Genomic DNA, 55,747 nt, shown 5'->3' with positions numbered 1-55,747 from the left:
ACCCGGCAGCGACCGGCGTGTATGCCGTGCCGGCCATCAAGGGTGTGCTGGAGAAGAAGGTGCCGGTGTTCGGCATCTGCCTCGGCCACCAACTGCTGGCCCTGTCGCTCGGTGCACGCACCTACAAGATGGATCGCGGCCATCGCGGTGCGAACCAGCCCGTGAAGGACCTGACGACGGGCAAGGTGGAGATCACCAGCCAGAATCACGGCTTCGCGGTCGATGAGGCCTCTCTGCCCGAGGGCGTGCGCGTGACCCATCGCAGCCTGTTCGATGGTTCCAACGAAGGCATCGCGAGTGACGTGCTGCCGGCTTTCTCCGTGCAGTATCACCCGGAGGCTTCGCCTGGGCCCTCCGACAGCCACTACCTGTTCGCCCGCTTCGCGGAGCTGATGGACAAGAACCGCGCGGCCTGACCGCGCGGGTGGGAGAGGCACGGCGATGTTCGACCTGACGGGAACGGTGGCGCTTGTCACCGGCGGGAATGGCGGGATCGGGCTGGCCATGGCGAAAGGCCTGGCCGAGCACGGCGCGCGCGTGGTGATCACCGGCCGCAACCCCGCCAAGAACGCCGAGGCGCTGGCCGCCCTTCCCGCCGGTAGCCTGGCCGTGGAACTGGACCTCGCCGCACCGGGTGCGACCGAGGTGCTGCTGGACAAGGTGCTGGCTGAAGCCGGGCGGCTGGACATTCTGGTCAACAATGCCGGAATGAATATCCGCAAGCGGCCGGAGGAAATCTCCGACGCCGAATGGTCGAGCATCCTGGAGATCAACCTGGGCGCGCTGATGCGCCTGACGCGCGCGGCCTACCCGTCGCTGAAGGCCTCGGGCCGCGGCCGTGTGATCAATATCGGCTCCATCCTCTCCATCTTCGGCGTGCCTTTCTCGCCCGCCTACGGCGCCAGCAAGGGCGCGGTGGTGCAGTACACCAAGTCGCTTGCCGCGGCCTGGGCGGCGGAGGGCATCACCGCCAACACGGTTCTGCCCGGCTGGGTCGAGACCGAACTGACCGATGGCGCCCGGCGCGACGTGCCGGGGCTGTACGACAAGATCCTGTCCCGCACGCCCATGGGGCGATGGGGCAGGCCTGATGATCTGGCGGCCATTGCCGTCTTTCTGGCCAGTGAGGAAGCACGCTTCGTCACCGGCACCGCCATCCCGGTGGATGGTGGCTTCGCCACGCTGGGCTGAGCCCTGGCTTTCCCAAACCTCGAATTTCGGTAGCCCCCATGCCCAAGCGCACAGATATCAAGTCCATCCTCATCATCGGCGCGGGTCCGATCGTGATCGGCCAGGCCTGCGAGTTCGACTACTCGGGCGCCCAGGCCTGCAAGGCGCTGCGCGCCGAGGGCTATCGCGTCATCCTGGTGAACTCCAACCCGGCCACCATCATGACCGATCCGGGCCTGGCGGACGCGACCTATATCGAGCCCATCACGGTTGAGATTGTCGAGAAGATCATCGCGAAGGAGCGCCCGGACGCGCTGCTGCCAACGATGGGCGGGCAGACCGCGCTCAACACCTCGCTGAAGCTGGCCGAGGCCGGCGTGCTGGCGAAGTATGGCTGTGAGCTGATCGGCGCGAAGGCCGAGGTCATCGACAAGGCCGAGGATCGCCAGAAGTTTCGCGATGCCATGGCCAAGATCGGCATCGAGAGCCCGGCCAGCGAAATCGCCCACACGATGGAAGAGGCGCGCGCGGCGCTGAAGATCATCGGGCTGCCCGCGGTCATCCGCCCGTCCTTCACCCTGGGCGGCACCGGTGGCGGCATCGCCTACAACAACGAGGAATTCGAGCAGATCGTGGGCGCGGGCCTCGATGCCTCGATGACCACCGAGGTTCTGATCGAAGAGAGCGTCCTCGGCTGGAAGGAGTTCGAGATGGAGGTGGTCCGCGACAGCGCGGACAACTGCATCATCATCTGCTCCATCGAGAACCTGGACCCGATGGGCATCCACACCGGTGACAGCATCACCGTCGCCCCGGCGCTGACGCTGACCGACCGCGAATACCAGCGCATGCGCGATGCCTCGATCGCCTGCCTGCGCGAGATCGGCGTCGACACCGGCGGGTCCAACGTGCAGTTCGCGATCAACCCGAAGGATGGTCGCATGACCATCATCGAGATGAACCCGCGTGTCTCCCGCTCCTCGGCGCTGGCGTCCAAGGCGACCGGCTTCCCGATCGCGAAGGTCGCGGCCAAGCTGGCCGTGGGCTACACGCTGGACGAGCTGATGAACGACATCACGCGCGTCACGCCCGCCAGCTTCGAGCCGACGATCGACTACGTGGTCGTGAAGATCCCCCGCTTCACCTTCGAGAAGTTCCCCGGCACGCCCGCTCTGCTGACCACCAGCATGAAGTCGGTCGGTGAGGCGATGGCCATCGGCCGCAGCTTCGCGGAGGCCCTGCAGAAGGGTCTGCGCAGCCTGGAGACCGGCTTCTCCGGCCTCGACCCCGTCGAGCGCCCGGGGGATGCCAGCCATGAGGCCTTCCGTGCCGCCCTGGCGCAGCCTGCGCCGAACCGCATCCTGATGGCGGCCGAGGCCCTGCGCGCCGGCATGTCCGTCGAGGACATCGCCGAGGTCAGCAAGTTCGAGCCCTGGTTCCTGCGCGAGGTCGAGAAGATCGTCGCCGCCGAGCGCCAGGTGACCGAGAAGGGCCTGCCGACGACGACGCTGGCGATGCGCAAGCTGAAGGCGCTCGGTTTCTCCGACGTGCAGCTGGCCAAGCTGTCGGGCCGCAAGGAGACGGACGTTTCCGCCCTGCGTGCCCGGCTGGACGTGCTGCCCGTGTACAAGCGCATCGACACCTGCGCGGCCGAGTTCGCCTCCGAGACGCCCTACATGTACTCGACCTATGAGGGCGGCTTCGACAAGCCGGTCTGCGAGTCGCGGCCGACCGGTCGCCGGAAGGTCGCCATCCTCGGTGGCGGTCCGAACCGTATCGGCCAGGGTATCGAGTTCGACTACTGCTGCGTCCACGCCGCCTATGCGCTGAAGGAAGCCGGCATCGAGACCATCATGGTCAACTGCAACCCCGAGACGGTCTCGACCGACCCGGACACCTCCGACCGCCTGTATTTCGAGCCGCTGTTCCATGAGGACGTTCTCGCGATCCTTGAGAAGGAGAAGCAGGACGGTGAGCTGCTGGGCTGCATCGTGCAGTATGGCGGCCAGACCCCGCTGAAGCTCAGCCAGTATCTGTCCAAGGCCGGCATCCCCATCCTGGGCACCAGCGCCGAGGCGATCGACATCGCCGAGGACCGCGAGCGCTTCCAGCAGCTGCTGAAGGGCCTTGGCCTGAAGCAGCCGCAGAACGGCACCGTGCGTGACCTGGACGCCGCGCTGGTCGAGGCCGAGCGCATCGGCTACCCGGTGGTGGTGCGCCCCAGCTACGTGCTGGGCGGCCGCGCGATGGAGATCGCCTACTCCCCCGAGCAGCTGCGCCGCTTCGGCGCCGAGGCGGTGAAGGTGTCAGGTGAGAACCCGATCCTGATCGACCAGTACCTGCAGGACGCCATCGAGGTGGATGTGGATTGCGTCTGCGACCGCGAAGGCAATGTCTATGTCGCGGGCGTGATGGAGCACATCGAGGAAGCCGGCATCCATTCCGGTGACAGCGCCTGCTCCCTGCCGCCTTACTCCCTGCCGCCCGCCATCGTGACCGAGCTGAAGGCCGAGACCGAGGCGATGGCCCGTGCGCTGAAGGTGCAGGGCCTGATGAACGTGCAGTACGCGGTGAAGGACAACGAGATCTACGTGCTGGAGGTGAACCCCCGCGCGTCGCGGACCGTGCCTTTCGTCGCCAAGGCGACCGGCGTGCCGGTGGCCAAGATCGGCGCGCTGGTGATGGCGGGCCATCTGCTGTCCGAGTTCAAGCTGGACGATGATGCGGTTTCCCGCCACGTCGCGGTCAAGGAAGCGGTGTTCCCGTTCAATCGCTTCCCGAATGTGGACGTGATCCTCGGGCCTGAGATGAAGTCCACCGGTGAGGTGATGGGCCTGGACCTGTCCTTCGAGCGTGCCTTCCTCAAGTCTCAGCTCGGCGCGGGCGTGAAGCTGCCGGGTGAGGGCACCGCCTTCATCAGCGTGAAGAACAGCGACAAGGCGGCGGCTATGCAGCTGGCGCGCCGGCTGTCCGACATGGGCTTCAAGCTGCTGGCGACGCGCGGCACCGCCGCGAAGCTGGAGGAGGCCGGTATTCCCTGCACCCGCGTGAACAAGGTGATGGAAGGCCGGCCGCACTGCGTGGACGCCATCAAGAATGGCGACATTCAGCTCGTGATCAACACGGCCCAGGGCGGCCAGAGCGTGACCGACAGCTTCGACATCCGTCGCAGCGCCCTCACACAGGCGGTTCCGCACTACACCACCCTGGCCGGTGCGCGTGCTGCGGTGCATGCCATCGCCGCCTTGAGAGCGGGAACCCTTGATGTCGCGCCCCTGCAATCCTACTCTGAAAGGGCGTTTTGAGCGGACGCTCAGGGGTTTCTGACCGTTTTACCCCTCCTGAATGGCCGGTACGGGCGGGCAGGCGACTGGCCGCCCGTTCCCATTGGTGAAAGGTGTTGCAGTGCAGAAGTTCCCGATTACGGCAGTGGGCCTCGCGAAGCTCGAGGAAGAGCTGAAGTATCTGCGTGTCGAGGAACGTCCGGCGATCATCCGTGCCATCGCGGAAGCGCGTGCCCATGGGGACCTCTCCGAGAACGCCGAGTACCACTCGGCGCGCGAGAAGCAGTCCTTCATCGAGGGGCGTATCGCTGAGCTCGAATCGATCATTCCGTCTTCCGAAGTCATCGACGTTTCCAAGCTGTCGGGCGACCAGGTGCGTTTCGGCGCCAAGGTCACGGTGGTGGACGAGGAGACGGACGAGGAGAAGACCTATCGCATCGTCGGCCAGTATGAGGCCGACATGAAGACCAACTCGATCTCGCTGACCTCCCCGCTCGCCAAGGCGTTGATGGGCAAGAAGGTCGGCAACAGCGTGGAGGTTCCCACGCCGGGCGGCTCGCGCGCCTATGAGATCGTGGCGGTCGCCTTCCAGTGAGCACGCCGGTGCGGGCGGCGCTCAGCCTCGCTGACGTCCGCGCGGCGGCGGCCCGTATCCAGGGGGCGGTGCTGCATACGCCCACCATGGAGATGCCGGCGCTGTCGCGCGCGACGGGTGCGACGGTCTACCTGAAGCTGGACAACCTGCAGGCCACGGGTGCCTTCAAGGAGCGCGGCGCTGCCAATCGCATCGCCCTGCTGACCGAGCGTGAGCGCAAGGCGGGTGTCGTGGCGATGTCGGCAGGCAACCATGCCCAGGCCGTGGCTCGTCATGCGACCCTGGCGGGTATCCGGTCTGTGATCGTGATGCCGAAGTTCACGCCGGCGACGAAGGTGGTGCGCACCGAGAATTTCGGCGCGCATGTCGTCCTGCACGGCGAGACGCTGGCCGAGGCCGCAGCCCATGCCCATGAGCTGGCCCTGAAGGAAGGCCTGACCTTCATCCACCCCTATGACGACCCCGCGGTCATTGCAGGGCAGGGCACCCTGGCGCTTGAGTTGCTGGATGACGCGCCCGAGGTCGACATGCTGGTGCTGCCGACGGGCGGTGGCGGCTTGGTTTCCGGCTGTGCCGTTGCGGCCGCTGAACTGCGTCCGCAGGTGAAGGTGTTCGGCGTGGAGGTCGAGGGTTATCCGGCCATGGCCCAGCGCCTGGCCGGGCAGCCGGTGCAGGTCGGCGGCCCGACCATCGCGGAGGGCATTGCCGTTCGCGATGTGGGCCAACTGCCGACCGACCTGCTGCGCCAGCTGGGCGTGGAGGTTCTGGTCGTGCCGGAACGGGCCGTCGAGCAGGCCATCGCCCTGCTGGCCGAAGGCGCGAAGGTGGTGTCCGAGGGCGCCGGTGCGGCAGGTGTTGCGGCGCTGCTGGCCTTTCCGGAGCGCTTCCGCGGCCATCGCGTCGGCACGCCGGTCTGCGGCGGCAATATCGACCCGCGCATCCTGGCCAATGTGCTGCTGCGTAACCTGTTGCGCGACGGTCGTATCCTGCGCCTGCACCTGGATATCCCGGACCGTCCGGGCGTGCTGGCCGACATCGCCACCCGAGTGGCGGCAGCGGGCGGCAATGTCATCGAGGTCAGCCATCAGCGCCTGTTCGCTGCACCCAGCGTGCAGACGGCAGAGCTGGAACTGATGATCGAGGTGCGCGACCACGCCCAGAGCGACGCCATCATCGCGGCGTTGCAGGCGGGCGATTACGTGGTGCGCCGGGGCTGACCCCGGCGCGGCGGCGGCTTACTCGGCCGCCGCTTTCTCCGCTTCGGCGGCTTCGCGCAGCAGGGCGGCGCGCTTTTCCACCAGATCGACCAGATGGGCCACCATGTCATCCGTGCTGGTGGTGTGGTCCTGCCTGCCTGACGCATAGACCATGTGGCGGCCGGAACCGCCGCCCGTCAGGCCGATATCGGTCATCAGGGCCTCACCGGGGCCATTCACGACGCAGCCGATGATGCTGAGCGTGATCGGCTCCACGATATGGGCCAGGCGGTCTTCCAGCGTGGCGACGGTCTTGATGACGTCGAAGCCCTGGCGTGCGCAGGACGGGCACGAAATCACCTTCACACCGCGATTGCGCAGGTGCAGCGATTTCAGCAGGTCCCAGCCGACATGGACCTCTTCCTCAGGCTCGGCGCTGAGGGAGACGCGGATCGTGTCGCCGATGCCGGCCCAGAGCAGGTTGCCCAGGCCGATCGACGACTTCACCGTGCCGGCACGGCGGCCGCCGGCTTCGGTGATGCCGATGTGCAGCGGATGGTCACAGGCGTCGGCCAGCTGCTGGTAGGCCGCGACCGCCAGGAACACGTCCGAGGCCTTCACGCTGATCTTGAATTCATGGAAGTCGTTCTGCAGCAGATGGTCGGCGTGCCACAGCGCGCTTTCGACCAGCGCGTCGGGGTTGGGCTCCCCATACTTTTCCAGAAGGTGCTTTTCCAGGCTACCGGCGTTCACGCCGATGCGGATGGAGCAGCCATGGTCCCTTGCCGCCTTCACCACTTCCTTCACGCGGTCCGGGCTGCCGATATTGCCCGGATTGATGCGCAGGCAGGCCGCGCCGGCCTGGGCTGCCTCGATGGCGCGCTTGTAGTGGAAGTGGATGTCCGCAACGATCGGCACATTCACCTCGCGCACGATCTCATGCAGCGCGGCCGTGCTCTCCTCATCGGGGCAGGAAACGCGGACGATATCGACACCCGCCAACTCCGCGCGGCGGATCTGGGCGATGGTCGCCTCGGCATCCGACGTCAGGGTGTTGGTCATGGTCTGGATGCTGATGGGCGCGTCCCCGCCCACGGCCACCTTGCCCACGTGGATCTGGCGGGACTTGCGGCGCTCGATGTGCTGATAGGGACGGTAGCTGCTCATGGCCGGCTCCTTGTGCCGTAGGCAGGAGAGATAGTGCGCCTGGGCGTCATGCCCAGGCACAATCGTTATTGCGGCCTGGCGGCCGGGGCGGGCGCCGCAGGGCGCGGAGCCTGCTGCGCGGGATTGGCTGCGGGCGGCGTTGTGAAGCGTGCACCGGGCGGCACCACGCCTGCCCGGAACAGAACGGGGTCCAGCGGAATATTGCGCCGGGTGCCGGCGCCGGGCGCGAAGCCGGGCTGCTGCTGGCCGTCAACCGTGACTTCCACGCCGGCCACGGAACCCAGCGTCATCAGCAGGCCTTCCCGATTGGGCGGCGTGTAGGTCTCGCCGGCGCGCATGACACGCTCATGCACCGGCTGCTGCTGCCCGGGCGCTCGCACCTGCATCCACACCTGCTGCGTGAAGCGCAGCGTGATGCGGCTGGCATCGGTGGGCGAGGGCGGCGGCGGCGGGGGCGGCGGTGGCGGGGGAACGACGACCGGCACGGGCACCGGCTCCGGCAGCGGCACCGTGGTGGTCTGGCCGGACGCCGGCGGCGGCGGTTCCGGGGAAGTACCTTCGCGCGCCGCGCGTTCCAGGCGCGGCGGCACCGGGGGCACGGCGTCGACCGAACGATCGCCGCCGCTGCTCCAGGTGTACCACGCGCCATAGGCCGCGGCGGCGAGCACGACACCGATCAGGATGATGGCGCCGGAGGGAACGCCGCGTTCCGGAACCGGTTCGGGAAAGACCAGGTCCTGCCGCTTCGGAGCGACGGCACCGGTGCATTCCCGGAAGCGACGCACGAAATCCTCGGCGTCCAGGCCGAGCGAGGTGGCATAGTTCCGCACGAAGCCCACGGCATAGGCGGGGCTGGGCAGGTCCTTCACCCGCCCTTCCTCCAGCGCCACGAGATAGACGCGCCGGATGCGAAGCACCGCGCTCATATCCTCGATGGAGAGACCAGAGGAGATGCGGGCATCGCGCAGCTCCTCACCCAGCCGGGCGGCATCGCCGCTCGGGATGGCTTCGGCTCGCGAGAAGCGTTTCATGGAGAAGGACACACCGGCATGTAGCCCATAGCGCGGAGAGGGGGAAAGGGGGTCTCTCCGCGCTTCCGCTATGCGGCGCGCCGGGCTAGCGCCGCTTCTGCCTGCTCCATCAGCTCCCGGATGATCTCCGTGACGGGCTGTTCGGCAGATACCATGCCGACGGACTGCCCGGCCATCAGGCTGCCGTTCTCGACATCGCCGTCGATTACCGCGCGGCGCAGCGCGCCGGCCCAGAAATGCTCGATCTCAAGCTGGGCCGCGTCCTTCGTCAGCTCTTCCTTGCGGAAGCGGTCGATGACATGGGCCTGGTGCTCCAGGAAGCGCTGGCTGCCGGCATTCACCAGCGCGCGCACCGGAATGACGGGGAAACGAGCGTCCAGCTGCACGGTCGGCACCGCGTCACGCGCGGCGGCGCGCAGAAACGCCTTCTTGAAGTTCGGGTGGGCCACGCATTCGGTCGCGCAGACGAAGCGCGTGCCCAGCTGCACGCCGGCAGCCCCCATCTCCAGATAGCTCAGAATCGCCTCACCGCGGCCGATGCCGCCGGCCACGAAGACCGGTACCTCGGTGATGTGCGGCAGGATTTCCTGCGCGAGAACATTCAGTGACACGGGGCCGATATGCCCGCCTGCCTCGCTGCCCTCGATAACGAGCGCGTCGGCACCCGAGCGCACCAGCTTCTTCGCCAGTGCCAGGGCAGGGGCGAAGCAGATCACCTTGGCGCCGCCTTCCTTGGCCCGCTTGATGGCGGGCCCGGGCGGGATGCCGCCGGCGAAGACGATCACCGGCACCTTGGCGGCCAGCACCACCTCGACCAGCTCCATCAGCATGGGATGCATGGTGATGAGGTTCACGCCGAAGGGCTTCTGCGTCAGCGCCTGGGTGGCGGTGATTTCCTCGGCCAGGCGCTTGGGCTCCATCGCCCCACAGGCGATCACGCCGAAGGCGCCGGCGTTGGACAGCGCCGCAACCAGGTTGCGCTCGCTGATCCAGCTCATCGCGCCGCCCAGGATCGCGTAGTCGGCACCCAGGAATTCGGCGCCACGCTTCATGAGAGACGCGACGGACATGATCAGCCTTCCTCGCCGGTCTTGGCGTCGGGCTCGGGGCCATCCAGGCCATAGGCCGTGTGCAGGGCCCGCACCGCGAGTTCCTTGTACTCGGAGGCGACCAGCACAGACACCTTGATCTCGCTCGTCGAGATCACCTGGATGTTGATGCCCTTTTCGCTCAGCGCGCGGAACATGGTCGAGGCCACGCCCGCATGGCTGCGCATGCCGATGCCCACGACCGAAATCTTCACGACGTTCGGGTCGGTGTTGATCGACTCATAACCCAGGGAGTCCCGGGCGGCCTCCAGCACTTCCTTGGCGCGCGGCAGGTCGGTGCGGTTGACCGTGAAGGTCATGTCCGTCGTGCCGTCGGCGCCGATGTTCTGAACGATCATGTCGACGTTCACATTGGCTTCGGCCAGCGGGCCGAACAGGCGCGCCGCCACGCCGGGCCGGTCGGGCACGCGCCGCAGGGTGACCTTCGCGTCGTCGGCCGAATAGGCGATGCCGGAGACAATCAGCTTTTCCACGATCTCGTCCTCATCAACCACGAGGGTACCAGGCTTGTCTTCAAAACTGCTCACGACCTGCACGCGCACGCGCTGCTTCAGCGCCATCTCCACGCTGCGGGTCTGCAGGACTTTCGCACCGACGCTGGCCAGTTCCAGCATTTCCTCGAAGGAAATGCGGTCCAGCTTGCGCGCGCGGGGCACGATCCGGGGGTCGGTCGTGTAGACGCCGTCCACGTCCGTGTAGATATCGCAGCGGTCGGCCTTGAGCGCCGCGGCCAGGGCCACGGCGGACAGGTCGCTGCCGCCACGGCCCAGGGTGGTGATGCGACCATCCGGGCCCACGCCCTGGAAGCCGGCCACCACGGGCACCTGGCCGAGCTGCATGGAAGCGATCAGGTCCGCGCCCTCGATGCTGTCCACGCGGGCCTTGCCGTGCGCGTCATCGGTGCGGATCGGGATCTGCCAGCCAGCCCAGGAGCGTGCCGGCACGCCGAGCTTCTGCAGCGCGATCGCCAGCAGGCCGATCGTCACCTGCTCACCGGTCGCGACCACCACGTCGTATTCGCGCGGGTCGTGCAGCGGGTCGAGGTCGGTGCACCATTTGACGAGCTGATTGGTGGTGCCCGACATGGCGGAAACCACGACGGCCACCTCATTGCCCGCATCGCGCTCGCGTTTCACGCGGTTGGCGACATTGCGGATACGGTCCAGGTCAGCGACGGATGTACCGCCGAATTTCATCACGATTCTGGGCATGGTCCCACTGGGGCGTATATGAGGCGGGGCACCCATAACGGCGCGGAGTTGGCCATGCAAGGCACGGTAAAGGAAACAGAGGCCACGAAGTTCAACGCGCTGGCGGGTGAATGGTGGAATCCGCGCGGCCCGATGGCGCCGTTGCATGCCATGAACGGGGCACGCACGCGCTGGGTGCTGGAGCGCTTGCCGCAGGGCAAGCCCTTGCAACTGCTGGACATCGGTTGCGGGGCGGGGCTGGCTGCCGAGGCCTTCGCCAAGGCCGGCCTGGCCGTGACGGGCATGGATGCGGCCCCCGATGTGATCGACGTGGCCCGCCGGCATGCGGCGGAGCACGGCGTCGCGGTGGATTATGTCCATGGCGGCCCGGAGGATCTGGCGCCTGATGCCCGCTTCGATGTGGTCACCGCGCTGGAGGTGATCGAGCATGTCGCCGACAAGCCGCTTTTCCTGGCCAGCCTGCGTGCCCTGCTGCCCGAGGGCGGTCAGCTGTTCCTCTCGACCCTGAACCGCACCCGAAAGAGCCTGATCGTCGCGAAGTATGGCGCGGAATATGTACTGCGCCTGCTGCCGATCGGCACCCATGACTGGAACGAGTTCGTGACGCCGGCCGAGCTGAGCGGCCTGCTGCGGCGCGCAGGCTTTACGGTCGAGGAGGTTTCCGGCCTGGGTCCACGCTTTCCCGGCGGCGAATGGCGTGCCGGCGGATCGACGGATGTGAACTATCTGCTGGCCTGCCGCGCCATCTGAGGCTTAATCCCGCATACCGTCTGGCGCAGCGCAGCATGCGGTGCGAATGTCCGCGCCATGCCGCACATCGCCGTCGCCCGCCTTTGGTTCGAAGCGAACAGCTTTGCCCCTGAACCAGCCCCTCTGGAAGCATTCCAGGGGCGGGAATGGACCGCGGGCGATGCGGCCCTCGCGACCTATCGCGGCACGGCGACCGAACTCGGGGGGCTTGAGGCCTTTCTGGCCGAGCGGCCGCACTGGTCCGCGACGGTGCTGCGCTGTACCTCTGCCCAACCCGGCGGACCGATGGAGGACCGTGCCTTCGCGGCATGGTGGGATGAAGTGGCTGAAGGCCTGGCCGGCGGGGAATGGGACGGGGTCTATCTGTCCCTGCACGGCGCCTGCCTGACGGAAAGCGAGCCCCAGGCCGATCTGGCCATCATCCGCCTGGTGCGCGGCATTGTGGGGCCCAGCACGCCCATCGTCGCCAGCTTTGATTTTCACGCCAACATCTCGCCGGAACTGGCGGGGTTGCTGGACGGCGCATCCGCCTATCGCACCTATCCGCATACCGACATGGCCGAATGTGCCCTGCGGGCCTTGGCGCTGCTGGAGCGTGTCGTGGAAGGGGAACGGCTGCACGCCGGCATCGTGAAGCTGCCGCAGGTGCTGCACAGCTTTCATATGCGCCATCAGGCAGGCCCCATGGCCGAGGTCTGGGAGATCGCCAGGTCGCTCGAAGGCCCTGCTCTGCCCGATGTCAGCATCTTCGGCGGTTTCGCCTGGGGTGACAGCCCGACCGCCGGGCCGACCGCCTTTGTCTGGGGAACCGACCATGCCACGGCCCGCGCCGCTGCGCGCCAACTGGCCGAGGCGATCCGCGAGCGCTTTCCACGCTTTGGCGTGACGCTGCCCGGTACGGAGGAAGGGCTGGAGCGCGCGCTGGCGGCGCCGCCGGGCCTGGTTGCCCTGCTGGACCCGGCGGATAACCCCCTGTCCGGCGGTGCCTGCGACACCCCGGAGCTGCTGCGCACGCTGATCCAGGCGGATCTCCAGGTCGAGACCGTTTTCGCCTTCCTGCATGATCCGCAACTGGTCAGCGACGCGGCGCGCGCCGGTGAGGGGGCGCCCCTCCAGGCGCGCCTCGGCGGGCGCACCACGTCCGATTTCGGTCCGCCTGTGCCCTTCGAGGGCATCGTCCAGAAGATCACCCACGGGAAGTTCCTGAACGAGGGGCCCATGGAAGCCGGTGCCCCCGTCGATCTGGGCCAGACCGCCGTGCTGCGCACGGGAAAGCTCTCCATCATCGTCACCAGCCGCAAGGAAGCGGCGGTGGACCCGGCCTTCTTCTCGCTGCACGGCATCGACCTGACGCAGGTTCGCCTGCTGGCGAACAAGGCCAAGAACCATTTCCGCGCGGCCTTCCAGGCCCGGTGCAGCGCCATCGTCGAATGCGATGCCCCAGGCCCCGCGGCGCTGGATCTGCTGCGCCTTCCGTTCCGCTACGTGCCTGAAGCCTGGCGTCATCCGGTGGGGTAGTTGGCCGGGCGGCCAAGCCCCGGTAACCTCAGGGCCATGAGCGAGACATACACCGTCGGAATCGTGGGCCTCGGGGCCATCGGGTTGGAACTGGCGCGCGCGCTGGACAAGGGCGTGCCTGGGCTGAAGCTGACCGCCGTTGCCGTGCGCGATGCCGAGAAGGCCCGCGCCGCCATGAAGGATTTCAAGGATCGCCCCTTGATCCTGGACATCGCCAAGCTGCCGCGCGAATGCGACATCATCGTCGAGGCCGCCCCCTCCGCGATCTTTGAGGAAGTGGCGACGGCGGCCATCGAATCCGGCTGCGTGTTCGTCCCTTCCTCCTGCGGGCAGTTGCTGCCGCGCATGCATCTGGTGGAGCGCGCGAAGGAAACCGGCGCGCGCATCATCGTGCCGACCGGCGCCCTGCTGGGCCTGGATGCCGTGCGTGCGGCCGCCGAGGGCGAGGTTGAAAGCGTCACCATCCAGACCCGTAAGCCGCCGCGCGGCCTGGAGGGTGCACCTTATCTCGTGCAGAACAACATCCAGGTGCTGGGCATCAATGAGCCCACGCTGGTGTTCAAGGGCAATGCCTTCGATGCCGCCAAGGGCTTTCCGGCCAATGTGAATGTGGCGGCCGCGCTGGCCATGGCCGGTGTCGGGCCCGAGCGTACGATGGTGGAGATCTGGGCCGACCCGGGCGTGACCCGTAACACCCACACCATCAAGGTCGAGGCAGCCGCCGCCCGCCTGACCATGACCATCGAAAACGTGCCGACCGAGGCCAATCCGCGCACCGGCAAGATCACCGGCCTGTCGATCCTGGCCTGCCTGCGTGGCCTGGTCAGCACGCTCAAGGTCGGCAGCTAACGGAAGTCACGGCTGGCGGGCATGCTGCCCGTCAGCGTCCGCTGCCTTTCAGGCATGGCGCCGTCTGAAAGCCTTTCCAGCAGTCCCGTCCCGTCGACCAGCCTGTGCACGATCAGGTGGGTGATGGGCTTCTCGACCCGTTCTTCCAGCCTTTCCACCTTGCCTTCTGCGATCAGCAGGCGGGAGCCGGTCAGTACGTCGTGGTGGCGCTCGGCCACATCCGGGAACACGACCAGATTGGCGGTTCCGGCCTCGTCCTCCAGAGTCACGAAGATGACCCCGTTGGATGAGCCGGGGCGCTGGCGCATCAGCACGAGCCCTGCGACACGCGCACGGCCCTTGCGCAGCGCGGTGGTGGGAATGCACCCATGCGCGCTGACATGCGGCCGAAGCAAGGCCATGGGATGTCGCCTCAGGCTGAGGCCCGTGACGCTGTAGTCGGTCAGGATGGCCTCGCCTTCCGCCTCCTCCGGCAGGTGGCTGAGCGGTTCGGCCATCAGGGGGTGTTCGCCCGCCATGCCCAGGGCGGCTTCCTCCCTTTGGCTGGCGAACAAGGGCAGGCGCAGCGGGGAGCCGGCGCTGCCCCGTGCATCCCAGATGGCCCGTCGGCGCGGCGTGCCGGGAAAGGCGTCTGCCGCCGCCAGGGCTTCGATCGCGTCCGCGTCCAGCCCGGTGCGCCAGGCGAGTTCCTCCACGCTGTCGAAGGGGGCGCCGTTCCGGGATTGGCGCGCGTCTGAAATCCGCTTCGCATCGCCCGGCTTCAGGCTTTTCACCAGCCGCATGCCCAGGCGCAGGGCGGCGCCCTCCCGTTCCAGCGTGCAGTCCCAATCGCTTGCATTCACGTCGATGGGCAGCACCGTGACGTCATGCTCCTGCACGTCACGAATGATCTGGGCGGGGGCGTAGAAACCCATGGGCTGGCTGTTCAGCAGCGCGCAGGCAAAGACCGCCGGATAATGGCATTTCAGCCAGGCCGAGGCGTAGACCAGCAAGGCGAAGCTGGCCGCGTGGCTTTCGGGAAAGCCATAGCTGCCGAAGCCCTCGATCTGAGAGAACACACGCTCGGCGAATTCGCGGACATAGCCGCGCCGCACCATGCCGCCGACCAGCTTTTCCCGGTACAGCTCGATGGTGCCCCGGTTCTTGAAGGTCGCCATGGCGCGGCGCAGCTGGTCCGCTTCCTCCGGTGTGAACTTGGCGGCGGCGATCGCCAGCTTCATCGCCTGTTCCTGGAACAGCGGCACGCCCAGCGTGTCCTCCAGCACGTCCCGCAACTCATCCTTCGGGCCGAACTCCGGGCTGGGCTCGGGGTATTGGGGTTCCTCCAGCCCCTGCCGCCGGCGCAGATAGGGATGGACCATGCCCCCCTGGATGGGCCCCGGCCGCACGATAGCGACCTCGATCACCAGGTCGTAGAACTTCTCCGGCCGCAGCCGCGGCAGCATGTTCATCTGCGCGCGGCTTTCCACCTGGAACACGCCGATGGCATCCGCCCGGCGCAGCATCGCGTAGGTCTGGGGGCATTCCGGCGGCAGGCTGCGCAACCCTAGGGGGTGACGGTGGTGCTGCCACATCAGGTCGAAGGCGCGGCGCAGGCATGACAGCATCCCGAGGCCCAGCACATCGACCTTCAGCATGCCGAGTGCTTCGATATCGTCCTTGTCCCATTCCAGCACGGTACGGTCGTCCATGGTGGCATTGCCCACCACGGCCAGTTCGACCAGCGGGCCACGCGTGATGACGAAGCCGCCGACGTGAGTGGCGGTGTGGCGCGGAAAGTCGATCAGTTCCTCCGTCATCTGCACCATGAGCGCCAGCCGCTGCTCCCGCAGATCGAAGCCTGCCTGCGCTGCAAGATCGCTCAGTTCGGTATCGCGTCCGGGCCCCCAGCTTGCCTTCGACAGCCTGGCGGCGACTTCCTCCCCGATGCCCAGCGCCTTGCTCACTTCCCGGATGGCGCTGCGGGAGCGGTAGCGGATGAGGGTGGCGCAGATCGCGGCCCTGTCCCGCCCATAGCGTTCGTAGAGGTGCTGGATGACCTCCTCACGCCGCTCATGCTCGAAATCGATATCGATGTCGGGCGGCTCGTTGCGGCTAGCGGAAATGAAGCGTTCGAACAGCAGCTTGTGCCGCGCCGGATCCACGGCCGTGATCCCCAGCACGTAGCAGACGGTGGAATTGGCGGCCGAACCGCGCCCCTGGCAGAGAATCTCCTTGTGCCGCGCGAAGAGCACGATCTCATGCACGGTCAGGAAGTAGGGCGCGTAGCCCAGCCGTCCGATCAGCTCCATTTCATGGGAAAGGCGGTCGGCGATCTCCTCCGGCGCGCCGGCGGGCCACTTCTCCGCCACGGCCGCCGCCACTCTGGCTTCCAGCGTTTCCTGGGCAGTGCGGCCCGGGTCCAGCGTCTCCTCGGGGTATTCATAGCGCAGTTGGTCCAGCGAGAAGCCGCGCGTGGCGTCGATGATCCGGATGGTATTGGCCAGGGCGCGCGGATAGCGGCCGAACAGTTCCAGCATCTCCGCGGGTGATTTCAGGTGTCGCTCGGCATTGGGCTCGGCTGCCGTGCCCAGCGTGTCGATCGTCCGGTGCAGACGGATGGCGCTCAACACATCGGCCAGCGCGGCGCGGGACGGGTGATGGTAGCGCACATTGTTGGTGGCCAGCAGCCAGGCGCCGGCTGCCTCTGCCAGCGCGGCATGGCGTGCCAGCCGAGGGCCATCCTCCCCCAGCCTGGGGCATGAGGTGGCCACCATGACCGGCAAGGCAAGGCGCGCGGAAGCGGCCCGGCACAGGGCGCTGAGATCCGATCCGCCCGGCCTGTCGGGCGGTATGGCCGCCAGTACCCAGCCTTCGGCGGCGGCCAGCATGGCGTCGAAGCTGATGCGCTCCTCGCCTTTGGGGGCGTTCATGCGTGCGGTGGACAGAAGCGCGGTCAGCCGGCCGTAGCTGGTCCTGTCCGTGGGCCAGGCCAGCCATTCCGTCTCGTCCTCCAGCCGGAAACGGCAGCCGGTGGCGAAGGATAGCCCGCGCGCCTTGGCGGCGAGGTGGCCGCGCACGACTCCGGCCAGGCCGTTGGTATCGCACAGCCCGAAGCCGGCATGTTCCAATTCGGCGGCGCGGGCCGCCAGTTCCTCAGGGTGCGAGGCACCATCCAGGAAGGAGAAGTTGGAACGCGCCGCTACCTCCGCGTAAGCGGGCAGGGGGTGGACCAGGCGAAGATGCATGGCCCTGCATGGCGCAAATTATGGAACAAATAAAGAACAAACTTACCGGCTGGGAAGGTTGGCCGACGGCATGGCCCCGGCCAGCAGGGACGGGCGGCTGGGCAACCGCAGCACGCCGCTGGTGACCAGAACACCGAACACCACCAGCGCGCAGCCCAGAAGTTCCAGGGTGCTGGGCACTTCGCCCAGAAGCATGACGGCGACCAGCGTCACGGTTACCGGTGTCAGGGCTGTGACGGCGGTGGTGCGCGCCGCGCCGATATGCCGAAGTGCCAAGGTGAAGATCAGCAGCGCCAGCACCCCGGCCATCACTCCCTGAATGAGGACGTGACGCAGCAGGAGCGACGGGGCCGTGGTCTGCAGGCCTTCAAGCACCCGCCATCCGGCCACGGGCACCAGCAGCACGACGGACCAGAAGGACACGAAGGCCGCTGCCTCGACGCCGCTCAAACGGCTGTATCGGAAGGCGACCGTGTAAATCGACCAGGCCAGGGCGCCGCCCAGCACCAGCAGATGCCCGCGCCAGCTGCCCCCCTCGAGATTCATCAGGCCATGGCCCATGATGAAGGCCACCCCGACCGTGATGAAGGCCACGCCCGCAATGCGGCCCCGGCCGAGTTTCTCGCCCAACACCGTCGCGCTCAGCAGGGCGATGAACAGCGGCAGGCTGCCTGTCAGCAGCGGGCCGGCCTCTGCCGCCGGGGCGTGATGCAGGCCCTCAAGCACCAGCAACTGATAGGGAAGCCCGGCGCAGAGAAGGCCCAGTAGAGCGAGCTTGGGAGACTGTTTGGGAATGATGCGGAAGCGCCACCAGAACGGCGCCAGCAATACCCCTGCCGTACCGAAGCGCAGGAAGGCGAGCAGTGCGCCATCCAGAGGCTGCGCACCCTGCATGGCCATGCGCGACGTGGTTATCCAGGTTGTCCAGACGGCCACCGTTACCAGAGCCGCCACCCAGCCGATGCGTTGCGGGGCGAGCAGTGCGCTGAAGCGGTTGCCAGTCATCCGGGCCTCATGGAGTGCTGCGACGCAACAATGTTGCGCCGCTCATCCAGGTTATTCCAAGCGTTGTCTTTTGCGCCGCGTCATGAATTCGGGTATTTTTATAACTGCCTATCGGGAAGGACATCTGTGAGCATAACCCTGGACGATACGGATCGGCGTATCCTGACCATGTTGCAGGAGGACGGCTCGTTGACCGTCAACGAACTGGCCCAGCGCATCGGCATGACGCCGCCGCCATGCTGGCGCAGGGTAAAAAGATTGAAGGATGCCGGATGCCTGCGCCGCCAGGTATGGCTGGTAGACGCCGCAGCCGTGGGTTTGGAGGTCACGCTTTATGCGAACATCCAACTCACGGCCCATGATCTGGAGGCGACGACAGCTTTTCGGGAGCATGTGCGCGCGCTGCCGGAAGTGATCGAGTGTTACCTGCTGTTGGGCAACAGCGACGCATTGCTGAAGATCATTGTCCCCAGCATCAAATATTACGAGACTTTCTTCTACACCCGGCTGTCGCAACTGCCGGGTGTGCGTGCCATCACCTCAAGCGTGGTGATGACCGAGATCAAGGCCACGACGAGCCTTCCCGTGTAAGCAACTCACAAACGGGTATCGGGGCGGCGGGATTCGAACCCACGACCTCCTGTACCCAAAGCCATCACCGCAATAGAATTACGATAATAAATTCAATGGGAAATGGGAATGACAAAACGTTCCGGCCCGTAGCTGCAACTGTATAGCTACCACCGATTGCCCTCAGCAAGCTCATGGTGCGATGGCGAGCCATGCCACGGAACGTATGCCTCTCCCGCAAGGCAGATCTGACGGTTGAGACGATCACTGCGGAGTGATGCTGAGCCATGCCGGCGAAAACCTCGTGAATGTTTCCATCACGAGCTTTGAATGTTCCCCCGGAGAGCGCTTCGTAAAAATCTACAAGACTTCTTGTAATTTTCAGCTGGTGTAATTCTGGAAGGCCCGGAATAATACTCTCACCAATTAGACCTATTTTAGTTTGCAGGCCCACAATTCTAGACTCAAGAAGACGAATTCTAACATCGTCTTCATTTATGATCGGCTGTTGGCCTGGAGGTCCAGCGCGCACAGCTGAAATTGGCAGAGAAACAGCTGGGATTAGCCAATATTCTGAGGCTAAATCAGCGGCCTCTTCTATTTTTTCGCAAAATGCATCACAAAGAGAAATAAAAGAATCTAAGCTCGCCTTTATAAGTATTGCACTAACGGAAACCCCGGCGCCGATGCACGCGCCGGTCAGTACGGGAAGAAAATCCGCCACTTATTTTGATTTTGCTGGAGCTTTGTTTATGTAGTTCCAGGCTAAATCGCGAAGCGTCGCTAGGCGGGGCTTCGACGCCTGAATCTTGAGGCGTTGTTCAAGCTCGGACTTTGAGTAGCCGCTAACTCGAACCAGTCCGCCGAATGCCTCTTCTAAAAATGAAACAGGGTACGACTCTGCGCCGTCCAGTATCACGATGACGTTCCCGCCGCGCTGCAACGCTGGCTCCAACTGCTCTTTCCGGAAGGCCTCACCAGAAAACGGGCCAAGCCGCGCATAGCGCCCCCCCGGATAGGCAGAGAAGTCTCTAGCCACATCAATGGTATACGAGCCGGTGCTCACCAGGTGCTCCGTCATAGCGAGCTTTTATATAGCGTTGGATTCAAAGTTGCACCTCCCATTCGAGTAGCGTGCCGCCCATGCTCGTCTGATGAGCGTTCACATAGCCGCCCAACCCTTTCTCATGGATGAACTCGCCATGCCTGCTTAGGATGCGCAGCCTTCCATCACGGCACTTGTCGATGAAGGAAACCATGACGGCGAGGCCCTTCCCGCGATGCGCTTCGCCCGTCGAGCTCCTTGATGCCTCGGTTGCTTGGCGGATCGCAACACCGTCATGTCTCGGGTTTTCGATATCGTGTTCTACCCCGAGAAAGTCGCGAATGAGCCCTTTTATTTTTGGGTAATTTTCTGAATAGGGCAAACTAACTGGAATAGAAATCCCCTGGTCATATATAGCGACAGTAAGTTTGCTTCTCAATCGGTCGATTGCAGCGGTCATCCACCATCTTTTTACGGTTCTAAGTCCATTTATTTTATCATCTGTGTAGGCATGATTTATTACATTGTCCATCGCCTCAATTAATATGATATAAATATTTCCGGCTTTATCATCCCATATTTCGTCAAGCTCTGCATCAGAATAGGTTTTTCCTATTAATGATGATTTAACGACCTCAATTACTACGTTGGCGATTTCGCCATTCAATTGGCTGGCGGCTTGTCCAAGAACTTCATGTCCAGACCTCATCGGAATTATAAATAGATTGTCGCTGTCGTTTTCAAGATAATCATAACTGGGGGGATCCATCTCCCAAATCTCAAATAATCCAAGTCGGCGTAATGTTGATAGCACATCAGGATTCCATTTATGAACGTCGATGGCTATAAGGCCTCGCTGTCCTATCAAGCGAAGACGATCAAATTCAGCCGCTAACACAAGTGCGGCGGAAGGAGTTATTCGCTGAATAGTAGAAAAATCAAACCATTTCGTTATTATTGCGTTATTTGATTTTGGCCTTCCTTTTGCTATCCATTTTTCCATTCCTTGATGAAGGGATTCGCGCATTTTTTCTAGAAATGCGCTGACCTCTGCGTAGTTGCTGTCGAGGCAAAAATTGGCCGGCATTTTTAGGCCTGGTCCTGTTACCTTGCCAGAACGGGTTTGCCCGCCGCCATAATACAATGATGCTTTTTGATATTTCTCACCGCGCCGCTTAGCTTTCGCAATGAGCCGATGTTGATGCTTTCGAGCCCCCCGGATTTTGCATAATCTCTTTAGCCTCAAGCGGATTGAGGCATCTGCGCGTTTCATTGAGATAAGCCCTGCCACTCAAGCGAATATTAAGATGGCCTAGACCAGTTTTCGGGGAAGATGAAGATATGTGTGGCCGCGTTACCCAGCACTTCAATGCCCATGACCTGGGCCAGCACCTCCAAGTCGCCGGCCCGCCAATCAACGTGCGGCCGCGCTACAATCTGGCCCCAACTACCTCCATCTTGGCCGTCCGCACCGTCGAGGGCGAGCGCCAGGCGAGCTACATGCGCTGCGGCCTCATCCCTGCCTGGTGGAAGAAGACGGCGAAGGAAGTGCCCGCCACCTTCAACGCCCGCGCCGAGACCGTGACCGAGAAGCCGATGTTTCGCGGCGCCTGGAAGGCCCGCCGGCGCTGCATCATCCCCGTGTCGGGTTTCTATGAGTGGGAGACGCGCGGCAAGGCGAAGATCCCGCACCTGTTCACGGCGGCCGACGGCGCGCCCATCCTGTCGATCGCCGGCATGTGGGAGGCGTGGCGCGACCCTAAGGGCGAGGCGATCACCAGCTGCACCATGATCGTCACCAGCCCGAACGCGTGGATGGAGCGCTATCACGACCGCATGGTGGTGGTGCTGGAGCCCGAGCAGCATGAGGCTTGGCTGTCGGGCGAGATCGGCGAGGAAGGTCTGGTGGCCGCGCGCGAGGATCTGCTGCGCGAGCACATCGTGGACAGCCGGGTGAACAGGACCGGCGTGGGCGACGATGACCCCACGCTATTGCAGCCCGTACCGGGACCGCTGCTCATCTAAAGCCGGCGGCTGACGGTGATGGTTGCGGCGCGTTGCCCGCACCAGGTGCAGCGAAGTCGGTCCTGCACCTCATAGAACGCCAGCTCGCGCCGCAGTCGCCGCGCCTTGATCCAGAGGTGCACGGGCTTGGTCACCTCATGCCCACAGAGGCATTGGGCCCGCATCCAGTACCCATCCTCGCGGTACCAGAGCGGATCCACAGGCTTCGGCGCCGCATAATCCATCGAGCATTACCGCAGGCCCGCGGCCCGGCTAGCGGCGGCCTCGATCACCGGCCAGGGCGCGGCCGGCATGATGGCCAGCGCCGCGTCGCGCGCAGCGGCCGAGGCATCGCGCCCCTCGCGCCGCGCTTCAAGCACGGCAGCCGCCAGGTGGCTCGCGGCGGTCGGCGGTAGCGAAGCGGGGAAAGAAGGTTGGTGCGACAAGCATGGCGAGAACATAAATAGAACATGGCACGCAAAGCAAGGAGGCCCATCATGCCGACCGCTGGGATTTAGACCAAAAGCCGGTGGATCAAGAGCGCATTGCAGGGGTACACACCTATTTGTAGAGTAGTTTGGATCGAAAAAGAATTGATTCTGGACACATTACGATAAAATCATTTGTGATTTCATCATAGAAAAACAACTTCGCACATATCATCATTGGGGAAACAAGATGGGAAAATCAAAACCAGTAGAACCCAGCGCAATCTGGTCTGGTCGGCGTATAATATTCGATAAAAATCTAAGCGTTACGCAGAATGTTGTGCTCAGCCAAGGACGCGACGCTCTCGCGGCTACGTGCCGAAAGATTGACCTTTTGCACGAACTAGTAAGTTCTTCGAAAGTTCGTGGTTTATATCCAAATCCGGAAATATCTGACGCAATAAGTGAGATCTGTTTTCACTATGGGGTCGCATCAACCATTCTTTTTGACAATTCACCAAAGAAAATCAACGAAAATGATCGTGCATATAAACTTCGCAATGAGAGATATGAATATGTTGAAAGTATTTGTAAGGGCAATGATTTAGAGATAGTTCTTCTAAAAAACCGGTCATTGAGAAATAAAATTGTGCATATCGATGAACATGTAGAAAAAGAGCTAAGAAAACCTGACGCCGGCTGGTTAATTGATTCTGCTGTAGACAATAGGGATGAATTTACTGCACCAAATGAAATTAGCGTAAATTTCTGTCGTGGATATATAGTTATGGAAGAGAAAATAATTCACTTCGGCTATGAGATGGATGTAAGGCGGCTAAAATATGAAGCGAGTAGCGTTATTTCAGCGGTGTTCCATTCAGTACAACGTTCTTGAAGTTCTCCCAGATCAGCTCGATACTCACTTTGCGCGGATACGCATCACGCGACGTCTAACGCGCTACCCCCGAAGCCAGCGCTGAAACGCCGCCAGCTGTTCATCACCATGGATGCCGCAGCCGTGAACGTCCGACTAACATAGGCGAAGGCATCGAAGCCCGACGCGCTCCATGGTGGGGAACCAGCGAAGCCATCGGACCGGCTTCTGTTGGGGTCTCCAGTAGACGGCGGGATCTCGAAGCGGTCCCGCCGTTTCGGAAAATATATGAAACCGCCCCGCTTCTCACACGTTTAGGTTGCGCAACGTCTTCCGGAAGGTTTCGACATGCCTGCGCCTGGCGTCATTCTGCTTCACGTCGAACGCGACATCTCTGCGGGTAGGTGGGTTGCCCGGGCGGGCGCCTATCACGGCCTCATCGCGGACGCAGAGACGTTGGACGACATGCTCAGGTGGGCCCGCGCCGCGCTGACCAACTATCCCGAGTTCGATGCGGATGGGGACTACACCATCAAAATGGTGGTCGACGCACCATTCTGATCAGCCAGAACTGATCCTCGAAGAATGACCGCGATATCCTGGCGGTCAGGCCACACTTTCTATGCCCCCGCCTGAACCCGCGCCCGAGCTTGGCGTTAAGCCTGGGCATCAGGGCTCCAGGCATGTTCGAGGCTTCGCTGATCAAGGAATACAGAGGCAAAGCGGCGATCTTGGCCCGCACGGAGGCGGGACAGGTGCTGTTTTTCGTCGGCACCACCCTGCACAGGATCTCCGTCGGCCATTGAGAGGCGCTGCCGGTCTGGCAGGGTTCCTACGTGGCCGGAACGGCGAGTTGTTCGGCATCAGAAGATGCCCGCTCACCGGACACCGATCATGAAGGCGACCAGCCTTCAGATTGAAGCGCGGCCAGCGTTAAGCCAACAGCGCCGCCCTAATCCGCCCCTCGATCGCCATGACATTGGCCAGCCCTTCCGTCCCACCATTCGCCTTGATGCGGATGGCGCGTGATTGAATTAACTGTCCGTGATGGGCGGTCGATCGCCTACACAACGGCGCATATCCACTGTAGCGGATAGCCGATGGATGATGAGCCGAAGACCCTGAGGGTAACTACGACCCTTCCACACAGCGACGCCGAGCGTCTGAAGGCGTGGACCTACTCGGCCGGCCTCACTGCATCGGAAGCCCTTCGGCGCATCATCAGAGCGGGTCTCGATACACTGGACGCCAGCACGAGGCCAACGACATCGGCGCCGCCAGCTTCCGAACACGGTGACGATGGCGCTAAGCCAGCAGCACCGCCCTGATCCCCGCCTCGACCTCCAGCACATGCTCCAGGCCGATGGTGCCGCCATTGGCATTGATGCGGATGCTGCGGACATCGCCGCGATCCGCCATGGCATTGGCGCCCATGGCCGTCGAGAACAACACGCATAGAACGCGCTGGCATGGAACAAAGCGGGAAACTCTCCACCGAAGCCGCGATCTGTCTCGAATCTGTCTCGCCGTTTCGGAAAATGAACGTCAGGCCTCCAGAAGCCCGCGCCAGCGATGGAAGGCGGCCATCTGGTCATCGCCGTGGATGCTCGACCAGATGGCCGCCAGGTCGGCCTGCGTCCGTTTGCCGGCCACGATGCGCAGGATCTCGCGCATGTCGCCCCGGTTGGCGGCATCCTGCCCGCCGAAATGCTGGACGTACCAAGGTCCCGTCAGCGCCGCGCCCTCGATCGTGCGCATGTGGTCCCGCGCCTGCGCCAACGTCAGGCCCAGGTAGCGGGCAAACGCCTGCTGGTTATCGAGGCCCGTCAGCTGCACGATGCCGCCCCCACGGGCCTCATACCCGCCAAGGGCCGCATAGACGCGATCACCGCAGGCCATGGGCTTGCCGCAGATTTCCCGCGCCTCGGCCAGGGCGATGTCGGGCCAGGGGCCGCCTGCGGGACGCGCGCGCAGGGCGGCCTTGGCCGATTCCGTGCGCACCGCACGGGAGCCGTGCATCCTCAGCAGCTGCTCGGGCTTGGAGTAGTTCAGGTTTTCGTCCCAGCGCGTGAGGCCGCCTGTCTCGACCTGCGCTTTGGCGATGATGGTGGCGGCGCCGAGGGGCGTGAAGGCCGGGAAGCGCGCGAAGGCCGCAGTCAGCGCCTTCGCCCAGGCGGCGGGGTCAGCGCAGCGCGGGAAGCCCTGCCGCACCATCGTTTCGGTGACCACCACGCTAGGCGGATCGCCCACCGCCGCGACGGGGACGGCCGGCGGCAATGGCGCAGGAGCCGCAGGCAGCGCCGGCGCCGGGGCAGCGAACAGCCGCCCCAGCCACGCCAGAAGGCTCACCGCGCCACCCCCTGGCCCAGCTTGCCCAGCTCGCCGGCCACCATGCCCTTCAGGGTGTCGAGCGGCAGACGCCCGGCCGTGTCGGGGAAGCGTTGCCGGAGCTTGTCAGCCGCCGCATCGAGCATCGCCTGCGTCGCGGCATTGATGGTGGGATTGGCGGCCACCTCGGCCGCAATCTCGCCCGCCACGCGGGCCGCGCCCTCGCCGAGGCGCTTCTGGACCGCGTTGACGGCCCAGGCGCGCAGCGCGGGGACGGCGATGCCGGCCGCTGCGGTGATCGCGGCAGCAGCCAGCGCCCAGAGACCGCTGGTGACGGCCTGGATAACCTGATCCATGATGTTCTCCTGTTGGAAAAATACGGCATTGCCGTATGATCTGTCTTGCCAGACATGCGGCATTGCCGTATGTTCTGCGCATGGACATCGAGTTCGACACCGCGAAGGACGCCAGCAACATCGCCAAGCACGGCGTGTCCCTGGCGCTGGCAGTGCTGATCTTCGAGGGTCTGGTGGGCGAGGAGCAGGACGTGCGCCGCGACTACGGCGAGCCCCGCTTCAACGCTTTCGGGCTGGTGGCGGGGCGCCTGTTCGTTTGCACTTACACCCCGCGCGGCGAGGCCCTGCGGATCATCTCGGTCCGCAAGGCCCACACGAAGGAGCAAAAGAGATGGCTATCGTGAAGGCGACAAAGGCCACCGCCGAGAAGGCGCTGAAGGCCGTGGACTGGGCAGCCCAGGACGCACTGACCGATGCCGACATTGAGCGCCAGGCGGCCGAGAACCCCGACGCCGCCCCCATCCTGACGGACAGGGAGAGCGCGGCCGGCATGGTGCTGGCGCTCCGTGCCCGGCTGAAGCTGTCGCAGGCGGCCTTTGCAGACCGATACGGCATCCCGGTCGGAACCCTGCGCGACTGGGAGCAGAGGCGCCGCATTCCCGACCAGGCGGCCACGTCCTACCTGAAGGTGATCATGCGCGAGCCGGAGATGACGGCCCGCGCGCTGGGCACGGCGGCGGAGTAGCCTAAGCCCTCCCCTCCGGCCCCGTGCGCTGCCGCACAATGCGGATGAGCAGCAGGGAAATGGCCTGCGTGCCGATCAGCCCCGCCGCGCTGGACACCCCCGCCAGCACGCGCACATCGCTTATCTGGAGGTACTGCACCACGGCCGAGGATATGGACCCGCAGACCACGGCCTCGGCCAGCAGCGCCAGCAGCGAGGGCAGCGGCCGGGTGGAGGATTTGGCCCGCACATAGGCGCCGGCCGCGGCGCTGACGGTCCCCACGGCGAGCGCCACGGCGGCCTCACCCCAGACGCCTGGCGGCTCGGTCGGGCCGCTCACAGGGCCACCGCCTGGGCCCAGCCTGCATCCAGTTGCGCCTCGCTCAGGCCCAGGTCTCCCGCCAGGCGCACCAGCAGGGGGTGATCGCGGCGGTATTCGCTGCTGTCCTGCCACTCGATCATCGCCGCCTCCCGCTCGCCCGCCGGCAAGGCCGCAATGGCGGCCTCGACATCGGCGGTGCTGATGCCCTGCCCCAGCAGCCACAGCCGCAGCTGCCGGCGCGTCAGCGGACCCAGCGGCGGCACATACGGGGGCGGCGCCTCCACCTCTCCCGGTGCAAGGATACGGACAACCACAGTGTCGCTCATCGACGTGCCCCCATGATCAGCAGCCGGCCACCCGTATAGGCCCGGCCCGGATCGGTGATGCGGATCGCCTCGATCCGCTGATTAGCGCCAAGGGCAACATGGCCGCCCGCGAACATCTCGCTCCAGCCATAGCCGCCTTCAGCATTGCTCAGGCTGCGCGTCATGACATGAGCACGATCGGCGTAGCTGTTGCCGGCGCAGTTCAGGAGCGTGGTCATGGCGTTGAGCGGATCGTTATTCGTCCCGCCGATCCAGCCCAGGTAAGTGGCGATTCCCGCATCGGCATAGCTCTGCTGCACCCAGCCGGTGCTGGCCGCGTTGAAGGTGCGGGCATCGAAATACTGGCCGCTGGGACCAGTGAGCCAGGAACCACCCACCTTGGCCTGCAGGAAGACCTGCAGAAGGCTGCCCGAGCCGACCCGCGCCCCCTCAACGGCCACCTCCAGCAGGTCGAAGCCGCTGGGGATCGTCACCTCGACACCGGAGCTGCCCGCCATGGCCACGCTCGCCAGCAGCTCCCGCCCCAGGTCGCGACGGTTGATGTCGGACAGCACGCGGAATTCTGTACCGGTCCACACCCACCGGATGGTCTGCCCGGCAATCAGTTCGCCCAGGCCGAAGTCGGTGCCATTGGCGCGCCGGAGGGGCTGTGCCCCCAGCCCGTCGATAGCCAGCGTGACGGCCCCGGTGTTGGTGGTGGTGACCGTGTGCGCGCCCGTCATGCCGGGCCGCAGCACCAGCAGGGGCGGCTTATGCACGATGGCCTGGGCATTGGCAGTGCCGCCGGCTGAGGGCACGGCGCCCACCCCGCCAAACCGCAGCGCCTGGCCGTCCGGGCTGCAATAGATGCGCTTCACGCCGGCAGACCAGTTGATGGCGGCGTTCGCGTTGCTGGACCGGTGCACATTGCGCGTCAGCGTGTCGGGCGTGCCGGCGGTGACGGTACCGTACCCTTCTTCCCAGGCGGCATCCGATTCACAGCGGTACCAGACATCCCCGCCATTCCCGACGCCGGTCAGGAATGATGTGCGCAAGGCATTGGTGGGCGCCGTCAGCTCATAGGTGCCCGTTCCCACCGTGTTGGTGGTTTGCTCGATGGCGGTTTGCAGCATGGTGCGCCCCTACAGGATTTGGCGGATCTGGAAGGTGGTGGCGTGCAGGTCGAAGCCCGGCTGCGTGATGGCCGGCACCTCGGCCAGGCGGCCGATGATCCAGGTTTTCGGCTGATCGGGATCGATCATGGCCAGCACCTGGCGGCTGGTACCGGCGACTTCCTGGAGCTGGTCCAGCGCGTCGGCATCCTCGGCCGAGAGGTTCGGCAAGCTGAAGGTGATGACGCGTTGCCGCGGGCCGCGGTCCACAAATTCGAGCCCGCTGCGGCTGTTGGCCGAGACCACGGAGCCATCCTGCCGCGCCCTGCCCCAGCCATAGGCGACATTGCCGCGCGAGGGGCGCCAGGCGGGGCCGATCCAGGCCCGGCCGAGATCGAGGTAGCCGACGCCCGCAGCCAGCGACCAGCCATTGATTTCCGCGCGCCAGTAGCGTGCGGAGAGCGGTGCGGCCGGCAGGTACGCGTGCATGCCGTAGCCCGGCACCCAGCCACCCGACATGGTACCCGTATCGAGCAACCCGCCCGCACCGGGCGTCACGGCATCCAGCTGGTGCCGCAGCGTGTCCGGCGGGCTGCGCATCCAGCCCCGCGCCTCGCCCATGGCATCGACGCCGCCGGCGTCATCCGGCTGCGCCAGGGCCAGCACCCCCACCTCGCGCAGCTCGCCGAGGTCCACCGACAGCACCGGGTTGATGATGCCGGGGGTGCTGCGCCAGCGGCGGCGCAGGATGGGATCGGCCAAGCGCGTGACGCCGAGGCCGACCGTCTCGCTGTTGGTGGTGATGGAGACACCCGGCCGGTCCAGCCAGTTGACCCAGGACAGCAGGAGCCTGGTCATCCCAGCACCGTCAGATCGAGGCGATTACCACGGGCGGATTGCCCCACCACGCGCACATCGCGCCCGGCCGCCAGGCCATAGCGCGGCCAGGTGAGCCGCGCCTGCTGGCCAAGCGCCAGCCCCCAGCCGGACAAGCCCCCGGGCACCCGCCACAGCGTGCGGCCCGGCGCGAGCAGGGTCAGGATGTTGTTGCCGAGCACGGCGGCGTCTCCCTCATCATCGAACAGGGTTTCCAGGGCGATGTCTCGCGCCTGGGCATTGCGCACCCGCCGCGCATCGATCTGCACGGCGGTGCTGCGGCCGGTCGCCGCCAGCTCCAGCCGGCGGGCCTCAGTGATCGTGGGCTCGGGCACCAGGTCCGTGCCGGACAGCGGCGACCAGTTGCGGCGATAGGTCAGCACGACGCGCCATGCGGGCACGGGGGGTTCCAGCGGCTCCAGGTCATCCAGGATGCTGTCCTGGTCGAGCGCCACGCCGCCGGGGCCCGCCGGCGCCGAGACGCGCCCCACCACCACGCTGCCGCTGCCATCGTCGCCCCACCACAGGCCGCCGCCGGCGGCCAGGCGGTTGATGGCATCGGCAAAGGTCAGCTGCTCGGCCAACCAGATGCCGGCGGTGCCGGGCACATAGCCTTCCGCGCTGTCGAAGGTGGCGGGGTTGGCCAACACGCCCCCGCGCGCCAGCACCAGCCGCATCATGCGTGGGATGCTGGCACCGCCCGGCTGCCCCCAGAGATCAGCCGTGACCGTGCCGTCAGGGCTGCTTCCCAGGCGCATATAGCTGCCGGTGGGCGTGATCGCCCAGGCATAGGTGCCGGGCAGCACCGTGGCGGCAGCCAGCGCGGAATAGGTGCCGTAGCCGGCGCCGGCATCGAGCGGTGCGCCCCGGACATAGACCCCCGTGATCTCCCCGATCTCACGCGCATGCAGCTGATAGATCAGCAGCCCGGCATCGAGCTGCGGCGGAGGCACATTGCGCACCCGCCCCCAGGCCTCCGGAACGACCTTGCCCGCCAGATCCTCTCCGCCATCGGCGCCGCCCGTGCCGCCGTAGAGGCCGAGCATGGGAACATCCAGCACATAGGCCAGGCTGGCGACATTGATGCGCAGCTGTCGGCGGTCCGTCCGCCAGGCGCGGCCCACGCCGGCGAATAGGACGCGGCGGTCGGCATAGGCGGCACCCCGGCTGCCGAGCAGGCTGAGGGTGACTGGCCTGCCGTCGATGGCCAGACCCTCCGCCGTGCCGTCATAGGCACCATCGGTGTTGTCGATGATGATCTCGCCCAGCGCGGCGGCCACCCGCCGTTCGGCGGACGGGTCCAGCGGCAAGGCGCGCTCCAGGCTGATGTCGCTCAGCCGCCCCTCGAAATGGGTGGAGGGGCGGAGATCGCCCGGCTGGGAAGTCCAGTCCACATCCGACCATTGCAGCGGCACCTGGCCGCCGGTCAGGCCTCCCGGCAGGATGCCCACCGGCTCCGCGCCCAGCGTGAGCGCGCCGCCCAAGGTGGTCAGGATGCCGTCCGTGGCCGTGCACTCGACCAGCAGCACGGCATCCGACAGGGCTGGCTGCGGCAGGGCCAGCAGGTCGAGCGCGACAGGTGGCGTCGGTTCCTCGATGCCGACCGGGTATGCGCCGAGGACGGTCATGCGCTCATGGACTCCCTGCTGGTGTTCAGGCGGAACTCCCGGACCAGTGCGCCGACCTGCTCCGTCAGCGCCGCCATGGTGGAGGCGTTCTGGCGGGCCAGTTCGGCGATGGCCTTCTGCAGGGCGACATCGCCACCCTGCACCGCGGCGTTGGTGCCGAAGCCCGCCACCTCGCTGCGAACGAAGCCTTCCAGCCGGGCATAGCTACCGGTGGCGCCGCCATAGACGTTCTGGCCGGCGGTCAGCAGCGCATCGGCAGCCGAGGTGACCTTGGAGGCATCCCCGCCTGACAGCGCCGCATCGAAGGCCCCCTGCGCCGCCGCCAGCCGGGCGGTGGGCGACAGGCTGGAGGTGGCCCCGAGCTGCTGCGCCGTCAGCCAGTCCAGCACCGACTTCGCGCCGGCGATCTGCGCCTCGGTGATCTGCTGCGCGGACTTCTGGACGATGGCCAGGCGTTCCTCGGCCTGCACCTGCTCGGTGCGCAGGATGCGGGCCGAGACATCCTCGGCGCTCAGCCCAAGCCCCTCCAGCGTGCTGCGCGCCGTGAACAGCTCCTGCCGGGCCGCGAAGTCGAAGGCGGCCAGGTCCGCCTCCTGCGCCAGGCCGCGCGCCCGCAGGCTGCGGACATCGAGGCCCACATCATAGCCCGCGACCTGGAGCGCCCGCTGTTCCCGCAGCTTTGCGATTTCCAGGTCACGCACATCGGTCAGGGCAGCCGTGGCCAGGCCCAGCTCATTGGCCTTGTCGATGGCGGGCTGCCACTGATCGCTGAGGGCGGTCAGCGACTTCTCGAATTCGCTGGCGGCCTCACCCGTCTTGGTCAGGGCCTGATAGGTGCCCTTGTACCATTCCAGGTTGCTGGACAGCGTTTCGACGCTGTTGCCGGAGGCGTTGAGGATCGAGAGGTAGTCGCCCTGCGCAATCTTGCGGAAGCCCTCCAGCAGGAACTCGCCGGCCCGGGTGGCGAGCTGCTGCGCGCCTTCCTCGGTGTTCGCGAACTGCGCCTTCTGGCCGCTGTAGTCGAGATAGAGGTTGCCCTTGTCGTCGCCACCCCGGCCGGAGGTGACGCCCACCGCGAGCTCCCCGCCGAGGCGCAGGCCGCCCAGCTGGTCACCGATGGTGGTGGCAAGGTTGGCCAGGCTGCGCGCCGCAGTCTCGGCCTGGGAGGCATTCTGCGCGCTGTAGCGGTTGCCGGTGAGGCCGTTGCGTTCCTCGGCGCCCGTGGCCAGGTCCAGGCGGAATTCCTGACCCTTGCCGCTGGGCTTCTGGCCCGGCAGCAGGCCGCCGATCAGCGCCAGCAGCGCCCCACCGATGATGCCGACTGGCCCGAGAGCGCCGAGGGCGGGCAGCAGGCCCAGAGAGGAACCGAGGGTGGCAGCACCGGTGACGGCGCTGGTGACGCCACCAATGCCGGACAGGGTGCCGCCCAGGCCGCCGCGCTGGAAGCCCGAGATGGCGCCATAAATGCCACCGCCGATGGCCAGGGCGCTGCCGAGGGCGCCGCCGAGGGTGAGGCCGGGGCCTCCGGCAGCCTGAAGCTGCGCCTGCGTCGCGGGCCCATATACACCGCTTCCCAGCCCCCCAAGAGCGGCATTGGTGGAGTTGCCGACAAGCTGGGTATTCAGGACGCCATCAAGACCACCCCAACCAGTGCTGGCCAAGGCAGAGGGATCAGTCAGAAAGCCGTAGCCGCCCAGGAAGCTGCCGCCGCCGCTGCCGCCGAAAAGGCGGTTCCCGATCGACAGCGCCCCGCCGCCGGTGGACAGCAGCGAGCCAGTGGACGCGCTCCCGCTCATATCCTTCGTGCCGCCGATGACGGCGCTCACCCCGCCCAGAGTGCCCCGCGTGCCGCCGAACAGGCTGTTCAGCACAGGATTCACCAAGCTGAGGCGCAGGGCGGATTGGACGATCTCGCTCAGCACCGCACGGGCCACGTTGCCGAAGTCGAGCGCCTTCAGGCTGCCATTGGCAAAGGCCTGCGTGATGGCGCTGCCGATCCGGTCGAAGGCCTGTTCGCCCAGGCGCGACACCTCGCCCCAGGAGTTCTGCAACAGCTGGAGGTTGCTACGCGCATCGGCCAGGCTGCCCGCCAGGCGCACCGCTTCCGCAGCCTCCGGCGTGCCAGCGATGCTGCGGGTGGATTGCTGGGCGCGGAGCACCGCCAGTTCTCGCTCGCGGGCCTCGGCCGTGACACTGACCAGTTGCGCCTCGCGCTCAAGCACGGCCAGCTCGTCGCGCGACTGAATGTTGCGGGTGGCCTGCTGGCGCTGGGCCTGCACCTCGGCCAGCTTCGTATAGCGAACCGTGAGGGTATCGACCGCGCGCTCATAGTCGCGGGTTCCTTCCTCGGCGTAGCGCAGCGCCTCCGCCTCGGCGCGAATGCGCGATTCGGCGCGGCGGCCCTCCTGATCACTGCGGCCATAGGCAGCCGCGATCTGTTCCTCGCCGTCGATCTGGCGATTCAGCGTGACCAAGCTGGAGACGAGCTGGCGCTCTAGCCGCTCCTGCACCAGTCGGCGGGCCTCTGCCTTTTCCGAGGCGCTGGCCATGCCGGCACCAGATGAGCGCGCGGCCCTGTCCAACTCCAGCTCGGCCTGCGCCAGCTCCCGCGCCGCGCCCTCTGCCGCCAGGGCGAGGGATGCCTGCTCCCGCAGCGCCCGAAGCTGCTGCGTCGTGGCGGGGGTCAGGCCCTGTTCCTGCTGCGCCAAGACCTGGAGGGAAGAACGTCCGGCGGCTGCCTGTTCGGGCGTGAGCGTGCCCAGCGCCATCCCCTCCCGGATGTATTGGCGCTGCTGCTGGATACGCTGGCCCGTCTGGTACCGCCCGCCCAACTCGCCCGTCGTCTGCTCGAATCGGCGAAGGGTGACCTCAGCGCCATTCTGCCCCGCCAGCGTGCGCTGCTGCACACCGAGCTGACGCAGCGCGTCCTGGTATCGCTCCACAGCCTCGACCAAGGTCAGGATCGCGCGTTGATTAGAGGTGAATTCTTCGGTGCTGGTCGCGGTAGCCCGGGCCACCGACAGCGCCTGATCGGCCAGGCGACGTAGCCCCGTCAGGTCTAGGTTGCCAGCCTCCAGATATACGCCCAGGTTCCGCTCCAGGGATTGGCTTTCGGCATTGCCGAAGGCGCCCACATAGCGGCCCATCGTGGAACCGACCTGCCGCAGCAGCCCTTCCTGGCGCGCACCGAGGGTCAGTTGCTGGTCTTGGAGACGGCGCGCCTCCACCTGGCGCTGAGCCTCATCCAGCCCGCCATAATAGCGGGCGAGGTTCACGACCGACTGCGCTTCCTGCTGGAGGCCCTCGCGATAGCGCCGCCCGGCCTCGGCTGCGCTCACATACTGCAGCCCCTGACGGGACAGCGCGGACACATATTCATCGGCCCGGCGCGTCACATCCTGATAGGCCGTGCGCTGCCCCTCAATGGCAGCTGTCAGCTTCTCGGCTTCGGTCTTGCCCAGGGCCAGCTGGAGTACCAGGCCACCCACCGCCAGCGCGGCGCCGGCGATGGCACCCCACTTGCCGAAGGCGCCCAGGAGCTGCGAGCCCTGCTGGCTGAAAGCCACCAGCGCGTTCTGGCCGCCGGCCAGCTGCACCGCGAGATCCTGCACCTGGAAGCCAGCCTGACCGATCGCCGCCGTGAACCGGCCGGTGGATGAGGCCGCCGAGTTCGTGGCGCTGGCGCTGGCCGCCATGGCCTGGGTTTGCGCCGTGACGCCGCCCGTCAGCGCCATCTGCTGCGCGCGGGCCCGGGCCAGTGCCTGGTCCACCTTGGCGATGTCGGCATCCCGCCGCTCTGTCACAGCGGCAATGGAGCGCGCCAGTTCATCCTGGCTGCGCCCCTCGCGCGCCGCGGCGGCCGTGAGTTCCGCCGCCTGGCGCTCTGCGCGCGCGGATATGGCCTGCCGCTGCTGCTCGGCGCGGGCGTTGGCATCCACCTTCGCGGTCAGCGTGTCGAAGCTGTTGCCCACCAGCGAAAGGGTGCCATCGGTCGCCTTGAGGGCGGCCTGGGCCTTTGTCGCCGCCGCCTCGACCTGCTCCAGCTCGCGCGCAGCAGCAGCGGCGCCTTCGCTCACCCCGTTGCGGAGCCGGACTTCCAGTTCAGCAACCTCGCGGAGAGTGGTCATGCGACCTCCAGACGGCGGCACACGGGTTGCCCCAGCGCGTCATTGATTTGAATGATGTCGATCGAAGCGCGGCGCGGCACATTCGCGCCCTAGCTCAGGGGGACGAAAATGGCCGTCAGGATTGTTTGCGTTGCAGCACTTGGTGCCGCGTTGGCCGGCTGCGCAGTGCAACCGCCTGGAAATACATCACCGACAGCTGAGCAGGCTGAGCGTGAACGGCTGTTCTGGGAGCGACATAGGATGTCGAGTTCCGGCGCAGCTGAAGCTGACGCCGCTGCTCGGCGAAATCAAGAATGGATCAGGGACCAGCAGGCCGCCAGCCCAACTGGTCTGGCTGTGGATTCACCATCTGCACGCGCGAACGATGTTGCGGCGAGGCCTTCAACACCTCTGGCCAGCCGCCGAGTTCAAACATCTGAAGAATTCGCGGCGGAGCGTGCACTCAACGAGGAATATGCTCGTCGAAACCGAGAAAGGGTATTGCAATCCGGGGTTTCACCCATGGCCGCACCCGGTCGATGGCAAACCCGCTGCGAAAATGATCGGTTTACTGATCGTGTACGCTGCCATTTGTCGCGCAACCTCACGGTCATATCGGGCACACCGGTTTCTGCCAGTCTCTGGAGCATTGACGGTGGACGCCGCTGGGTCATTACAGCCGCTCCGCCACCCGTCACCTTCAGGCTGCGGATAGGGCAGAACACTGTGTTCGAGGGCATTTGCAGAGGTGCAGGCGACTCCTGTGACGTGCCCAACCCCGCAACGCTGACAGCTCAACTCCGCGAGGGCAGTATCATGGCCGTCCAGATCACGACGGTCCGAGGCACCTTGGACCAAGACTTCATGATAGCCGGGTTCGCTGAGGCGCAAGCTGAAGTGGACCGCCGGGCGCCATCGCCGCCGGAACCTGAACCTCCTGCCCGGGCCCGCCGGCGCTAACCCTCCGGCCGCATCCGCAGCACGACGGCCGGGTAAGTCACCTCCTGGCCGTCTTTCCTGATCCATGGCGCATCGTTCTTGCCACCGGATAGCCGCACGAAACGCCGCTGCGCCCACACGCCCGGGAAGCGCTGCCGCACCTGGCGCATGGCATCCTCCGTGGCGCCGATGACGCGCATGGTGGTGATGCCCTTACGGGTCGTGTGCTTCCGCCGCTGGGTGGTCTGAGGCTTGCCGTTGCTGCCCACCTCAAACAGGCGATGCCACGGGCGATCGTTCGTCACCACCACCTCGGCATCGGCCGGGATGTCGCCCAGGTCGCCACGCCAAGGGCTGCCGTTCACCAGCACCACCCAACTGCGCTTGTACTCCCCGGTCAGCACCGGGCTGCGCGCCTGCAGATAGTCCAGGACGAACTGCACGGCCCGTGCCAGGCCGTGGAAGCGGTAGACGATGCGGCCGCCATCCAGCTTCACCGATTCCTCGGCTGCGCCGGCCCGTCCGTCCACCTCTGTGGTGTAAAAGGGTGAGGCGCGGCCGCTGCTGATCAGCCCATCCCGCAGGCCACGGGCGTAGTCAGCGGCGAACTGGCGCTGCTTCGCTTCGGGCATCGCCCGATCGATCAGCAGCTGCATTCTCTGCGCAAGCCTCACTCCCGCCCCCGCTCATTACTGATCAGCATGAACTCGGCATCCATGCCCTGGATCAGGGCAAGCAGGTCATCCCGCTCGACCGGCGCCAGGTCGTGGCGATCCGCCCAGCCTTGCACCGCAGCCCAGGCGACGGGCCGCGGCACCGGGCGGGACTGGAAGACCGGCGCGCCCATGGGCGGGGCCACCATCTGCATGGTGACCAGCCATTGGCGGTCTGCCGACAGCGCGCACCAGGCGCGCCACACCCAGGCCCATTCGGGCATGAGCGTCACCTGGGCCGGCGCCTCGCCCCAGCCCAGGGCGTCGATCAGCTCGGCTTCGCCGGGGCGCTCGTGCTGCCGGAGGAACGCACGGAGTTTCCCTCCGCGGCCTTGCGCAGCAGATCCTTGTCGGAGGTGACCTGATCCACCGCCAGGAAGGCGGCCGTCACCAGCGCGCCATAGGTGTCGGCATCCATCGCCAGCTCGCGGAACCGCTCCACCGTCACCGGGGTGTCGTCGTCTTCCTCCAGGCCATCGACATCGACCACCAGGCGCTTCAGCAGCAGCTCACGCGACAGGGCCAGGCGGTCCTTCAGCGCAATATCCTCCCAGCCCTCGCGGTTCTTCAGGGCACCCTCGACGCGGAGCCGGCGGACCAGCTCATTCTGCGCGCGGGAGAGCGCCGTCTGATAGTCCTCGGTATAGGGCCGGGCCTTGATCTTCAGGTCGCCGGTCTCGGGCCAGGGGCCAGTCCACAGGCCATCGGCGGCGGCGGCCACGGGGGTCGCCAGCTTGCTCAACTTCATCTTCTGTATCCTTGCGGGGATGCGGGGTTGGGGCGCCCTGGCTCCCCGCCGGTCCAGGGCGCCCCGATACGCCGCCAGGCAGAGGCCCGGCAGCGCATATCGTCACGGCACGGCCGGGAACCGGTCGATCTGAATGCAGTGCGATGCCAGATCCTGCGCGCCCTCGATCGTGAAGCGGCTGCGCACGGTCTGATTCGGGCCACCCGCCTGCGGGCTTCCGTTCATCAGGGCCACGGCCGGCAGGCTCATGGCATAGGCGTTGCCCTGCGGGTCGCGCATGGTCCAGGACAGCAGGCTGTTCGCCTCGCTCATGAACAGGTCATAGAGCGTGCTGTTCCGCCACAGCACCTCGATGGTGCCGGAGGGATTCACCTGGCCCAGCAGCGCGCCCTGCGCCGTGGCCGAGCCCATGCCGTAGTCCATGGCCGCACCTTCGCGCGACAGGCTGATGGCGGTGGACTGCACCACAGCATCGATGGCGGCATCATTCACCATCACCCCGCCGAAATTGCCCACCCCGTCGAAGAAGCCGCCGGTGGGTGCCGGGATGATGCCGCCCGTGGAAGCATCGGCGACGGCCTTAGCCTCCTGCGCGGACAGGACATTGAAGCTGCCGGTGAAGGCCTGATTGATGCCGCCCTGCAGGTTCAGGCCGGGGATGATGGAGCCCGGGTACTGGAACCAGTCGCTTCCGACCTTCTTCTGCAGGAACAGGCTCTTGGACAGGTCGCCATTGCGCAGCATGGAGCCGCGGACCTTCGCGGCCGTGCCGGTCGGGGTCTCGTTGGCGACGGTCTTGCCGGCCAGAGTGATGTCTTGGCCGGAGGTCTTGGCCGAGACGCGATAGATGCCATTGTTGGCGCCGCTGTTGGCCGTGAATCCATACAGCCGGATGAACTGGCCCACCACGACGCTGTTGAACTTGCCGCTGGTGGTGCTGGTCAGCTTGTTGCCGCTGGCCACGGTCGAGATGTCGCCGGCCACGCCATCGATGGCCAGCGCCGAGGTCCATTCTTCGCCCAGCGCAGCAGCCAGCAGATCATCGAAGGTGCCGTAGGACAGGTTGAAATTGATGCCACCGCCGCCCGACACGCTCTGCGTGACGGAGGGGCTGACCTGGCGCTTGCCGGTGATCTCGTTGAAGCGCTGGCGGTTCTTGGTGCCGGCCAGGGTCTCGCTGGTGATCCGCAGCCCTTTGAAGGTGGTGGCAGGCGGGGTGCGCCAGGCACTCTCGATGCCGTAGGACAGGACGACATCAGCGGTTTCCGCACCGGCGGAAATCCCGGTCACGCTGGGCATGGGAAAGCTCCATGTTCATGAGAGGTGCCTTGCCCAAGGGCTGCAGGGCGCGCCGAAGCGCATGACGTGGCGGGTTAGCCCACCAGCGTGGTGTTCAGCCGGAACCAGATCTGGAGGTTGAGCGCCCAGTAGGCGCCCTTCTCGGCTTCCTCGCCTTCGTCGATCGCGTAGCCGCCCCAGATCACCGGGCTGGCCTCGCGGTCCCGGTTGTCGGCGCGGAAGGCGGCCAGGATGTCCCCGGCGATGTTGCGGGCCGGCATGGAGCCGACGCCGCGTTCGATGCAGATGGCGCATTCGATCACGCCATCCTCATCCCAGATCGGCGCACGGCCGAGTTCCACCGGCCCGCCAGCGGCGGAGCGGCCGCCCATGCGCACGAAGGGCGTCATGGCCGTGTCAGGATTGAAGCCGGTGTTCGGCATGGCCAGGGTGAAGCCCGGCACGCGGGAGATCACGGCCTCGGCACGGGCCCATGCGATGGAGCTGGTCATCAGGCCACCGCGATGCGGCTGCCGCCGCCCGTGACGCCGAGGGCGCCGCCCTCTGTCTCGGCCCGGTTGCCGCGGCGATCATCGGCGGTGCCGGTGCCGCGCAGCCACAGGTCATAGCCCGCGAGCACGCCGCGCACTCGGCGTTCCTTGGCGCCCATGATGGTCCAGAGCTTGCCGTCCTGCACCAGCTGGTCATGCGGCTCAGGGCCGCCGAGCGACGGATATGCGGCACCGACCACGGCGCGCGCGTCGCCCTGGCGCACCTGCCCTACGAGCTGGTCAGGCGAATAGCTGGTGATGAAGGCGCGGCAGGAGTCGGTGCCGAAGGTGCCGGTGGTCCCGGCGCGGCGCCGCAGCTCGGCCGGAGCACCTTTGCAGGCCAGCATGCGGGAGGTGGTGGCGGAGAGGGACATCAGACCGTGATGCCGCGTGCCGCCATGGCTGCGCGCACCGAGGTAACGACTTGGGCGATCTCGGCGCTGGTCAGCGCCACGTTGAACGCCGCGAAGAACCCCTGCTTGGTCGCGCCGCCCCAATCGGTCCGCTGCGTGGCGCCGATGCGGGCCCCCGCACCTGCCACGTTGAGCAGGCGCGGATTGGAGAGAGCCAGCGAGGCCGCCTGGCCGGTCGTATGGTCGTTCAGCCGTGCGGACACCCCAGCCTCGACCACCGCGCTCACCAGGTGGAATACACCGGCATCCGCCAGGGAAAGCGAAGGCGACACGGAGGTGGGCGTTCCGCTCACGCTCGTGAAGGTCGCCAGCGTCAGCGAGGCCTGGGGCAGCCCGGAGGTATTGGCGAAGTACAGGCCGGTGCCGCTGCCGGTGCCGCCCTGCTGCCAGCCGGCAATCATGCCGCGCGTCGCGGAGGCTGCCAGCGTGTCGTTGTTCGCGAGCACCGACACCAGGGTCAGGCTGTCCGTCTCCAGCACCGGGGTTTGCAGATAGTTCGTGTCGGATTTCAGCCCCGCGAAAAAGGGCGAGCTGGCCTGGAAGGTGGGCGCACCCACCTTGGTCGCGTCCCCGGCGCCAGCACCCCACCGGTTCTTGAGGCTCAGCGCCTCGGTCTGGCCCAGCAGGTGCCAGGCGCGCAGCCCGCGCGTGACCGGCGGCACGAAGTCGATGGCCACCGAGCTGAAATCGGCGCCGCGAACGATGATGTCGAGACCCATGATTGCGTCCTTCAGACGAGGGTGGCGGTGCGGCAGAAGCCGATGCACCAGTTCCAGAGCGGGTAGGGCTTGCCGACGAGCGAGGTGATGTTTTCCTCGGCGTCCATGCCGTCGGCGGGCAGGTAGACGTAGGGGGTGCTCGCCAGGGCCGGGTCGCTGTCCGCGAGGTTCCCGGCGCCGCGCGTCCCGCTGTCGGCATAGTGGATGCGCACGGTGCCGACCGGATCGCGGGCGAACACCCCGCGTACCGTGCAGTCGCCGCCCAGCGTCACGCCCGAGACCGGCAGCGCGCCGCTGTCGTCGCTGGCCGCGAAGCCGTAATTCGCGAAGGTGGTGGCGACGCCCACATCCCAGCACTGGCGCCACGCCAGGGGCGGGGCCGGAACGTGGAAGGCGACGGCCCATTTGCGACCGCTGTACACCACCTCATTGGGGCTAAGCGGCTTCCAGGCCCGGCGCCGCACCAGCACCTCGGCCATCACCTGGCCGAACTTCTCACCCATCCAGCGGGTGCCATTGGCGGTCAGGTGGCCGAGCTTGTCCGGGTAGGGATAGGACGGGCCGACCATGAAGGCGCCAGCCGTTTCGGCCACTGCCTCATACTGCGCCTCGCCGATCGAGAGCTGCGTGCCCGCCGTCACATAGGTGGCGCCGGTCTGGTAGATGAACACCGCCGGCGGGCGAGCCTGGCCGAGCGCGGAAGCGGCATAGTCGCGCCAGGCGCCGATCAGCTGGATCAGCCTGGCCTTGTAATCGGCCTTGGTGGTGATCGGGTAATCGGCCTCGCCCTGGACCCACAGCACGGCCATGAGCAGGCGGGTGGCACCCAGCGCATCGGCCTCAGCCTTGAAGGCGTCGACCAGCCCGGTGAAGCGCCCCCAGCGACCGGCTGGGTCGCCCTGCATGAAGCTGGCGATGGGCTGGCCGCCGCTGCCGCAGGTGTTCACCACGAAGCGGCAGGTGGAGACGGGGGCGGAGGTGGAGGCCAGCAGGTCGCGCTCATCCAGCCAGTCGCGGCGCAGGTAGTTGGCCGCGGCGATGCCCGCATCCTCGCCGATGGCGTCATCCCCGAAGTCGAGCGCGGCGATCTCCGCAGGGGTCAGCAATGCGCCGCCCGTGCCGCGCACCGTGGCGATCAGGCTTTGCAGGCCAGAGCCGAACTTGGGCCAGGTGGTGCCGCTGTTCTGGGAATGGGTGGACAGCCCGATCATCAGGTTGTCGTAGGGCTGCGCCTTGGTGACGGGCGGATGGGCCTCATAACCCTCAGCCAGGGACTGTCCGTTGACCGCGATCTGGTTGAGCGCGGCGGTGGGAAAAGCGATGCCGGCCACCGTCTGGCGCGAGGGCTCGGCACTGGCGCTGCGGGCGCGGGCATCCATGCGGCGGACGATGGCGTCGAAGTCCGACACGATAGGGTCCACGCGGGTCAGGTAGCCGTCCGCGCCGACCTGTAGGGCGACATGGCCCTGGTCATCCCGGATGCGGAAGGCGAAGGCGCTGCCGGCCACCGGGACCGCATCCACGATGCCGGCCAGCACGGCCCGGCCTGCCAGCGCCATGTCGCCCGCCGGCGATACCGCCACACCAGGCACAGCGAAGCCGGCCGCATCGACATTGAGGATCACGGCGCCGTTGGCATCACGCACGCGCAGGCCGGTGCCGGCCTGTTCCAGCGTGGAGGCGCTGGTGGTCAGGGCGCCGAGGATGGAGAGGATGCCGGCGGGGGAGAGGGTGGCGCCGGGCACAGTCAGACCGGTGGCCGGATCCACGTTGAGCAGCACGGCGCCGGCATCGTCACGGACGCGCAGCCCTGCACCGCCGGGCGCCAGCTCGGTGGGCGGCGTGACCCAGGCGCCGTTCTCGCGCAGCATCGCCAGCACATTGCCGATGATGTCGCGGATCGCGAGCGGCAGCGCGCGGGGCTGATCCTCGCGGATCTGGCTTTCCAGGTTGGTGGTGCGCTGCGACAGCACACCGACGCTCGGCCCGTCGTAGGTCCAGGCGGAGCCAGACCAGCGATAGCGGCCGTTCCGGTTGGACCCGTCGGGGTTGGCGGTGGCCGGGGCCGTGGGGTCAGCATAGACCTCGGCCATCTGGCCCACGCTGGTGCCCACCAGGGCGGACAGCGCGGCATAGGTCGCCACCTGGGTGGTGGGAATCAGGCCATCCAGCCCCAGCGCGCCACGCAGGGCGACGGGCTGCACATTGCCCGTCTCACCAGCCACGGACTGCACCGGGGCCAGGCCGGGCACCTCATCACGCAGGGCCTCGATTTCCGGACGCACAGTCACCGCAGCGCGCTGGGACAGCTGGCCCACCGTGGCTTTGCGGGTGACGACGCCGTCGTCATCGCGGGCCTGCTCGGACCACACGACATCATCGTCCTCCAGCGGCCGGGCTTCCGGCAGCTGCGAGAGCCGCACATCAGGCATGGAGGTGCTCCCCGGTTAGAGGCGGTACAGGTGATAGGGGGCCAGCGCGACCAGCTCCGGCGTGCTCAGCTTGTCCGGGTCGAAGTAGGAGACATTGCCCACGCCCTCCGCGCTCTCGCTGCGGATGCGCAGATCCTCGCCCTGGCCCAGGTAGGCGCGGGCGGCACGGTCGATGCAGATGCCGCGGACATCGCCCGGCAGGTCGCTGTCGTCTTGGCTGGGAAGCAGCCAGCCGGCGCTGTACTCCACTACCACCTTGGCGGCGCGCCAGGCGCAGCGGGCGTCGCCAGAGAGGCGATGGAGCAGCCCGGCGGGCCCATCCACCTCGAAATCCGCGCCCTCCACCAGGGTGGTGCCATCCACCACCACCGAGGCGATGGCATGCACGCGGTCACGGGCCAGCATCAACGGCTTCAGCGGGCAGGAGAGGCGGAACGTCTCCCGCACCGTCTCCCGCCCGAAGACACGGCCATTGCAGGCGCCGGCAATGGCATCGCTGGCGCGCAGGATCAGCGGACCGATGCCCGGCGGAGGGTTGGACAGCCCCAGCTGCGCCGCCACATCGGCGGCGGTCGCGAGCAGGCGGTCCGGCGCGGGCGTGATGACGGTCAGGATGCTGTCCGACATGGCCGGCCTCAGACCGGCGGGTTCGGCGTGGGCGCCTGAGCCGGATGGCCGAGGATGGCGATGGCAGCCATCGGCGCATTGCCGGTGTTGCTGGACGGCGTGATGGTCAGCCGGACGTAGCGCTTCTCACCGACATAGCCGATTTTCCGGGTCTCGGCGTCATCCGCGAAGGTGAAGCCGGCCAGGGCCGTGGTGCCGACCAGCGAGGCCGCGGGAACGGCGGCCGCATCGGACAGGTTCGCCACGTCGCCATGCTCCACCGTGACGGCGAAGGTGGCGTCCGCATCGGCCAGGGTGCCGGTGACGATGGCGAAGGTCACGCTGTCATAGCCCAGCCGGTCAATGACGGCGCCCACCTGGGCGGTGTTGTCGGTGATCGCAGCGGCGGCCGGCGCCAGCGCGGGCAGCACATGGATGTCGCTCATCAGGTCGCGCATGGCGCGGTGCTCCTATGGCATGAGGATGGGGGAAGAACGCGGGGCCGGGCGGCCCCGCGCTGCCACGCTTCAGGAGAAGCGGATGTGCTTGATGGCCTCGAAGTTCACGACGCCGCCGCCGAAGCGCACGCGGGTCCAGAACTTGACGTAGGGCTTGGCGGTCAGGTGATCGCGGATCACCGTGATGCCCAGCCGGTCCACGATCTGGTAGCCCTCCTGGAAATCGCCGAAGGACATGGACAGGCTGGCGGCGCCGAGCGTGGGCATGTCCTGCGCCACCGTCACCGGGAAGCCGATGATCTGCTGGGGCTGGCCCTGCTGGAGGCCAGGCTGCCAGAGGTACTGGCCCTGGGCATCCTTGAACTTCCGGATCTTGGTGATGACCTCGCGCCGCGTCACCCAGCGGGCGTTCTGCAGGTAGGCGTCCTTGAAGGCGCCCACCATGTCGAACAGGATGTCCCCAGGGTTGGAGGCGGCGAAATCGCCGTTCACGCCGGTACCGATCACCTCCAGCGTGCCCCAGGCCCGCGTCGCGTCGCTGGTCGCGGCCACCGGGTAGGCCGTAAAGCCGCGCGGCTCATTGGCGCCGCTGCCCAGCGCGAAGCGGCGGTTCTGGCCGCGGGCGATGCGATCGGCGGTCTTGCGGGCCAGCCAGGCCTCGACATCCACCGAGGCGTCTTCCAGCAGCTTCTGGGTCGCGCGCGGCTCGACCGCGCCTTCCCACACCGGGATCCGCCAAGTGCCGACCTGCGGCGTGCTGGTCTCGCTCGGGCCCGTGGTCTCATTCAGCATCACCATGTCGGCGGCCTGGTCGAGGTCGTTCATCCCCTCCAGCGCGTCGGTGCTGATGGTCTGCACGTTCGCGATCTGGCGGATGGGCGAGGTCTCATAGACCCGCTGCACGATGCGGCCCGTGGTGTCGGCGTGCACCAGGTAGCCGCCATCCGGGTTGGAGCCGGAGGACATCGCCTTGCGCTCGGCATCGGACAGGCGGTTGTCGCCGCCGCGCAGGTAGGACTTGAAGCCCTCGCGGTAGGACCTGAGGCCATCCGCATCGATTTCCGGGCCCATGGGGCGCTGGAGCACGCCGGCATGCGAGCGCAGCAGGTCGTTCATCGACTTCAGCTCGGCTTCGAGCTTGTTGCCCGCCTCGCCGCCCCCGCCGGGTCGGTTCAGGCGCTTCTCCATGTCGTCGAGGCGCTTCTGCTCGGCGGCGTGCTTCGCTTCCAGGGCATCCTTGGCGCTGGTCAGGCGGTCCAGGGCCTCATTGACCTTGGTCAGGTCGGCGGGCGCGGCCTTGAGGCCGGCCTTCACCTCGCTCAGCTCGGTCTCGACCTTGCGCTTGAATTCCTCATGGGCGCGGCCGAGCTGATCGATGATCTGCTCCATCTCGGGCATAGCTGTATCCTTCAGGACTTGAGGGTGGTGAGCAGCCGCTCCAGAGCGGCCTTGGTGCCCGCCTCACCAGCGTCCCGCTGGGGCAGAGCCTTGAAGCCGGAGGCGATCACCGCCTTGGCCTCGGACCGGCTGAACCCTGCATCCCGCAGGGCCCGCTCGGCATCACGTTCGGTCAGGCCCGACTTCACATCGGTGATGTTGGCCTTCCGGTTGGCGGGGAAGGTGACGATGGACACCTCGAACAGGTCCAGCTTCGTCAGCCTGCGCCGCGGATCTTCGGGCTTCGTCCGCTGCTCGTAAGCGGCGGCACGGTAGCCGATGCTCATGCCCTTGATGGCCGGGCGCGGCTCCATCTTGAGCAACGTGTAGATCTCTCGCCCACGAGGCGTATCGGCCAGCTTGCCGGTGACCTTGAGGCCGATCCCGTCTTCCGCCAGGTCGGTCCAGATGCCGATGGGCGTGTTGTCCTCGGCGGTCAGGCCACCATGCTGGAGAAGCATAGCGGGCCAGTCGCCGGAGGCCTTGGCCTCGGCCAGGGTCGCCCCGAAGGCGCCTGGCTCGATCACGTCGCCATAGCTGTCGATGTTGCCGAAGACCGCGCCATAGCCGGAAAAGGTCATGTCGGCGCCTTCCGACGCGAGCTTCACCTCGCGCAGGCCGAAGATGCTGCGTTCCACTGGTACCCCCTATGGGTTCGGCGACGTTGCCGGCGGGTTGCCAACGACCATGTTGGAGGGCGAAAGCGGCTCACTGAGACCATCCTTCGGGTCCAGTTCCTCCCATTCGCGCGCCTCATTGCGCATCAGCCACCCCGCCGCGATGCCGGACCTGTAGAATTCGGCTCGATCCTTCGCCGCACCACGCAGCAGCTCGGCATCAAGGAATTTCGGATACAGGCCCGCGTCACGATCGGCCTTGGTCAGAAGCGTCCGGGTAATCGAGGCCTCGAAGCGCCGATGCCACGGCCGGATGGTATGCACCGCGTGCGCGAGGAACATCTGCTCGGCGCTGGCATAGGTGCTCGCCTTGTCCGAATAGCCCACCATGATCGGCATCACCCCGAACGCCCGGCAGATCTCCTCGATCTGGTGGCGCCTGGTCTCCAGGTGCTGGGCATCCACGCCGCTCATGGTCAGCGGCGTCCATTTTGCCGCGCGGTCCAGAAGCAGCGGCTTGCCCGCATGGTGGGCGCCGGCGTTGTGCTGCTCGATCCAGGCCCGCAGGAACTTGTACTGGTCGGGGGTCATCGAACCCTCGACCGAGTACATGCCGGTGCTCTGCACCCCGTTCTTGTGCAGGCTGGCATGCGAGGTTTCGAGCGCGACGGACAGGCCGATGGCCTCGCGTGCCATGCGAAGCGGCTCCATCCCCATCCAGCTGTTCCAGGACGGGCCGCGCAGGTGCCAGATGGCCTCGGCCGGGAACTGCTGCGCGATTCCTGCCTCGCTGGTGACGGTATAGGTCAGCCGCAAATCGGCGCCGCGCTTCACCATGACGCGGGACGGGTCCAGCGGCAGCAGTTCGCTGATCTGGCCGCGCACACGGTTGATGAAGACGTAGGCATTGCCCAGCAGCGCGACGTGCATGGCCAGCGTCTCGCGAAACTGGAGAGCGTCCTGCCAGTCATTCGGTTCGACCGCCAGCAGGTCCAGCAGCGGGTGGTCGGTCGCCACTTCGCGCCGGCCGGTGCTGGCGTCCTTCCGGAACACCTTCAGCGGCACCGTGGCGATGCCATCAGCGATGACCAGCACGCAGCGTAGCACGGCTGTGACCTGCATGGCGGTATCAGCGGTCAGCGTGATGCCCGCTTTCGTCTCCCGCCCCCCGAACAGGCGGCGGAACACGTCTTCCCAGCTGTCACCGGCCGATTTGCGCTGGAACGGCCACAGGCGCGTCAACACAGACATCACGCCTCCTCAGGGGCCATGGTTTCCCAGAACGATTTCGCGACCGGCTCCGGGTTCCGCGTCATCACCTCGACCGCCATGAAGAAGGCGATCAGCGGGTCGATCTTCCCGGTACCGGCCATCTGCTTGGTGATGGAGGTTGCGTTGCCCTTGGCCTCCGCCTTCGCATTGCCCACGCACCAGCTCATCAAGGCCTGATCCGCATGGGCGATGGTGCCCGCCGCCAGGCCCCGCTCGGCCGTCTTGATCGCGGCGTTGATCTTCCAGCCCTGGGGGATGCCCATGACCAAGGGCCCAGGCTGCCCGTCATACTGCGTGTCGCCCTCAATGCCGCGGGCCCGCAGCTCGGCCGGAATGTCCCCGATGCCATACGGGTCCAGTCCGATGCCACCGAGCTTGCCAGCGTTACGGATGCGGGCGATCAGGTCGGCCACCTCGCGCACGTCCTGGCCGATGGTGTCCACCATCACCAGGTCGCCAGCCTTGGCATAGTCAGCCAGTTCGCTGGCGATGCTTTTGCGCCGGGCCAGCGCCACCGGATGCACCCAGGCCCTGACCCAAGACAGCCAGCGATCCGTCACGCGATCCTTCCCCAGCACGCAAAGCCCGAGCAGGTCATCGAGGCCACCGCCATCGACAGCCACCGTGATCACGTCGCACCGCGCCATGATGGTCTCTAGCGTGATCGAGGCATCGACACTGGAAGGCCAGTGATCTGCGCCGGCCCAGCGGCCGTTGCGCATGTTCTGGCCGATCTGCACGTTCAGGTGCTTGGCCAGGAAGTCGTTCAGCTCCGCTTCGCCTACACGCTCGGCCTTGGCCATTTCCCGCAGGAGGAAGGGCAGATCGACCGAAGCGCCCAGGTTGGGGTTGGTGATGTAGAAGTTGTCGGCCACGCGGTGCTGGCCGGCCTTCAGCATCGACTCCGGGAACTCGTACAGCACCGGCAGGCTGGCATTGTCGTCGATCAGGCCATCCCGCACGTCGCGGAAGTAGTCCAGCTTCTCCTTGTACACGCCCGCCGGCGGCTGGGATGACTGCGTGGTCAGGTAGATGGCGAAGCCCTCGGGCCGGGAGGCATGCCCGCCCATCGCCTCGCGCAGCATGCTGCTGGCGTTCGGCTTCAGTCCGAACTGCCACACCTCATCCACCAGCAGGCCGATGGTTTTCTTGCCACCCACCGTATCGTCAGCGGCGGCCACCACCTTCAGTGTAGCCTTGGTGTTGCGGTGCCGGATCAGGCGCTCATGGGTGCTGACATCGAGGAGCTTCTGCAGTTCCTCATCCTTGCGGATCATGTCATGCGCCGGGCCGAAGCTGTTGTTGGCGATCTCGATCGTGGGAGCGAGGATCATGAACTCGCCCGACTCACGCCAGTTCCGCAGCAGCGCGGTGAGCATGATGCCCGCCGCTATTGTGGACTTGGCGTTCTTCTTGGCTACCGAGAGGAAGTACTCCCGGATCAGCCGGCGCCCACTCTGGGCGTCATAGGAACCGAATACGGCACGGGCGAAGTCCAGCACCCAAGGCCGACACGCATCGCCAATGCGAGGGCTGCCGGGCGCATCAACGATCAGTAGATCCTCGAAGATGCGCATGGCCTCATGCGCCTCGGTCGGGAACAGCGGCGGAAACGGGATCAGGCTCTCGCCCTTGATGATGCGTCGCTCCCAATCCGGGCAGGCGGTGGACCAGCGCATCATTTGTTGTTCACCACCAGCTTGGGCGGCGCGGGGGTGGCGAATTTGCCGGTCGCGGCCTCCTGGGCCAGGTGCTGCGCGACTTCCTTCTTACCGAGGCGCGCCAGCGGCGCAGAGCCGGATGACGGCGGGGCCTGGCCCGAAGCTGGCCCCTTCTCCATGGCAAGGCTCTGGCCCAACCATGCCTTCTGGGCCGCGACATTGCCCTCCGTTGCAGCCCTGAACTGCGCCAGCACCACCGCGGCGGTTTTCTTCGCCTTGCCGTTCGCCAGCTCGTGCTCGTAGTGCTCAGCCAGCGTCGGTTCCGAGATCCCGAGGGCCGCCGCAATCTGCCAAGCGCGCATACCGCTGGCGACCAGGATCTCCACATTCTCCCGAAGCTCGGGCGTCGGCACGTGGGGAGGCCGGCCGCCGGCATGTGGTCGCGTGAGGCGAGGCTCGCTGGCCTGCTGAAACTCCAGAAATGGAAAATTTTGCTGGGGGCGAGCTGCCTCCAGTTCCTCAGCATAGTGCGCGTGCAGGGTCGGCTCCGACACGCCGATGGCTTCCGCGATGTTGCAGATGTCCACGGCCTTCGCAGTCAGCTCCAACACCTTGGCGCGGGTCTCATCCGTGGGCTCATGCGGCGGCCGACCAGGTCCACGGCGGGAGGCATCATCCTCCATGGTGCCCTCCTGAATTTCACGATGGAGAAAAAAATTCTGCGCGTGAGACCCACTGCGGTCTGGGGGCCCTGACCTTCCAGAGATTGATACCCCCCCTCCCCCGCGCCTGACGCGGGGCTGGGGCGGGCTGCCCCGCGTCTAGCGCGCGGCTGCCGGTCAGACGGCCGTGGGTCGGCGGATGTAGCGCCCCCAGAGGAGGTACCATTGCCGACCGTTGCGGAAGATCGAGCGGGAGAAGGTGATGGGGGGACGCCGTGTGAAGCGGCGAGGCACGTTGCGCTTCACACGCCTGACGGTCTTCAGCACCTTGGCCTGCTGGCGCCAATGCAGTTGCGACTGAAGATCAGGATGGCGGATGCGGCTGCGCAGATCGCGGTCAAGCTTTGCCCTGCTGGTCATGTTGCACTCCGCTTGGCACGCTCACGCGCCGTCTTCGCGGTGTGACAGGAACCGCAGAGGGCCTGCCCGTTGGCCACGTCCGTGGCTGCGCCTCCGTCCTTCAGCTCCACGATGTGGTCCGCGAACAGGCGTGTGCCGGTGCGGCCGCAGGCCTGGCAGGCGCCGCCCGCTCGACGCACCACATCGGCGCGCCAGGCGGCATGCTCGGGGGTGCGGTAGTGGGAGGCGGCCCGCTTCACAGGCTGGCGGGCGGTGCGGAGATCGGCGGAGGCGAGGCGCGGACGCGCCATGGATATGGTCACACCACGCCCTCCCAGAAACGAGAAAGCCCGGGGCCGTCTCCAGCCTCGGGCACAATTCATTCAGAATACCGATTCACTAGGTTGAAACGCCACTTGGGTCAAGCAGGTTTATTTCGGTCATCGGCGGGTCCACCCATCCCCCGATCATTGCGTATTCCAGCAGGCTGATCTGGAGGTGACGGAGGATGGTCACTTCATGCAGGCCGATCTGCGCCCTCATCTGTCGCGGGCTGAGGTTGTCCGTGCAGAGCATCAAGGTGATCTCTCGATAGGTGCGGCCGCGCACTACCTGCCGGCCAGCCCAGTCCGACCATGGCTTGAAGCGCTCCGTGTAGGCAATGCGGGTAGCATCCGACCAGTCATCACCGGCCTGGCCACCCGAGGTGCGCTCGGTATAGCTGGCCGCGATCCTGCCGCGGACACCCGAGGTGGAGATGAAGAACATCCGCTCGACCTCCTGTGCCGCGCGCAGTTGCTCGGTGCGGATGTGGCCCGCCATGTGGAGCTGCACCGCCGCGTTGCGCTGCATGGCGCGAGGAGGTGGTGGGGAGTCGAATTCGAGGCTGGCTCGCTCACGCATGGCGCGGGCAACCTCGACCTTCTCCAGCCGCTCCGCGACGGCCTGAACCGCCATGGAGGTGGGCGTGTGATAGGTTTGACCCTGCACGATCTCGCGCAATTCAGCCTGTCCCCTCGCTGTCCCCTTCATGTCCCCTTCTATCCTTTTGATAAACCTGTTGAATTCTAATGAGGGGACAAGGGGACGCAGGGGACGGGCATGAGGTGACCATGCGGTCACGCCTGCATGCACATATCGTATCCCTATTATTGCGTCCCCTGCGTCCCCTTGTCCCCTGGCGTCGATTATCCGAGCAATATCAACGATATGTGAGGGGACGCCTAATCCTGGTCACCGTCCCCTCCGTCCCCTGGATAGGGCAGCAGGGCGCGCGGAATCACCACGACACGGATCTTGTTGCCCGTCGAGAGCTTTATAGGGTTCGGCGGCACGACAGCGCCGGGAAGTCGCGCCAGATCCTCGCGCCATTTCTCGCCTGCCCATCTAGTGCCTGCGAACATGCGGGCCAGCTGCTGGTGCTGGTTCATGACGTACAGCACGGGCGCGCCAGCCTGATCCTTCAGCGGATAGGGCCCGACGCGCATGCCATGGTTCAGCAGGCTGCGCTTCGCTTCGTCCCTGATCCCCGCATCGGCCGCGATAGCGTCCAGGACTGTGCGCCAGACCACGGGCCGCTCGCCTCCCTTCTGCTGATCGAGTTGCGCATGCAGCAGGTGGTGCAGGCACTGCCTTGGCCCGCCCTCGCTCTCCCGATCCTCGGCTGACGGGATGGCCCAGCGCACCAGATCGAGATCATCGCCCACGGCCTCCGGCGGCCGGTCGCTCAGCATGATGTGCCTGGCGGCCAGGATGGTGCCGAGCTGGTCCGCCATTCGCGGCGCATTACCGTCCAGCTCGATCAGCGCGGCATGATAGACCCTGAACACCTCCATGAAGCGAGGCGCGACCAGCAGCGCGCGAGACAGGAAGGCCGGCGCCCGTGACCGCAGATCGCGGATCTGCACCTCGGATGGCAGGCCCTTGCTGTCTGCCGCCTTGCGCCGCAGGTCCAGGCGCGTGATGCGGCTGGCGTCCTGTGGCTTGAAATTCGGGGGCAGGATGCCGCCCATGATGGCGCTGCACACCACGTCGAAACGCTGCGCCGAGCCGTCCGGGCTGCCGCGCAGGACCTGGGCACCCTGGCCGCCCGATGTCAGGCGCAGGAAGCCGATCACGCGCTGCAGCTTTTCGGCCTCCGCCTGTTCATCCGCATCGGCCTCATCCATCAGCGCCGCGGATGCGCGCTGGCTGAGGGATTGGCGGATGCCAGCCTCGGTATAGCTGTTGACCAGCAGGGCCGTGGGGTTGGCCGCCGCCAGCAGCCCGAACAGGGTGGACTTGCCGGAGTAGGCCTCGCCCACGATGAAGGCATGCGGGCGCCAGGGGATGGACGCGCCCAGCACGCCGGCGCACCAGAGGCCGAACATCACCTCGGCCGAGCCGTCATGCGCCCAGTTCCATCGGCGCATCATCGCCTCCAGCTCCGCCAGGTCACCGGGGGGCGCGGGGGGCTGCACCTCGAACAGCGGCGGCCGGGCCGGCCACAGCGCGCCCTCGGCTTGGAAGCCGGGGTGGCGCCATTCGCCATCCCAGCAGATGCGGTCGCCGAGATGGGCCACCACGGCTTCCCCCGCCCGCCAGAGGCCCAGGCCCCGGCTGGGCATGGAGCCATCGAACACCATCGAACCAGCCTCGCGGATGATCCAGCGGTTGGCGCCGTCGACGCTGTAGCTGCCCGTGGGGTCACCGTGCTTGTCGAAGGCAGGGAACTGGTCCACCAACCATTGGATGCCCCGATCGCCGAACAGGGCGTTGATGTGCTGCTTGATCCCGATCTGGTGGGCCGTCAGCTCGCGGAACTGGCCCATATAGTCGAAGAAGTAGAAGGTGCCGTTGCGCTGCCCCAGCACCGTGATGGGGCCACCAGCCGGCCCCTCATCCGCAGGCGGCTCGGGGGGCTCGGGGGGTGGGGGCGGCGGGCCGTCGAAATCCTTTCGCAGCTGAACCACAGTCATCGTGCTGCCTCCTGTTCGCGGATGGCCGCCAGCACATCGGCATAGTCGCCGAAGGGCGCATGGGGCATCCGAATCTCGGTTTCGACATGCAGGGGCCTCAGCCGCTCCTGCAGGGTGCGGGCAGCCTGGAGGCCGCGGCCCTCGGGCGAGCGCGGCTTGGGCTGGTCCCGATCGGCGAAGATGACCACGCGGCCCACATCGAAGGGCGGCGAGAACTGCTCCAGCACCGTGGCGGAGATACAGGCCCACACCCCGATGCCGGAGAGCTGCGCGGCGGCCAGGGCGGTTTCGATGCCCTCCGCCACGCCGATCTCCGGCCCGACCGGCGCCAGCCGGATGGTGGAGGCCTTGAGCCGACCTTTGGCCAGCTTGGGATGCTCAACCGGCAGTTTCCGGCCGTCATCGGTCAAGAAGATGCGATGCACGGCGCAGGGCGTGCCATCGGGGGCATCCACGCGGGCCACCATGGCCCAATGGCGCGACCGCATGTGCGGATGCTCCAGCCTGGCCTGGCGCAGCACCTGGCGCGCAGCAGGCGGCAGCGGCCAGATATGGCGGCGCCGCAGATAGGCCGCGATCGGGCCATCCAGGGCAATGTCGCTGGCCCCGATCCAGATCCGGCGTGCCGCCTCGATGCGATCCCCATCATCGGGCTCGGCATCGGCCAGGGGCGCCACAGGCTTCGGGCGGAGCGCGGGGGGCACGGGGGCCGGGCGTTCGCGGCGCGACGGCAGGGCAATGCCGGCGTCGGCCGCCAGGGTTTCGACGGCCTCCATGAAGCTGAGGCCGCGCCGCTGCATCAACCAATCCAGCGCGCTGCCATGCGCGCCGCACCCGAAGCAGTGATAGAACCCCTTATCGTCCACCACGCTGAAGGACGGGCTCTTGTCCGGGTGGAACGGGCAGCAGCCCGACCAGCGGCCGGCGCCGTTGCGCTTCAACCGCACCTCGCCCTGCACCAGGCTGGATAGCCGGGTGGCGCGCTTGATGGCGTCCAGCTGCTCGGCCGGGATGGTCACAGTGGCTCACCGCACATTCGAGCCACGGTTCGGGGCGGGCAGTGCATGGCCCAGCACTGACGGCGCAGCAGGATGCTGATGCCGGGCCAGCGCCCTACCACCTCATGCACATCATCGATGACCAGCTGGCCGCCGGCCAGCAGGATGGACGCCACCTGGCGGTCACCATCGATGGCTGAGGCCAGCAGCTGCGTGGTCCGGCTGCGCAGGCGGGCTGCGATATCCTCGGCGGAAAAAGCCCCGGGGCGCGGGGCCCCGGGGGAGTTGATCCGGGAGGAAACGCCCGCGGCGCGGGGCCGCGAGCCTTCCGGCAGCCGTGCCGGAAGCTGGATGGATGGCGCCGGCTGGGCCGGGTCATCGAACAGGGGGAGCGGGAGGGCGGTCATACGCCACACATCCCTTCGCACTCATTCAGCATGGGCATGGCCAGCTGACCGCGCTCCTCGTCGCTGCGAAGATCCGCGACGCGCAGCGGCACCAGGCTGCGGTGCAGGTACAGCTCGGACTGGAAGCGGCCGGCCTGTATGCCCTGCCGCAGCATCTCATCAGAGACGCATGCATGCTCGAAGCCGGCGGGGTCGTTCTCGCGCAGCCATCGCCATTCAGCGTTGGTGCGAAACGGGCACTCCGAGCAGGCGGATTTCGGCGGGCGCGGATAGCCGTGGCGGTCGAGCCAGCGCAGGCAATCCCAGCGCCGCATCCGCACATCAAGCAGGGGATGGGCATTGTCGATGTATCGGACCCGGCTGGGCTTCGCGCGGATCACCTCATCTACAGAGATGCCGATGAGCATTTCGCACCAGCTAGCCGTGGGGCGGCTCAGGCCGGTGCGGCGCTGATACTCCTGCACAACCCAGGCCCGGATGGGCTTCAGCTTGTACTCGCTGGTGCACTGGCGCCGCGCCATCATCGTGGCTCCGGCGGGAGTGCGGCCGAAGAATGGCACGCTCACAAAGCGACCGCCCGTGGTGTTGAGGTCAGCGCGCATGTCGTCACGAAGGTGGCCGCGCATCACAACATGCACCGGGAAGGGCAGCACGTTGGGCGAGGTCAACCAGCGCAGATGGTCATAGACCGGCGCCGGCTCCGCGCCCGTATCGGCGAAGATCGCGGCATCGACGTGGCCGAGCAGCCCGTGGGCGGCCATCAGCGCCATGGTGGTGGATTGCACGCCGGCGCCGAGCGAGAGGATACGGAGGGCGGGCGCGGTCACGCCGCCTCCGCGATCACCGCGAAAGCCGCGGAACGCTGGAGGCAGGCGGAGCAATAAGAGGCCAACGCCATTTCGCGGCCCGACCAGCGCCGTGCGCGCGGCTTGCCGCAATATTCGTGGTTGGGGCGCGCCATGTCGGGCCACAGCGGCCAGCGGCAGCCATCCTGCATCAGCTGTTCCAGTGAGGGCAGCGGCGCCGCCGGGGCGCGCTGAGCCGCCTGGGCAGCCACCTTGCGCTCCGCCGATGTGCCTTCGGCCAGCTTCGGCTTGCCGCCTTCGCCGGGCATGCGCACGCGCCGCACCACCTCACCCGGCTGGCGGGGGCGGGGCTGACGCGGCGCTCTCGGCGCTGCAACCGCTGCCTTGAGCAGCCTCAAGCGTGTGACCCTGCCCGACACGGCCCCCTTGGACAGGCCAAGGGCAGCAGCAATCGCCGACATCGACAGACCCTGGACACAGTATAGCTGGCGCAGCTGCGCATCGCGCTCCACCGGCCAGGCATCGACCGGCACCGCACCGCCGGAAGGCAGGGAGCGCGTGGTGGCCCAGGCGCCGGTGGGGCAGGCCAGCACGCGGACATTGCTGGTGATGACGGTGACGGTCAGCTTGCCGACGCGGGCTGCCTCGGTCAGGTATTCCGTCACGGCATGCGCGCTGCAGCCAACGCCGCGCGCGATCACGGCGTTCGTCGGCGCCGGCTTGCCATCGTACTGCGCCAGCAGCTCCAGCGCCGCGCGGGCCCTGGCCGACAGCCCGCCGCGCAGGCCCAACCGGGCCTCTCGCTGCTTCCATTCCGGCGGGCGCGGTGCCAGGCGCAACACATGGGCGCGGCCATGCACATCGGTGCGCTTGCGGCCCAGGCAACGGGCGATTTCCTGGATTGTCAGCAGCGGGTCGGGCCACATGGCGCGCAGTTGCGTCGT

General features: G+C 66.6%; 58 protein-coding genes (2 of these 58 running past the window's edge). 15 read left to right on the top strand and 43 right to left on the bottom strand.

The genetic code is table 11. The features are described 5' to 3' along the window. The 5 genes from carA to EOD42_RS03190 all read left to right on the top strand — a co-directional run. Positions 1 to 416 carry the 3' end of a glutamine-hydrolyzing carbamoyl-phosphate synthase small subunit gene (carA, locus tag EOD42_RS03210; protein ID WP_127785836.1) on the top strand. The gene continues 934 nt to the left of window position 1, outside the view, so the window shows 416 of its 1,350 coding nt (coding positions 935-1,350); its start codon lies off the left edge, out of view; its stop codon occupies positions 414 to 416. A gap of 25 nt (positions 417 to 441) precedes the next feature. After that, complete coding sequence (locus EOD42_RS03205) at positions 442 to 1,191, top strand: SDR family NAD(P)-dependent oxidoreductase (protein WP_127785834.1); 750 nt, start codon at positions 442 to 444, stop codon at positions 1,189 to 1,191. Between the two features lie 38 nt (positions 1,192 to 1,229). Then, a complete protein-coding gene (carB, locus tag EOD42_RS03200) occupies positions 1,230 to 4,475 on the top strand; it encodes a carbamoyl-phosphate synthase large subunit (protein ID WP_127785832.1) in 3,246 nt (1,081 codons plus the stop codon). 100 nt (positions 4,476 to 4,575) lie between these two features. Next, on the top strand, positions 4,576 to 5,049 hold the full coding sequence (greA, locus tag EOD42_RS03195) for a transcription elongation factor GreA (protein WP_127786561.1): 474 nt from the start codon (positions 4,576 to 4,578) through the stop codon (positions 5,047 to 5,049). Continuing rightward, positions 5,046 to 6,266 (top strand): threonine ammonia-lyase, encoded by a 1,221-nt coding sequence (locus tag EOD42_RS03190; RefSeq protein WP_240654840.1) that lies wholly within the window; start codon positions 5,046 to 5,048, stop codon positions 6,264 to 6,266. The genes greA and EOD42_RS03190 overlap by 4 nt, the downstream gene beginning before the upstream one ends. Before the next feature lie 18 nt (positions 6,267 to 6,284). On the opposite strand, the gene ispG is transcribed toward EOD42_RS03190, so the two are convergent. From ispG to EOD42_RS03170, 4 genes are all read right to left on the bottom strand, one after another. Then, positions 6,285 to 7,412: a flavodoxin-dependent (E)-4-hydroxy-3-methylbut-2-enyl-diphosphate synthase gene (ispG, locus tag EOD42_RS03185; RefSeq protein WP_127785830.1), complete on the bottom strand. Its 1,128-nt coding sequence runs from the start codon at positions 7,410 to 7,412 to the stop codon at positions 6,285 to 6,287. A gap of 65 nt (positions 7,413 to 7,477) precedes the next feature. Beyond that, on the bottom strand, positions 7,478 to 8,443 hold the full coding sequence (locus EOD42_RS03180) for a helix-turn-helix domain-containing protein (protein WP_127785828.1): 966 nt from the start codon (positions 8,441 to 8,443) through the stop codon (positions 7,478 to 7,480). 68 nt (positions 8,444 to 8,511) lie between these two features. Next, a complete protein-coding gene (locus tag EOD42_RS03175) occupies positions 8,512 to 9,513 on the bottom strand; it encodes an NAD(P)H-dependent flavin oxidoreductase (protein WP_127785826.1) in 1,002 nt (333 codons plus the stop codon). A gap of 2 nt (positions 9,514 to 9,515) precedes the next feature. Beyond that, positions 9,516 to 10,763, bottom strand: coding sequence for an aspartate kinase (locus EOD42_RS03170; RefSeq protein ID WP_127785824.1), 1,248 nt, complete (start codon positions 10,761 to 10,763; stop codon positions 9,516 to 9,518). Positions 10,764 to 10,817: 54 nt separating this feature from the next. Here EOD42_RS03170 and ubiG point away from each other — a divergent pair, with 54 nt between their 5' ends. The 3 genes from ubiG to EOD42_RS03155 are packed head-to-tail and all read left to right on the top strand — an operon-like array spanning position 10,818 to position 13,880. Then, a complete protein-coding gene (gene ubiG / locus EOD42_RS03165) occupies positions 10,818 to 11,513 on the top strand; it encodes a bifunctional 2-polyprenyl-6-hydroxyphenol methylase/3-demethylubiquinol 3-O-methyltransferase UbiG (protein ID WP_127785822.1) in 696 nt (231 codons plus the stop codon). 57 nt (positions 11,514 to 11,570) lie between these two features. Continuing rightward, on the top strand, positions 11,571 to 13,031 hold the full coding sequence (locus EOD42_RS03160; RefSeq protein ID WP_127785820.1) for a M81 family metallopeptidase: 1,461 nt from the start codon (positions 11,571 to 11,573) through the stop codon (positions 13,029 to 13,031). A gap of 36 nt (positions 13,032 to 13,067) precedes the next feature. Continuing rightward, on the top strand, positions 13,068 to 13,880 hold the full coding sequence (locus EOD42_RS03155; RefSeq protein WP_127785818.1) for an aspartate dehydrogenase: 813 nt from the start codon (positions 13,068 to 13,070) through the stop codon (positions 13,878 to 13,880). Here the strand turns inward: EOD42_RS03155 and EOD42_RS03150 are convergent. After that, the gene (locus EOD42_RS03150; protein WP_127785816.1) at positions 13,877 to 17,107 is read right to left on the bottom strand and encodes an error-prone DNA polymerase; all 3,231 of its coding nucleotides are present in this window, start codon (positions 17,105 to 17,107) and stop codon (positions 13,877 to 13,879) included. The genes EOD42_RS03155 and EOD42_RS03150 overlap by 4 nt on opposite strands. Positions 17,108 to 17,149: 42 nt before the next feature. Beyond that, the gene (locus tag EOD42_RS03145; protein WP_127785814.1) at positions 17,150 to 18,112 is read right to left on the bottom strand and encodes a DMT family transporter; all 963 of its coding nucleotides are present in this window, start codon (positions 18,110 to 18,112) and stop codon (positions 17,150 to 17,152) included. Positions 18,113 to 18,238: 126 nt separating this feature from the next. Here EOD42_RS03145 and EOD42_RS03140 point away from each other — a divergent pair, with 126 nt between their 5' ends. Next, positions 18,239 to 18,703: an Lrp/AsnC family transcriptional regulator gene (locus EOD42_RS03140; protein ID WP_206020223.1), complete on the top strand. Its 465-nt coding sequence runs from the start codon at positions 18,239 to 18,241 to the stop codon at positions 18,701 to 18,703. A gap of 64 nt (positions 18,704 to 18,767) precedes the next feature. Here EOD42_RS03140 and EOD42_RS03135 read toward each other — a convergent pair whose 3' ends face one another. From EOD42_RS03135 to EOD42_RS03125, 3 genes are read right to left on the bottom strand one after another with little or no spacing between them, the layout of a single operon-like run. Further along, positions 18,768 to 19,406, bottom strand: coding sequence for a hypothetical protein (locus tag EOD42_RS03135; RefSeq protein WP_127785812.1), 639 nt, complete (start codon positions 19,404 to 19,406; stop codon positions 18,768 to 18,770). Further along, positions 19,407 to 19,763, bottom strand: a complete 357-nt coding sequence (locus tag EOD42_RS03130) for an STAS-like domain-containing protein (protein WP_127785810.1) — start codon at positions 19,761 to 19,763, stop codon at positions 19,407 to 19,409. A gap of 25 nt (positions 19,764 to 19,788) precedes the next feature. Continuing rightward, a complete protein-coding gene (locus EOD42_RS03125; RefSeq protein WP_127785808.1) occupies positions 19,789 to 21,018 on the bottom strand; it encodes a hypothetical protein in 1,230 nt (409 codons plus the stop codon). A 50-nt stretch (positions 21,019 to 21,068) separates the two neighbouring features. Here EOD42_RS03125 and EOD42_RS03120 point away from each other — a divergent pair, with 50 nt between their 5' ends. Further along, a complete protein-coding gene (locus EOD42_RS03120; protein ID WP_127785806.1) occupies positions 21,069 to 21,752 on the top strand; it encodes an SOS response-associated peptidase in 684 nt (227 codons plus the stop codon). On the opposite strand, the gene EOD42_RS25790 is transcribed toward EOD42_RS03120, so the two are convergent. Together EOD42_RS25790 and EOD42_RS26480 are read right to left on the bottom strand one after the other, a co-directional pair. Then, a complete protein-coding gene (locus tag EOD42_RS25790; RefSeq protein ID WP_164867756.1) occupies positions 21,749 to 21,916 on the bottom strand; it encodes a hypothetical protein in 168 nt (55 codons plus the stop codon). The genes EOD42_RS03120 and EOD42_RS25790 overlap by 4 nt on opposite strands. Before the next feature lie 66 nt (positions 21,917 to 21,982). Then, positions 21,983 to 22,111, bottom strand: a complete 129-nt coding sequence (locus EOD42_RS26480) for a hypothetical protein (protein ID WP_276318121.1) — start codon at positions 22,109 to 22,111, stop codon at positions 21,983 to 21,985. A gap of 442 nt (positions 22,112 to 22,553) precedes the next feature. Between EOD42_RS26480 and EOD42_RS03115 the strand changes: the two genes are divergently transcribed. The 3 genes from EOD42_RS03115 to EOD42_RS26475 all read left to right on the top strand — a co-directional run bounded on the left by EOD42_RS03115 (position 22,554) and on the right by EOD42_RS26475 (position 23,839). Continuing rightward, positions 22,554 to 23,054 carry a hypothetical protein gene (locus EOD42_RS03115; RefSeq protein WP_127785804.1) on the top strand — a complete coding sequence of 167 codons (501 nt, stop codon included), beginning with the start codon at positions 22,554 to 22,556 and terminating at the stop codon, positions 23,052 to 23,054. Positions 23,055 to 23,381: 327 nt separating this feature from the next. Continuing rightward, positions 23,382 to 23,594: a hypothetical protein gene (locus EOD42_RS25785; protein WP_164867755.1), complete on the top strand. Its 213-nt coding sequence runs from the start codon at positions 23,382 to 23,384 to the stop codon at positions 23,592 to 23,594. Between the two features lie 122 nt (positions 23,595 to 23,716). Continuing rightward, complete coding sequence (locus EOD42_RS26475; RefSeq protein ID WP_276318120.1) at positions 23,717 to 23,839, top strand: hypothetical protein; 123 nt, start codon at positions 23,717 to 23,719, stop codon at positions 23,837 to 23,839. 499 nt (positions 23,840 to 24,338) lie between these two features. Here EOD42_RS26475 and EOD42_RS25780 read toward each other — a convergent pair whose 3' ends face one another. The 3 genes from EOD42_RS25780 to EOD42_RS03105 all read right to left on the bottom strand — a co-directional run bounded on the left by EOD42_RS25780 (position 24,339) and on the right by EOD42_RS03105 (position 25,717). Next, entirely contained in the window at positions 24,339 to 24,485 is a 147-nt protein-coding gene (locus tag EOD42_RS25780; RefSeq protein WP_164867754.1) for a hypothetical protein, read from the bottom strand. 93 nt (positions 24,486 to 24,578) lie between these two features. Next, complete coding sequence (locus EOD42_RS03110) at positions 24,579 to 25,265, bottom strand: hypothetical protein (RefSeq protein WP_127785802.1); 687 nt, start codon at positions 25,263 to 25,265, stop codon at positions 24,579 to 24,581. Positions 25,266 to 25,378: 113 nt separating this feature from the next. Then, a complete protein-coding gene (locus EOD42_RS03105) occupies positions 25,379 to 25,717 on the bottom strand; it encodes a hypothetical protein (RefSeq protein ID WP_127785800.1) in 339 nt (112 codons plus the stop codon). Between the two features lie 80 nt (positions 25,718 to 25,797). Here EOD42_RS03105 and EOD42_RS03100 point away from each other — a divergent pair, with 80 nt between their 5' ends. Both EOD42_RS03100 and EOD42_RS26275 read left to right on the top strand, forming a co-directional pair. Further along, the gene (locus EOD42_RS03100; protein ID WP_127785798.1) at positions 25,798 to 26,061 is read left to right on the top strand and encodes a BrnT family toxin; all 264 of its coding nucleotides are present in this window, start codon (positions 25,798 to 25,800) and stop codon (positions 26,059 to 26,061) included. Beyond that, the gene (locus tag EOD42_RS26275; RefSeq protein ID WP_127785796.1) at positions 26,049 to 26,402 is read left to right on the top strand and encodes a helix-turn-helix domain-containing protein; all 354 of its coding nucleotides are present in this window, start codon (positions 26,049 to 26,051) and stop codon (positions 26,400 to 26,402) included. Before EOD42_RS03100 ends, EOD42_RS26275 begins: the two co-directional genes overlap by 13 nt. A gap of 1 nt (position 26,403) precedes the next feature. On the opposite strand, the gene EOD42_RS25775 is transcribed toward EOD42_RS26275, so the two are convergent. From EOD42_RS25775 to EOD42_RS02955, 29 genes are all read right to left on the bottom strand, one after another. Beyond that, on the bottom strand, positions 26,404 to 26,721 hold the full coding sequence (locus EOD42_RS25775; protein WP_164867753.1) for a phage holin family protein: 318 nt from the start codon (positions 26,719 to 26,721) through the stop codon (positions 26,404 to 26,406). Next, a complete protein-coding gene (locus tag EOD42_RS25770; RefSeq protein WP_164867752.1) occupies positions 26,718 to 27,029 on the bottom strand; it encodes a hypothetical protein in 312 nt (103 codons plus the stop codon). Before EOD42_RS25770 ends, EOD42_RS25775 begins: the two co-directional genes overlap by 4 nt. After that, positions 27,026 to 28,141 carry a hypothetical protein gene (locus tag EOD42_RS03085; protein ID WP_127785792.1) on the bottom strand — a complete coding sequence of 372 codons (1,116 nt, stop codon included), beginning with the start codon at positions 28,139 to 28,141 and terminating at the stop codon, positions 27,026 to 27,028. Before EOD42_RS03085 ends, EOD42_RS25770 begins: the two co-directional genes overlap by 4 nt. A 9-nt stretch (positions 28,142 to 28,150) precedes the next feature. Further along, complete coding sequence (locus EOD42_RS03080; RefSeq protein WP_127785790.1) at positions 28,151 to 28,978, bottom strand: hypothetical protein; 828 nt, start codon at positions 28,976 to 28,978, stop codon at positions 28,151 to 28,153. Beyond that, on the bottom strand, positions 28,975 to 30,624 hold the full coding sequence (locus tag EOD42_RS03075; protein WP_127785788.1) for a hypothetical protein: 1,650 nt from the start codon (positions 30,622 to 30,624) through the stop codon (positions 28,975 to 28,977). Before EOD42_RS03075 ends, EOD42_RS03080 begins: the two co-directional genes overlap by 4 nt. Then, positions 30,621 to 34,751: a phage tail length tape measure family protein gene (locus EOD42_RS03070; protein WP_127785786.1), complete on the bottom strand. Its 4,131-nt coding sequence runs from the start codon at positions 34,749 to 34,751 to the stop codon at positions 30,621 to 30,623. Before EOD42_RS03070 ends, EOD42_RS03075 begins: the two co-directional genes overlap by 4 nt. Before the next feature lie 935 nt (positions 34,752 to 35,686). After that, on the bottom strand, positions 35,687 to 36,301 hold the full coding sequence (locus EOD42_RS03065; protein WP_127785784.1) for a hypothetical protein: 615 nt from the start codon (positions 36,299 to 36,301) through the stop codon (positions 35,687 to 35,689). Between the two features lie 38 nt (positions 36,302 to 36,339). Further along, positions 36,340 to 36,615, bottom strand: a complete 276-nt coding sequence (locus EOD42_RS03060) for a hypothetical protein (RefSeq protein ID WP_164867751.1) — start codon at positions 36,613 to 36,615, stop codon at positions 36,340 to 36,342. 35 nt (positions 36,616 to 36,650) lie between these two features. Beyond that, positions 36,651 to 37,130: a hypothetical protein gene (locus tag EOD42_RS03055; RefSeq protein ID WP_127785781.1), complete on the bottom strand. Its 480-nt coding sequence runs from the start codon at positions 37,128 to 37,130 to the stop codon at positions 36,651 to 36,653. A 102-nt stretch (positions 37,131 to 37,232) separates the two neighbouring features. Continuing rightward, on the bottom strand, positions 37,233 to 38,429 hold the full coding sequence (locus EOD42_RS03050; RefSeq protein ID WP_127785779.1) for a phage tail tube protein: 1,197 nt from the start codon (positions 38,427 to 38,429) through the stop codon (positions 37,233 to 37,235). 74 nt (positions 38,430 to 38,503) lie between these two features. Then, the gene (locus tag EOD42_RS03045; protein ID WP_127785777.1) at positions 38,504 to 38,920 is read right to left on the bottom strand and encodes a phage tail terminator-like protein; all 417 of its coding nucleotides are present in this window, start codon (positions 38,918 to 38,920) and stop codon (positions 38,504 to 38,506) included. Further along, the gene (locus EOD42_RS03040; RefSeq protein WP_127785775.1) at positions 38,920 to 39,333 is read right to left on the bottom strand and encodes a hypothetical protein; all 414 of its coding nucleotides are present in this window, start codon (positions 39,331 to 39,333) and stop codon (positions 38,920 to 38,922) included. The genes EOD42_RS03045 and EOD42_RS03040 overlap by 1 nt, the downstream gene beginning before the upstream one ends. Then, positions 39,333 to 40,091, bottom strand: a complete 759-nt coding sequence (locus EOD42_RS03035) for a hypothetical protein (protein ID WP_127785773.1) — start codon at positions 40,089 to 40,091, stop codon at positions 39,333 to 39,335. The genes EOD42_RS03040 and EOD42_RS03035 overlap by 1 nt, the downstream gene beginning before the upstream one ends. 11 nt (positions 40,092 to 40,102) lie before the next feature. Then, positions 40,103 to 42,523, bottom strand: a complete 2,421-nt coding sequence (locus EOD42_RS03030; RefSeq protein ID WP_127785771.1) for a sialate O-acetylesterase family protein — start codon at positions 42,521 to 42,523, stop codon at positions 40,103 to 40,105. A 15-nt stretch (positions 42,524 to 42,538) separates the two neighbouring features. Beyond that, positions 42,539 to 43,150, bottom strand: coding sequence for a hypothetical protein (locus EOD42_RS03025; protein WP_127785769.1), 612 nt, complete (start codon positions 43,148 to 43,150; stop codon positions 42,539 to 42,541). 8 nt (positions 43,151 to 43,158) lie between these two features. Next, complete coding sequence (locus tag EOD42_RS03020) at positions 43,159 to 43,587, bottom strand: hypothetical protein (RefSeq protein ID WP_127785767.1); 429 nt, start codon at positions 43,585 to 43,587, stop codon at positions 43,159 to 43,161. A 69-nt stretch (positions 43,588 to 43,656) separates the two neighbouring features. Then, entirely contained in the window at positions 43,657 to 44,985 is a 1,329-nt protein-coding gene (locus EOD42_RS03015; RefSeq protein ID WP_127785765.1) for a phage major capsid protein, read from the bottom strand. A gap of 11 nt (positions 44,986 to 44,996) precedes the next feature. After that, a complete protein-coding gene (locus EOD42_RS03010; RefSeq protein WP_127785763.1) occupies positions 44,997 to 45,662 on the bottom strand; it encodes an HK97 family phage prohead protease in 666 nt (221 codons plus the stop codon). A gap of 9 nt (positions 45,663 to 45,671) precedes the next feature. After that, a complete protein-coding gene (locus tag EOD42_RS03005; protein ID WP_127785761.1) occupies positions 45,672 to 46,892 on the bottom strand; it encodes a phage portal protein in 1,221 nt (406 codons plus the stop codon). Beyond that, entirely contained in the window at positions 46,892 to 48,595 is a 1,704-nt protein-coding gene (locus tag EOD42_RS03000) for a terminase large subunit (RefSeq protein ID WP_206020222.1), read from the bottom strand. The genes EOD42_RS03005 and EOD42_RS03000 overlap by 1 nt, the downstream gene beginning before the upstream one ends. After that, complete coding sequence (locus EOD42_RS02995) at positions 48,592 to 49,257, bottom strand: helix-turn-helix domain-containing protein (RefSeq protein WP_127785759.1); 666 nt, start codon at positions 49,255 to 49,257, stop codon at positions 48,592 to 48,594. Before EOD42_RS02995 ends, EOD42_RS03000 begins: the two co-directional genes overlap by 4 nt. A gap of 156 nt (positions 49,258 to 49,413) precedes the next feature. Further along, positions 49,414 to 49,656 carry a hypothetical protein gene (locus EOD42_RS02990; RefSeq protein ID WP_127785757.1) on the bottom strand — a complete coding sequence of 81 codons (243 nt, stop codon included), beginning with the start codon at positions 49,654 to 49,656 and terminating at the stop codon, positions 49,414 to 49,416. After that, a complete protein-coding gene (locus tag EOD42_RS02985) occupies positions 49,653 to 49,946 on the bottom strand; it encodes an HNH endonuclease signature motif containing protein (protein WP_127785755.1) in 294 nt (97 codons plus the stop codon). The genes EOD42_RS02990 and EOD42_RS02985 overlap by 4 nt, the downstream gene beginning before the upstream one ends. A gap of 88 nt (positions 49,947 to 50,034) precedes the next feature. After that, positions 50,035 to 50,637, bottom strand: a complete 603-nt coding sequence (locus tag EOD42_RS02980; protein WP_127785753.1) for a hypothetical protein — start codon at positions 50,635 to 50,637, stop codon at positions 50,035 to 50,037. A gap of 221 nt (positions 50,638 to 50,858) precedes the next feature. After that, a complete protein-coding gene (locus EOD42_RS02975) occupies positions 50,859 to 52,592 on the bottom strand; it encodes a hypothetical protein (protein ID WP_127785751.1) in 1,734 nt (577 codons plus the stop codon). Then, complete coding sequence (locus EOD42_RS02970) at positions 52,589 to 53,611, bottom strand: CHC2 zinc finger domain-containing protein (RefSeq protein WP_127785749.1); 1,023 nt, start codon at positions 53,609 to 53,611, stop codon at positions 52,589 to 52,591. The genes EOD42_RS02975 and EOD42_RS02970 overlap by 4 nt, the downstream gene beginning before the upstream one ends. Next, positions 53,608 to 53,997: a hypothetical protein gene (locus tag EOD42_RS02965; protein ID WP_127785747.1), complete on the bottom strand. Its 390-nt coding sequence runs from the start codon at positions 53,995 to 53,997 to the stop codon at positions 53,608 to 53,610. The genes EOD42_RS02970 and EOD42_RS02965 overlap by 4 nt, the downstream gene beginning before the upstream one ends. Next, positions 53,994 to 54,824 (bottom strand): adenine nucleotide alpha hydrolase family protein, encoded by an 831-nt coding sequence (locus tag EOD42_RS02960; RefSeq protein WP_240654836.1) that lies wholly within the window; start codon positions 54,822 to 54,824, stop codon positions 53,994 to 53,996. Before EOD42_RS02960 ends, EOD42_RS02965 begins: the two co-directional genes overlap by 4 nt. After that, positions 54,821 to 55,747, bottom strand: the 3' portion of a protein-coding gene (locus tag EOD42_RS02955) for a GcrA family cell cycle regulator (RefSeq protein WP_127785745.1). Its footprint extends 327 nt past the window's final position; only the last 927 of its 1,254 coding nucleotides appear in the window; the start codon falls outside the window, past its right edge; its stop codon occupies positions 54,821 to 54,823. The genes EOD42_RS02960 and EOD42_RS02955 overlap by 4 nt, the downstream gene beginning before the upstream one ends.

The organism is Rhodovarius crocodyli (genome assembly GCF_004005855.1).
Classification (GTDB): domain Bacteria; phylum Pseudomonadota; class Alphaproteobacteria; order Acetobacterales; family Acetobacteraceae; genus Rhodovarius; species Rhodovarius crocodyli.
This window is presented reverse-complemented; position numbering and strand designations above follow the sequence as displayed.

Bases quoted from the DNA above. Each gene is read 5' to 3' on its own strand.
- ubiG (WP_127785822.1), top strand. From the start codon at position 10,818: ATGCAAGGCACGGTAAAGGAAACAGAGGCCACGAAGTTCAACGCGCTG.
- EOD42_RS25790 (WP_164867756.1), bottom strand. From the start codon at position 21,916: ATGCGGGCCCAATGCCTCTGTGGGCATGAGGTGACCAAGCCCGTGCAC.
- carB (WP_127785832.1), top strand. From the start codon at position 1,230: ATGCCCAAGCGCACAGATATCAAGTCCATCCTCATCATCGGCGCGGGT.
- EOD42_RS03100 (WP_127785798.1), top strand. From the start codon at position 25,798: ATGGACATCGAGTTCGACACCGCGAAGGACGCCAGCAACATCGCCAAG.
- EOD42_RS02965 (WP_127785747.1), bottom strand. From the start codon at position 53,997: ATGACCGCCCTCCCGCTCCCCCTGTTCGATGACCCGGCCCAGCCGGCG.
- EOD42_RS03025 (WP_127785769.1), bottom strand. From the start codon at position 43,150: ATGTCGGACAGCATCCTGACCGTCATCACGCCCGCGCCGGACCGCCTG.
- EOD42_RS03170 (WP_127785824.1), bottom strand. From the start codon at position 10,763: ATGCCCAGAATCGTGATGAAATTCGGCGGTACATCCGTCGCTGACCTG.
- EOD42_RS02975 (WP_127785751.1), bottom strand. From the start codon at position 52,592: ATGACTGTGGTTCAGCTGCGAAAGGATTTCGACGGCCCGCCGCCCCCA.
- EOD42_RS03080 (WP_127785790.1), bottom strand. From the start codon at position 28,978: ATGACCAGGCTCCTGCTGTCCTGGGTCAACTGGCTGGACCGGCCGGGT.
- EOD42_RS03065 (WP_127785784.1), bottom strand. From the start codon at position 36,301: ATGCCCGAAGCGAAGCAGCGCCAGTTCGCCGCTGACTACGCCCGTGGC.
- EOD42_RS03055 (WP_127785781.1), bottom strand. From the start codon at position 37,130: ATGAAGTTGAGCAAGCTGGCGACCCCCGTGGCCGCCGCCGCCGATGGC.
- EOD42_RS03020 (WP_127785767.1), bottom strand. From the start codon at position 43,587: ATGCGCGACCTGATGAGCGACATCCATGTGCTGCCCGCGCTGGCGCCG.
- EOD42_RS03030 (WP_127785771.1), bottom strand. From the start codon at position 42,523: ATGCCTGATGTGCGGCTCTCGCAGCTGCCGGAAGCCCGGCCGCTGGAG.
- ispG (WP_127785830.1), bottom strand. From the start codon at position 7,412: ATGAGCAGCTACCGTCCCTATCAGCACATCGAGCGCCGCAAGTCCCGC.
- EOD42_RS25770 (WP_164867752.1), bottom strand. From the start codon at position 27,029: ATGAGCGACACTGTGGTTGTCCGTATCCTTGCACCGGGAGAGGTGGAG.
- EOD42_RS03160 (WP_127785820.1), top strand. From the start codon at position 11,571: ATGCCGCACATCGCCGTCGCCCGCCTTTGGTTCGAAGCGAACAGCTTT.
- EOD42_RS03045 (WP_127785777.1), bottom strand. From the start codon at position 38,920: ATGACCAGCTCCATCGCATGGGCCCGTGCCGAGGCCGTGATCTCCCGC.
- EOD42_RS03070 (WP_127785786.1), bottom strand. From the start codon at position 34,751: ATGACCACTCTCCGCGAGGTTGCTGAACTGGAAGTCCGGCTCCGCAAC.
- EOD42_RS03050 (WP_127785779.1), bottom strand. From the start codon at position 38,429: ATGCCCAGCGTGACCGGGATTTCCGCCGGTGCGGAAACCGCTGATGTC.
- EOD42_RS03145 (WP_127785814.1), bottom strand. From the start codon at position 18,112: ATGACTGGCAACCGCTTCAGCGCACTGCTCGCCCCGCAACGCATCGGC.
- EOD42_RS26475 (WP_276318120.1), top strand. From the start codon at position 23,717: ATGTTCGAGGCTTCGCTGATCAAGGAATACAGAGGCAAAGCGGCGATC.
- EOD42_RS03085 (WP_127785792.1), bottom strand. From the start codon at position 28,141: ATGCTGCAAACCGCCATCGAGCAAACCACCAACACGGTGGGAACGGGC.
- EOD42_RS02995 (WP_127785759.1), bottom strand. From the start codon at position 49,257: ATGGAGGATGATGCCTCCCGCCGTGGACCTGGTCGGCCGCCGCATGAG.
- EOD42_RS03040 (WP_127785775.1), bottom strand. From the start codon at position 39,333: ATGTCCCTCTCCGCCACCACCTCCCGCATGCTGGCCTGCAAAGGTGCT.
- EOD42_RS03120 (WP_127785806.1), top strand. From the start codon at position 21,069: ATGTGTGGCCGCGTTACCCAGCACTTCAATGCCCATGACCTGGGCCAG.
- EOD42_RS25785 (WP_164867755.1), top strand. From the start codon at position 23,382: ATGCCTGCGCCTGGCGTCATTCTGCTTCACGTCGAACGCGACATCTCT.
- EOD42_RS03035 (WP_127785773.1), bottom strand. From the start codon at position 40,091: ATGGGTCTCGACATCATCGTTCGCGGCGCCGATTTCAGCTCGGTGGCC.
- EOD42_RS03000 (WP_206020222.1), bottom strand. From the start codon at position 48,595: ATGATGCGCTGGTCCACCGCCTGCCCGGATTGGGAGCGACGCATCATC.
- EOD42_RS26275 (WP_127785796.1), top strand. From the start codon at position 26,049: ATGGCTATCGTGAAGGCGACAAAGGCCACCGCCGAGAAGGCGCTGAAG.
- EOD42_RS03130 (WP_127785810.1), bottom strand. From the start codon at position 19,763: ATGACGGAGCACCTGGTGAGCACCGGCTCGTATACCATTGATGTGGCT.
- EOD42_RS02985 (WP_127785755.1), bottom strand. From the start codon at position 49,946: ATGGCGCGTCCGCGCCTCGCCTCCGCCGATCTCCGCACCGCCCGCCAG.
- EOD42_RS03105 (WP_127785800.1), bottom strand. From the start codon at position 25,717: ATGGATCAGGTTATCCAGGCCGTCACCAGCGGTCTCTGGGCGCTGGCT.
- EOD42_RS03005 (WP_127785761.1), bottom strand. From the start codon at position 46,892: ATGTCTGTGTTGACGCGCCTGTGGCCGTTCCAGCGCAAATCGGCCGGT.
- EOD42_RS03015 (WP_127785765.1), bottom strand. From the start codon at position 44,985: ATGCCCGAGATGGAGCAGATCATCGATCAGCTCGGCCGCGCCCATGAG.
- EOD42_RS03150 (WP_127785816.1), bottom strand. From the start codon at position 17,107: ATGCATCTTCGCCTGGTCCACCCCCTGCCCGCTTACGCGGAGGTAGCG.
- EOD42_RS03180 (WP_127785828.1), bottom strand. From the start codon at position 8,443: ATGAAACGCTTCTCGCGAGCCGAAGCCATCCCGAGCGGCGATGCCGCC.
- EOD42_RS03175 (WP_127785826.1), bottom strand. From the start codon at position 9,513: ATGTCCGTCGCGTCTCTCATGAAGCGTGGCGCCGAATTCCTGGGTGCC.
- EOD42_RS03205 (WP_127785834.1), top strand. From the start codon at position 442: ATGTTCGACCTGACGGGAACGGTGGCGCTTGTCACCGGCGGGAATGGC.
- EOD42_RS03155 (WP_127785818.1), top strand. From the start codon at position 13,068: ATGAGCGAGACATACACCGTCGGAATCGTGGGCCTCGGGGCCATCGGG.
- EOD42_RS02990 (WP_127785757.1), bottom strand. From the start codon at position 49,656: ATGACCAGCAGGGCAAAGCTTGACCGCGATCTGCGCAGCCGCATCCGC.
- EOD42_RS03075 (WP_127785788.1), bottom strand. From the start codon at position 30,624: ATGACCGTCCTCGGCGCATACCCGGTCGGCATCGAGGAACCGACGCCA.